General features: G+C 58.8%; 56 protein-coding genes and 1 pseudogene (1 of these 57 only partly in view). 28 read left to right on the forward strand and 29 right to left on the reverse strand.

The annotated features are described in order from the left end of the window. The 6 genes in view from WG29040_RS18530 to WG29040_RS18555 are tightly spaced (at most 10 nt apart) and all read left to right on the forward strand, a layout consistent with a single transcriptional unit that may run on beyond the window. On the forward strand, window positions 1–122 hold the 3' portion of the coding sequence (locus WG29040_RS18530; RefSeq protein WP_003437717.1) for a cytochrome c oxidase subunit 3. Its footprint begins 766 nt before the window's first position; 122 of the gene's 888 nt are visible here — the last part of the coding sequence; the start codon falls outside the window, past its left edge; its stop codon occupies window positions 120–122. Between the two features lie 10 nt (window positions 123–132). Then, window positions 133–870 (forward strand): SURF1 family protein, encoded by a 738-nt coding sequence (locus WG29040_RS18535; RefSeq protein ID WP_010656764.1) that lies wholly within the window; start codon window positions 133–135, stop codon window positions 868–870. Further along, entirely contained in the window at window positions 845–1,438 is a 594-nt protein-coding gene (locus WG29040_RS18540; protein WP_003437715.1) for a hypothetical protein, read from the forward strand. The genes WG29040_RS18535 and WG29040_RS18540 overlap by 26 nt, the downstream gene beginning before the upstream one ends. 10 nt (window positions 1,439–1,448) lie before the next feature. Further along, complete coding sequence (locus WG29040_RS18545; protein WP_003437713.1) at window positions 1,449–2,528, forward strand: heme A synthase; 1,080 nt, start codon at window positions 1,449–1,451, stop codon at window positions 2,526–2,528. Then, window positions 2,516–3,415 (forward strand): heme o synthase, encoded by a 900-nt coding sequence (gene cyoE / locus WG29040_RS18550; protein WP_003437711.1) that lies wholly within the window; start codon window positions 2,516–2,518, stop codon window positions 3,413–3,415. Before WG29040_RS18545 ends, cyoE begins: the two co-directional genes overlap by 13 nt. Next, on the forward strand, window positions 3,412–4,047 hold the full coding sequence (locus WG29040_RS18555) for an SCO family protein (protein ID WP_127196655.1): 636 nt from the start codon (window positions 3,412–3,414) through the stop codon (window positions 4,045–4,047). Before cyoE ends, WG29040_RS18555 begins: the two co-directional genes overlap by 4 nt. A 56-nt stretch (window positions 4,048–4,103) precedes the next feature. Here the strand turns inward: WG29040_RS18555 and WG29040_RS18560 are convergent, their stop codons facing one another. From WG29040_RS18560 to WG29040_RS18570, 3 genes are all read right to left on the reverse strand, one after another. Then, complete coding sequence (locus WG29040_RS18560; protein WP_010656765.1) at window positions 4,104–4,874, reverse strand: MetQ/NlpA family ABC transporter substrate-binding protein; 771 nt, start codon at window positions 4,872–4,874, stop codon at window positions 4,104–4,106. An 82-nt stretch (window positions 4,875–4,956) separates the two neighbouring features. Next, window positions 4,957–5,631 carry a methionine ABC transporter permease gene (locus tag WG29040_RS18565; protein ID WP_003437705.1) on the reverse strand — a complete coding sequence of 225 codons (675 nt, stop codon included), beginning with the start codon at window positions 5,629–5,631 and terminating at the stop codon, window positions 4,957–4,959. Then, window positions 5,631–6,638: a methionine ABC transporter ATP-binding protein gene (locus tag WG29040_RS18570; RefSeq protein ID WP_003437703.1), complete on the reverse strand. Its 1,008-nt coding sequence runs from the start codon at window positions 6,636–6,638 to the stop codon at window positions 5,631–5,633. The genes WG29040_RS18565 and WG29040_RS18570 overlap by 1 nt, the downstream gene beginning before the upstream one ends. Window positions 6,639–6,828: 190 nt before the next feature. On the opposite strand from WG29040_RS18570, the gene katE reads away from it, so the two are divergent. After that, complete coding sequence (gene katE / locus WG29040_RS18575; protein ID WP_256681561.1) at window positions 6,829–9,021, forward strand: catalase HPII; 2,193 nt, start codon at window positions 6,829–6,831, stop codon at window positions 9,019–9,021. Between the two features lie 90 nt (window positions 9,022–9,111). Here katE and WG29040_RS18580 read toward each other — a convergent pair whose 3' ends face one another. From WG29040_RS18580 to WG29040_RS18595, 4 genes are read right to left on the reverse strand one after another with little or no spacing between them, the layout of a single operon-like run. Further along, on the reverse strand, window positions 9,112–9,828 hold the full coding sequence (locus tag WG29040_RS18580; RefSeq protein WP_003437696.1) for a PA5502 family lipoprotein: 717 nt from the start codon (window positions 9,826–9,828) through the stop codon (window positions 9,112–9,114). Window positions 9,829–9,865: 37 nt separating this feature from the next. Further along, entirely contained in the window at window positions 9,866–10,654 is a 789-nt protein-coding gene (znuB, locus tag WG29040_RS18585; protein ID WP_127196657.1) for a zinc ABC transporter permease subunit ZnuB, read from the reverse strand. Further along, complete coding sequence (gene znuC, locus WG29040_RS18590; protein ID WP_003437692.1) at window positions 10,647–11,435, reverse strand: zinc ABC transporter ATP-binding protein ZnuC; 789 nt, start codon at window positions 11,433–11,435, stop codon at window positions 10,647–10,649. The genes znuB and znuC overlap by 8 nt, the downstream gene beginning before the upstream one ends. After that, window positions 11,435–11,917 (reverse strand): Fur family transcriptional regulator, encoded by a 483-nt coding sequence (locus WG29040_RS18595; RefSeq protein WP_029612723.1) that lies wholly within the window; start codon window positions 11,915–11,917, stop codon window positions 11,435–11,437. The genes znuC and WG29040_RS18595 overlap by 1 nt, the downstream gene beginning before the upstream one ends. A gap of 66 nt (window positions 11,918–11,983) precedes the next feature. Here WG29040_RS18595 and WG29040_RS18600 point away from each other — a divergent pair, with 66 nt between their 5' ends. Then, complete coding sequence (locus WG29040_RS18600; protein ID WP_127196658.1) at window positions 11,984–12,904, forward strand: zinc ABC transporter substrate-binding protein; 921 nt, start codon at window positions 11,984–11,986, stop codon at window positions 12,902–12,904. Window positions 12,905–12,988: 84 nt separating this feature from the next. On the opposite strand, the gene WG29040_RS18605 is transcribed toward WG29040_RS18600, so the two are convergent. Next, the gene (locus tag WG29040_RS18605; protein WP_003437685.1) at window positions 12,989–13,939 is read right to left on the reverse strand and encodes a homoserine kinase; all 951 of its coding nucleotides are present in this window, start codon (window positions 13,937–13,939) and stop codon (window positions 12,989–12,991) included. A gap of 58 nt (window positions 13,940–13,997) precedes the next feature. After that, on the reverse strand, window positions 13,998–14,288 hold the full coding sequence (locus tag WG29040_RS18610) for a DUF2782 domain-containing protein (RefSeq protein ID WP_003437683.1): 291 nt from the start codon (window positions 14,286–14,288) through the stop codon (window positions 13,998–14,000). A 74-nt stretch (window positions 14,289–14,362) separates the two neighbouring features. Between WG29040_RS18610 and polA the strand changes: the two genes are divergently transcribed. Continuing rightward, window positions 14,363–17,128 (forward strand): DNA polymerase I, encoded by a 2,766-nt coding sequence (gene polA / locus WG29040_RS18615; RefSeq protein ID WP_127196659.1) that lies wholly within the window; start codon window positions 14,363–14,365, stop codon window positions 17,126–17,128. A gap of 251 nt (window positions 17,129–17,379) precedes the next feature. Here the strand turns inward: polA and yihA are convergent, their stop codons facing one another. Continuing rightward, window positions 17,380–18,030, reverse strand: coding sequence for a ribosome biogenesis GTP-binding protein YihA/YsxC (gene yihA, locus WG29040_RS18620; RefSeq protein WP_003437678.1), 651 nt, complete (start codon window positions 18,028–18,030; stop codon window positions 17,380–17,382). A gap of 190 nt (window positions 18,031–18,220) precedes the next feature. On the opposite strand from yihA, the pseudogene WG29040_RS18625 reads away from it, so the two are divergent. From WG29040_RS18625 to WG29040_RS18650, 6 genes and pseudogenes are all read left to right on the forward strand, one after another. After that, window positions 18,221–18,509 (forward strand): annotated as a pseudogene (locus WG29040_RS18625) (cytochrome c5 family protein). A gap of 46 nt (window positions 18,510–18,555) precedes the next feature. Beyond that, complete coding sequence (locus WG29040_RS18630; protein ID WP_003437669.1) at window positions 18,556–19,176, forward strand: cytochrome c; 621 nt, start codon at window positions 18,556–18,558, stop codon at window positions 19,174–19,176. Window positions 19,177–19,367: 191 nt separating this feature from the next. Continuing rightward, window positions 19,368–20,021, forward strand: coding sequence for a thiol:disulfide interchange protein DsbA/DsbL (locus WG29040_RS18635; protein WP_003437668.1), 654 nt, complete (start codon window positions 19,368–19,370; stop codon window positions 20,019–20,021). 14 nt (window positions 20,022–20,035) lie between these two features. Then, complete coding sequence (locus WG29040_RS18640) at window positions 20,036–20,902, forward strand: endonuclease/exonuclease/phosphatase family protein (protein ID WP_127196660.1); 867 nt, start codon at window positions 20,036–20,038, stop codon at window positions 20,900–20,902. Continuing rightward, entirely contained in the window at window positions 20,899–22,935 is a 2,037-nt protein-coding gene (locus WG29040_RS18645; protein ID WP_127196661.1) for a GGDEF domain-containing protein, read from the forward strand. Before WG29040_RS18640 ends, WG29040_RS18645 begins: the two co-directional genes overlap by 4 nt. 83 nt (window positions 22,936–23,018) lie before the next feature. Next, window positions 23,019–23,801: an N-acetylmuramoyl-L-alanine amidase gene (locus tag WG29040_RS18650; protein ID WP_003437665.1), complete on the forward strand. Its 783-nt coding sequence runs from the start codon at window positions 23,019–23,021 to the stop codon at window positions 23,799–23,801. 11 nt (window positions 23,802–23,812) lie between these two features. Here the strand turns inward: WG29040_RS18650 and WG29040_RS18655 are convergent, their stop codons facing one another. Both WG29040_RS18655 and algB read right to left on the reverse strand, forming a co-directional pair. Beyond that, a complete protein-coding gene (locus tag WG29040_RS18655) occupies window positions 23,813–25,603 on the reverse strand; it encodes an ATP-binding protein (RefSeq protein WP_010656773.1) in 1,791 nt (596 codons plus the stop codon). A gap of 10 nt (window positions 25,604–25,613) precedes the next feature. After that, window positions 25,614–26,960: a sigma-54-dependent response regulator transcription factor AlgB gene (algB, locus tag WG29040_RS18660; protein WP_003437663.1), complete on the reverse strand. Its 1,347-nt coding sequence runs from the start codon at window positions 26,958–26,960 to the stop codon at window positions 25,614–25,616. A 427-nt stretch (window positions 26,961–27,387) separates the two neighbouring features. Between algB and WG29040_RS18665 the strand changes: the two genes are divergently transcribed. The 5 genes from WG29040_RS18665 (at window position 27,388) to WG29040_RS18685 (ending at window position 31,633) form a co-directional block, all read left to right on the forward strand. Beyond that, window positions 27,388–27,690 (forward strand): hypothetical protein, encoded by a 303-nt coding sequence (locus WG29040_RS18665; RefSeq protein WP_127196662.1) that lies wholly within the window; start codon window positions 27,388–27,390, stop codon window positions 27,688–27,690. Window positions 27,691–27,773: 83 nt separating this feature from the next. Next, the gene (locus tag WG29040_RS18670) at window positions 27,774–27,938 is read left to right on the forward strand and encodes a DUF1328 domain-containing protein (RefSeq protein WP_003437658.1); all 165 of its coding nucleotides are present in this window, start codon (window positions 27,774–27,776) and stop codon (window positions 27,936–27,938) included. A 2-nt stretch (window positions 27,939–27,940) separates the two neighbouring features. After that, window positions 27,941–28,405, forward strand: coding sequence for an inhibitor of vertebrate lysozyme family protein (locus WG29040_RS18675; RefSeq protein ID WP_010656775.1), 465 nt, complete (start codon window positions 27,941–27,943; stop codon window positions 28,403–28,405). A 573-nt stretch (window positions 28,406–28,978) separates the two neighbouring features. Continuing rightward, entirely contained in the window at window positions 28,979–30,298 is a 1,320-nt protein-coding gene (gene gltP, locus WG29040_RS18680; RefSeq protein WP_003437653.1) for a glutamate/aspartate:proton symporter GltP, read from the forward strand. 105 nt (window positions 30,299–30,403) lie between these two features. Further along, window positions 30,404–31,633: a nucleoside recognition domain-containing protein gene (locus tag WG29040_RS18685; protein WP_003437651.1), complete on the forward strand. Its 1,230-nt coding sequence runs from the start codon at window positions 30,404–30,406 to the stop codon at window positions 31,631–31,633. A gap of 70 nt (window positions 31,634–31,703) precedes the next feature. On the opposite strand, the gene WG29040_RS18690 is transcribed toward WG29040_RS18685, so the two are convergent. The 7 genes from WG29040_RS18690 to WG29040_RS18720 form a co-directional block, all read right to left on the reverse strand. Further along, a complete protein-coding gene (locus tag WG29040_RS18690; protein WP_003437648.1) occupies window positions 31,704–32,330 on the reverse strand; it encodes an ABC-type transport auxiliary lipoprotein family protein in 627 nt (208 codons plus the stop codon). After that, a complete protein-coding gene (locus tag WG29040_RS18695; RefSeq protein WP_003437645.1) occupies window positions 32,327–33,265 on the reverse strand; it encodes an MlaD family protein in 939 nt (312 codons plus the stop codon). The genes WG29040_RS18690 and WG29040_RS18695 overlap by 4 nt, the downstream gene beginning before the upstream one ends. 1 nt (window position 33,266) lies before the next feature. Beyond that, window positions 33,267–34,058, reverse strand: coding sequence for an ABC transporter ATP-binding protein (locus WG29040_RS18700; RefSeq protein WP_003437642.1), 792 nt, complete (start codon window positions 34,056–34,058; stop codon window positions 33,267–33,269). 8 nt (window positions 34,059–34,066) lie between these two features. Next, complete coding sequence (locus tag WG29040_RS18705) at window positions 34,067–35,197, reverse strand: ABC transporter permease (RefSeq protein ID WP_003437638.1); 1,131 nt, start codon at window positions 35,195–35,197, stop codon at window positions 34,067–34,069. A gap of 79 nt (window positions 35,198–35,276) precedes the next feature. After that, window positions 35,277–36,317, reverse strand: a complete 1,041-nt coding sequence (locus WG29040_RS18710) for a DUF5924 family protein (protein ID WP_127196663.1) — start codon at window positions 36,315–36,317, stop codon at window positions 35,277–35,279. A gap of 130 nt (window positions 36,318–36,447) precedes the next feature. After that, window positions 36,448–37,113, reverse strand: coding sequence for a fumarylacetoacetate hydrolase family protein (locus tag WG29040_RS18715; RefSeq protein ID WP_010656776.1), 666 nt, complete (start codon window positions 37,111–37,113; stop codon window positions 36,448–36,450). 84 nt (window positions 37,114–37,197) lie between these two features. Next, on the reverse strand, window positions 37,198–38,592 hold the full coding sequence (locus tag WG29040_RS18720; protein ID WP_003437628.1) for an FAD-binding oxidoreductase: 1,395 nt from the start codon (window positions 38,590–38,592) through the stop codon (window positions 37,198–37,200). A gap of 206 nt (window positions 38,593–38,798) precedes the next feature. On the opposite strand from WG29040_RS18720, the gene serA reads away from it, so the two are divergent. After that, a complete protein-coding gene (gene serA / locus WG29040_RS18725; RefSeq protein WP_003437626.1) occupies window positions 38,799–40,028 on the forward strand; it encodes a phosphoglycerate dehydrogenase in 1,230 nt (409 codons plus the stop codon). 58 nt (window positions 40,029–40,086) lie between these two features. On the opposite strand, the gene WG29040_RS18730 is transcribed toward serA, so the two are convergent. After that, on the reverse strand, window positions 40,087–40,524 hold the full coding sequence (locus WG29040_RS18730) for a DUF4399 domain-containing protein (protein ID WP_003437624.1): 438 nt from the start codon (window positions 40,522–40,524) through the stop codon (window positions 40,087–40,089). Between the two features lie 138 nt (window positions 40,525–40,662). Here WG29040_RS18730 and WG29040_RS18735 point away from each other — a divergent pair, with 138 nt between their 5' ends. Then, complete coding sequence (locus WG29040_RS18735; RefSeq protein WP_003437621.1) at window positions 40,663–41,427, forward strand: transporter substrate-binding domain-containing protein; 765 nt, start codon at window positions 40,663–40,665, stop codon at window positions 41,425–41,427. A 91-nt stretch (window positions 41,428–41,518) separates the two neighbouring features. On the opposite strand, the gene WG29040_RS18740 is transcribed toward WG29040_RS18735, so the two are convergent. From WG29040_RS18740 to WG29040_RS18750, 3 genes are read right to left on the reverse strand one after another with little or no spacing between them, the layout of a single operon-like run. Then, window positions 41,519–42,772 carry a cytochrome c gene (locus tag WG29040_RS18740; protein WP_003437619.1) on the reverse strand — a complete coding sequence of 418 codons (1,254 nt, stop codon included), beginning with the start codon at window positions 42,770–42,772 and terminating at the stop codon, window positions 41,519–41,521. A gap of 12 nt (window positions 42,773–42,784) precedes the next feature. Beyond that, the gene (locus WG29040_RS18745) at window positions 42,785–44,569 is read right to left on the reverse strand and encodes a GMC family oxidoreductase (RefSeq protein ID WP_003437617.1); all 1,785 of its coding nucleotides are present in this window, start codon (window positions 44,567–44,569) and stop codon (window positions 42,785–42,787) included. Window positions 44,570–44,571: 2 nt separating this feature from the next. Continuing rightward, a complete protein-coding gene (locus WG29040_RS18750; RefSeq protein ID WP_127196664.1) occupies window positions 44,572–45,309 on the reverse strand; it encodes a gluconate 2-dehydrogenase subunit 3 family protein in 738 nt (245 codons plus the stop codon). 298 nt (window positions 45,310–45,607) lie between these two features. Here WG29040_RS18750 and WG29040_RS18755 point away from each other — a divergent pair, with 298 nt between their 5' ends. Further along, complete coding sequence (locus WG29040_RS18755) at window positions 45,608–46,243, forward strand: dual specificity protein phosphatase family protein (protein ID WP_127196665.1); 636 nt, start codon at window positions 45,608–45,610, stop codon at window positions 46,241–46,243. Here WG29040_RS18755 and WG29040_RS18760 read toward each other — a convergent pair. Continuing rightward, the gene (locus tag WG29040_RS18760; protein ID WP_127196666.1) at window positions 46,240–47,289 is read right to left on the reverse strand and encodes an aminopeptidase; all 1,050 of its coding nucleotides are present in this window, start codon (window positions 47,287–47,289) and stop codon (window positions 46,240–46,242) included. The genes WG29040_RS18755 and WG29040_RS18760 overlap by 4 nt on opposite strands. A gap of 159 nt (window positions 47,290–47,448) precedes the next feature. Here WG29040_RS18760 and WG29040_RS18765 point away from each other — a divergent pair, with 159 nt between their 5' ends. Next, window positions 47,449–47,865 (forward strand): hypothetical protein, encoded by a 417-nt coding sequence (locus WG29040_RS18765; RefSeq protein ID WP_003437607.1) that lies wholly within the window; start codon window positions 47,449–47,451, stop codon window positions 47,863–47,865. 2 nt (window positions 47,866–47,867) lie between these two features. Here WG29040_RS18765 and WG29040_RS18770 read toward each other — a convergent pair whose 3' ends face one another. Together WG29040_RS18770 and WG29040_RS18775 are read right to left on the reverse strand one after the other, a co-directional pair. Next, window positions 47,868–48,101 carry a DUF1161 domain-containing protein gene (locus WG29040_RS18770; protein ID WP_003437596.1) on the reverse strand — a complete coding sequence of 78 codons (234 nt, stop codon included), beginning with the start codon at window positions 48,099–48,101 and terminating at the stop codon, window positions 47,868–47,870. A gap of 173 nt (window positions 48,102–48,274) precedes the next feature. After that, on the reverse strand, window positions 48,275–48,706 hold the full coding sequence (locus WG29040_RS18775; protein WP_003437594.1) for an OsmC family protein: 432 nt from the start codon (window positions 48,704–48,706) through the stop codon (window positions 48,275–48,277). A 216-nt stretch (window positions 48,707–48,922) separates the two neighbouring features. Here WG29040_RS18775 and WG29040_RS18780 point away from each other — a divergent pair, with 216 nt between their 5' ends. Beyond that, window positions 48,923–49,927: an LLM class flavin-dependent oxidoreductase gene (locus WG29040_RS18780; protein ID WP_003437593.1), complete on the forward strand. Its 1,005-nt coding sequence runs from the start codon at window positions 48,923–48,925 to the stop codon at window positions 49,925–49,927. 67 nt (window positions 49,928–49,994) lie between these two features. On the opposite strand, the gene WG29040_RS18785 is transcribed toward WG29040_RS18780, so the two are convergent. Continuing rightward, window positions 49,995–50,219, reverse strand: coding sequence for a DUF1161 domain-containing protein (locus WG29040_RS18785; protein WP_003437590.1), 225 nt, complete (start codon window positions 50,217–50,219; stop codon window positions 49,995–49,997). Between the two features lie 118 nt (window positions 50,220–50,337). After that, window positions 50,338–50,553 (reverse strand): dodecin, encoded by a 216-nt coding sequence (locus WG29040_RS18790; RefSeq protein WP_003437588.1) that lies wholly within the window; start codon window positions 50,551–50,553, stop codon window positions 50,338–50,340. Between the two features lie 154 nt (window positions 50,554–50,707). Between WG29040_RS18790 and WG29040_RS18795 the strand changes: the two genes are divergently transcribed. Next, the gene (locus tag WG29040_RS18795) at window positions 50,708–51,034 is read left to right on the forward strand and encodes a YqjD family protein (RefSeq protein ID WP_003437585.1); all 327 of its coding nucleotides are present in this window, start codon (window positions 50,708–50,710) and stop codon (window positions 51,032–51,034) included. On the opposite strand, the gene WG29040_RS18800 is transcribed toward WG29040_RS18795, so the two are convergent. Further along, a complete protein-coding gene (locus WG29040_RS18800) occupies window positions 51,031–51,930 on the reverse strand; it encodes a LysR family transcriptional regulator (protein ID WP_010656782.1) in 900 nt (299 codons plus the stop codon). The two genes, WG29040_RS18795 and WG29040_RS18800, sit on opposite strands and share 4 nt — an antisense overlap. Before the next feature lie 113 nt (window positions 51,931–52,043). On the opposite strand from WG29040_RS18800, the gene trpB reads away from it, so the two are divergent. Together trpB and trpA are read left to right on the forward strand one after the other, a co-directional pair. After that, window positions 52,044–53,264: a tryptophan synthase subunit beta gene (gene trpB / locus WG29040_RS18805; protein WP_003437581.1), complete on the forward strand. Its 1,221-nt coding sequence runs from the start codon at window positions 52,044–52,046 to the stop codon at window positions 53,262–53,264. Further along, entirely contained in the window at window positions 53,264–54,073 is an 810-nt protein-coding gene (trpA, locus tag WG29040_RS18810) for a tryptophan synthase subunit alpha (protein ID WP_003437578.1), read from the forward strand. Before trpB ends, trpA begins: the two co-directional genes overlap by 1 nt. Window positions 54,074–54,457: the final 384 nt, after the last annotated feature.

Consider the following 54,457-nt stretch of genomic DNA (forward strand, 5'->3'; position numbering starts at 1 on the left):
TCCGGGTGATACGCGGGCATTTCAATACCGAGCACCAGTTTGGTTTCCAGGCTGCGACCTGGTACTGGCACTTTGTGGATGTGGTGTGGCTCGGGTTGTTCCTGTTCGTATACGTGTTGTGAGTCAGCGCCCATGACGCGCTTTCGCCCCGGCATCGCGCCGACACTGGTGGTGCTGGCGTTACTGCCGCTGCTGGTGTTCCTGGGTTTTTGGCAACTGAGCCGCGGGGAGCAGAAACGCGCGCTGCTCGATAGCTACGCAGAACGTCAGGCCGCCGCGCCGCTGACCGCAGGCCAGCTGCTGAATGTGGAGCAACCGGCCTTTCGCCGTGTGCAATTGCGGGGGCATTTAGACGGGCAACACAGCCTGCTGCTGGACAACCGTATGCGGGATGGCCAGGTCGGTGTCGAGCTGCTGCAACCCTTTCAGGATCAAGCCAGCGGCCAGTGGCTGCTGCTCAATCGTGGCTGGCTGCCGTGGCCGAGCCGTCACACACCGCCGGTATTCAGCACTGCGCAACAGACCCTGGATGTGCAGGCCTGGGTTTATGAGTCGCCAGGCGCCCCCTTTCAATTACACGCCGACCCGCTTGACGCGCCCTGGCCGCGGCTGGTGACAACGGTGGAGCCAGCCAAACTTTGGGCCGAGCTGGGCCGCGAAGGTTTTGCCGATGAAATCCGTATCGCCCCCGGCCCGGCCGCGTATCAGGCTGACTGGCCACTTATTTCCACGGGCATGGGCCCGGAAAAACACACCGCCTATGCCGTGCAGTGGTTCGCCATGGCGCTGGCCCTGCTCGGTCTTTATCTGTACCTCGGTTGGCACAACGCTCGGGAGAAACGTCATGGCAACGGCCATCAATCCGCCTGATACAGCTCGCGCCCCATCCCCTGCCACCCGGCGCCGCGGGCGATTGCAGCTGATCCTTATTCTGCTGCTGACCATCGGCCCCATGGTGCTGGCCACGGGCATGTACAAGCTCAAGTTCTGGGTGCCTGAAAGCCGCAGCTACCACGGAGAACTGCTGGGGAACGGGCAGAATCGCGCGGCCCTTGGCGTCGTGACCGATGAGCAGCGCTGGCAACTGCTGGTAACGGCCCCCCAAGGCTGTGCTGCCGATTGCCAGCAGTTGGTGTATCTGGCACGCCAGCTTCAGGTCGGACTGGGCCGCGATGCGTCGCGGGCGAGCCACGGCTTGGCGGTGGCGCAGCCGGTGGACGCGCAATACGCCGCCAAATTGCAACGCGAGTATCCGCAATTACAGCGCTACACACTGGACCTGCCGACTTATACACAGGGCGCTGAAGGCAATGGCGCGGCGCAACTGTGGATAATCGACCCCCACGGCAATCTGGTGCTGCGCTACGACCCGCAGGTCAACGGCAAGGACGTGCTCAACGACCTCCGCCATCTGCTGAAGCTGTCCAACATCGGATAGGGGCCAGGTCATGGCTAAAGCTGGATTTCGTCTCGCATTGTTGGCCACCTTGCTGGCGCTGGTGGTGGTATTGCTCGGCGCCTACACCCGCCTCACCCATGCAGGCCTAGGCTGCCCGGACTGGCCCGGTTGCTACGGTTTTATCAGCGTGCCGCAAAGTGAGGCGCAACTGGCCCACGCCGAGCTGCACTTTCCCGATGCCCCGGTGCAGGCCGACAAAGGCTGGAGCGAGATGGTGCACCGCTATTTTGCCGGCACCCTCGGGCTGTTGATTCTGCTGCTGGCGGCACGGGCCTGGAGCCAGCGTCGGTTGCAGGATCAGCCGTTAAAACTGCCGTTGTTTATTTTGTTGGTGGTGATCGCACAAGCGGCCTTTGGCATGTGGACGGTAACGCTCAAGTTGTGGCCCCAGGTGGTGACGGGGCATTTGCTCGGCGGGTTTGCGACCCTGAGTTTGTTGTTTTTACTGACCTTGCGTCTGTCCGGGGTGCTGCCCGCCCTGGCTATACCCCGCCGCCTGCAGCGCTGGGCAACGGCCGGGCTGGTGCTGGCGATCATGCAAATCGCGCTGGGGGGCTGGGTCAGTTCCAACTACGCCGCCGTGGCCTGCGTCGATCTGCCGACCTGTCATGGTGAATGGTGGCCCCAGGCCGACTTCGCCAATGGCTTTCATCTGACCCAGCATATCGGCCCCAACTATTTGGGCGGGCAACTGGACAGCGAGGCGCGCACTGCCATTCACCTTACCCACAGGCTCGGCGCTGTGCTGCTGACCCTGGTGTTATTGGGCCTGGCCTGGCAACTGCGCAAAGTCGGCATGACCCGGTTGGCGGGCTTGCTGCTGCTGGCGCTGGGAGTGCAGATCAGCCTGGGAATGAGCAATGTGCTGTTTGGTCTGCCACTGGTGGTCGCGGTGGCTCACAACGCGGGGGGCGCGGCGTTGTTGCTGACGCTGGTGCTGGTCAATTACCACGCCCGCACGGCATTGGTCAGGGTCAAGGCCCCGCGCTTCTCCCGCTGGATTTTCAGCCCCCGGCGCCATACGCCTGGTCTCGTCACCCTCAAAGGAGAATTGCCATGGCGACCGTGACTGGCGAACATCAGCGCCAGGGGCTCTGGCGTGACTATCTGGAGCTGACCAAGCCGAGGGTGGTCCTGATGATGCTGGTTACTTCGCTGGTGGGCATGTTTCTGGCTACCCGCGCGGGCGTGCCGTGGACGGTACTGGTGTTCGGAAACCTGGGGATTGGCCTGTGCGCCGGTGGCGCGGCGGCGGTCAATCATGTGGTGGATCGGCGTATTGATGCCATGATGGCCCGCACCCATAAGCGACCGCTGGCCGAAGGGCGGGTTTCACCGCTGGCGGGATTGTCGTTCGCGCTATTGCTGTCGCTGTCGGGGCTGGTGCTGCTATTGGTGTACACCAATGCCCTGGCGGCCTGGCTAACGCTGGCTTCTCTATTGGGCTACGCGCTTATTTACACAGGCTTTCTGAAGCGGGCCACGCCGCAAAATATCGTGATCGGCGGGCTGGCCGGTGCGGCGCCGCCGCTGCTGGGCTGGGTGGCAGTCACGGGGCATGTCACCGCCGAGCCGTTGCTGCTGGTGTTGATCATCTTTGCCTGGACCCCACCGCACTTTTGGGCGCTGGCGATCCACCGCAAGGCGGAGTACGCCAAAGCGGATATCCCCATGTTGCCCGTGACCCACGGCGAGCACTACACCAAGGTACATATTCTGCTGTACACCCTCGTGCTGCTGGCGGTCAGCTTGCTGCCGTTTGTGATTCACATGAGCGGCCTGCTCTATCTGGTATGTGCACTAGTGTTGGGCGCACGCTTTCTGCATTGGGCTTGGGTGCTGTACCGTGGCACTGCGCCGCACGCTGCGATCAACACCTTCAAGTACTCTATTTACTACTTGCTGCTGCTATTCATCGCGCTGCTTGTCGATCATTACTTAGTGTTGAACCTATGACTAGAACTCAAAAAACCGTTTATATCCTCGTCGCGCTGGTGGCATTGGTCATGGGCCTGACGTTTAACAAAATGATGTCGAGCAAAAGCCAGGGCGACAACACGTCCCTGATCGATGCCGGGATCATTCTGCTGCCGCAGAGCCGTCATTTGCCGGATGTGAAGATGACCGACCAGAACGGTCAGCCGGTGCTCATGAATGAACTGAAAGACAAGTGGAGCATGCTGTTTTTCGGCTACACCTTCTGCCCTGACATCTGCCCGACCACCCTCGCCCAGCTGCGTCAGATCAAAAGTGAACTGCCCAAGGACGTACAGGACAAACTGCAGATCGTGCTGGTCAGTGTCGACCCGAACCGCGATACGCCGCAGCAGCTCAAGCAATACCTGGGTTACTTCGACCCGCAGTTCGTGGGGCTGACCCCTGCTTCCATAAAAGATCTGCAAACACTGGCGAATGCCGTGAGCATCCCGTTCATCCCGGCGGATACCAGCAAGCCCAACTACACCGTCGACCACAGTGGCAACCTGGCGCTGATCGGGCCGGACGGCACCCAGCGGGGTTTCATTCGCGCACCGTTCAACACCGCCAAAATGGTTGCCCAATTGCCGGGGTTGGTAGAGCGCAAATAAAGGACGCGAGGGGCAATCTGTAGGAGCGAGCTCGCTCCTACAGAAAGATCAGAGGATCAGAACGCCGGGATGATGGCGCCTTTGTACTTCTCGTTGATGAACGCTTTCACTTCAGGGCTGTGCAAGGCAGCAACCAACTTCTGCATATCAGCCGAGTCTTTGTCGTCCGGGCGAGCGACCAGAATGTTCACGTAAGGCGAATCGCTGCCTTCAATGACCAGGGCGTCTTTTTCCGGGTTCAGCTTGGCTTCCAGCGCGTAGTTGGTGTTGATCAACGCCAGATCGACTTGAGTCAGAACACGGGGGATGGTCGCTGCTTCCAGCTCGCGGAATTTCAGGTTCTTGGCGTTCTGTTCGATGTCTTTTGGCGTCGACAGGATGTTGCTCGAGTCCTTGAGCTTGATCAGGCCCGCCTTGTCCAGCAACAACAGGGCACGGCCGCCGTTGGTGGCGTCGTTCGGAATGACCACGGTGGCCCCATTCGGCAGATCATCCAGCTTCTTGTACTTGCTGGAGTAAGCACCCAGTGGCTCCAGGTGTACGGCTGCAACGCTGACCAGGTTTGTCCCCTTGGCCTTGTTGAACTCGTCCAGGTACGGCTGGTGCTGGAAGAAGTTGGCATCCAGACGTTTTTCGGCCACCTGCACGTTTGGCTGGATGTAGTCGGTGAAAACCTTGACCTTGAGGTTCACGCCCTCTTTGGCCAGTGCCGGTTTCACGAACTCCAGAATCTCGGCGTGGGGTACCGGTGTGGCTGCGACCGACAGATCGCCCGCATGGGCGGAAAATGCGGCTACAGCGGCCACGGCAGCAAATAACTTCTTCATTCAGCAACTCCTTGTGAACACCCGACTTCAGGTGCCTGCCAGCCCTGGGCTGGCGGTTACGTTTATTAACGAGAGGTCGCGCTTACTTGCGCGAAAAGTGCACCACTAGCCGATCACCAACGGTTTGCAGAATTTGCACCAGAATCAGCAACAGCACCACCGTGACAATCATCACGTCGGTCTGGAAGCGCTGATAGCCGAAACGGATCGCCAAATCACCCAGGCCGCCGGCGCCGACCACACCTGCCATGGCGGTGTAGGACACCAGCGTAATGGCGGTCACGGTAATCGCTGCAAAGATGCCGGGGCGCGCTTCAGGCAACAAGGCGCTGGTAATGATCTGACGTGTGCTGGCGCCCATGGCCTGAGTAGCTTCGATGATGCCGCGATCCACTTCACGCAGCGCGGTCTCGACCAGACGGGCGAAGAACGGCGTAGCGCCGACCACCAGAGGCGGGATCGCGCCCGCTACGCCCAGGGAGGTTCCGGTAATCAGAACGGTGAGCGGGATCATCACAATCAACAAAATGATGAATGGCAGCGAACGCAGAATGTTCACCGCCAGTGACAATATGGCGTATACCGCCTTTTGCTCGAACAGTTGGCGCGGGCTGCACAAAAACAGCAGTACGCCCAGCGGCAGGCCAAGCAGGATGGTGAACAGCAGCGAGCCGCCGAGCATCATCATGGTGTCGCCGGTTGCCAGCCAGATTTCGAACCAGTCAATGTTGGAAAAGAAACTCAACAGGGATTCCATCAGCGCAGCACCTCCATATGAACGTCAGCCGCAGTGAAGCGGGCGAAAGCCGCTTCCATGTCGCCACCGGTAATGGCGAGGGTCAGTTGCCCGTAGGGGGTGTCTTTGATGCGATCGATACGACCGGCCAGGATGCTGTAATCCACCCCCGTTTCACGGGCGACAGTGCCCAGCAAAGGTGCGTAGGTGGATTCGCCCTGGAAGGTCAGGCGCACGATACGGCCAGGAACATGGGCGAAGTCGTCGCGCTGCTCGCTTTCGTCGATCTGCTCGTCTTCCTGGACAAAACGCTTGGTGGTCGGGTGCTTGGGGTGCAGGAACACTTGGGCGACCGGGCCTTGCTCGACGATTACGCCTGCATCCATCACCGCTACGTGGTCGCACACGCGACGGATCACATCCATCTCGTGGGTGATCAGGACGATGGTCAGCTTCAGTTCGCGGTTGATCTCAGCCAGCAACTGCAAGACCGAGGCCGTGGTTTGCGGGTCCAGGGCACTGGTGGCTTCGTCACACAGCAGCACTTTGGGTTTGGTGGCCAGTGCACGGGCAATGCCTACGCGTTGTTTTTGGCCGCCTGACAGTTGCGCCGGATATTTCTTGGCGTGGTCGGACAGACCTACCCGCGCGAGCAACTCGGCGACCCGCAGATCGATGTCCTTGCGGGACAATTCACCGGCCAGCGTCAGGGGCATGGCCACGTTATCGGCCACAGTCTTGGAGGCCAGCAGGTTGAAGTGCTGGAAGATCATGCCGACTTGCTGGCGAAACCGTCGCAGGCCGTTGGCATCCATCGCCGTCACGTCTTCGTTGTCGACGATGATCTGCCCGCCACTCGGGGTTTCGAGGCGGTTGATCAGGCGCAGCAGGGTACTTTTGCCCGCGCCGGAGTGGCCAATCAGGCCGAAAACCTGGCCGCTCTCGACACGCAGACTGGTGGAGTGCAACGCGGGAATGTCCTTACCGGAAACCCGGTAGGTTTTATGAACGTTATGGAACTCAATCACGTAGCGAACCTTGTGGGGCGCGAAAATAGAAGATCAGCGGTTAGCCGGGCGCGCATTTTAGCCTGTCCGTATAGAGGTTCTTAGCATTTATTTGCGCTGGGACCTTTGATTTGGCAATAAGACGACTGATGGTCTGAATTAAGGAACGACGGTAAACGCTAAAAGTCAGTACTAGGACCCGCCTCGGGAGATTAGTCCAGGAAGCCCGGCCAACAGGGCTTTCGCCAACAAGGAGTTTAGTCTGATGAGTAGCAAAAAACCGTCTTCCAACAAGAGCCAGATGGCCGGCACCGACACCTTGGATCGTGGCAACACCAACGTCAAACTCGATAGCCTCGAAACTTTTCGTGATGACGCAACCGATCAGGCTCTGCGGACCAATCAGGGGGTGAAGGTTGCAGACAATCAAAACACCCTGAAAGCCGGCGCCAGAGGCCCCTCGCTGCTCGAAGACTTCATTATGCGCGAGAAGATCACCCATTTTGACCATGAGCGAATTCCAGAGCGCATTGTTCATGCTCGAGGTACCGGCGCCCACGGCTACTTCCAGACTTATAAATCCCACAGCGCACTGACCAAGGCGGGTTTCCTGCAGGACCCGGGTAAGAAAACTCCGGTTTTTGTGCGTTTCTCCACCGTCCAGGGCCCGCGCGGCTCCGGGGATACCGTGCGTGATGTGCGCGGTTTTGCCGTGAAATTTTTCACCGATGAAGGCAACTTCGATCTGGTCGGCAACAATATGCCGGTGTTTTTTATTCAGGACGCGATCAAGTTTCCGGATTTCGTACACGCGGTAAAACCTGAGCCCCATAACGAAATGCCTACGGGCGGCTCAGCTCATGACACGTTCTGGGACTTCGTCTCACTGGTGCCGGAATCTGCGCACATGGTTATTTGGGCGATGTCTGACCGTGCCATTCCTAAAAGCCTGCGCAGCATGCAGGGGTTCGGCGTGCATACGTTCCGTCTGATCAACGCTGAAGGCAAATCCAGCTTCGTCAAATTCCACTGGCGTCCGAGTGTGGGTACTTGCTCGCTGGTGTGGGACGAAGCGCAAAAACTGGCAGGTAAAGACACCGATTACCACCGCCGTGATCTGTGGGAGTCGATTGAAACCGGCGATTACCCTGAGTGGGAATTCGGCGTGCAGATCATTTCGGAGGAAGACGAGCATAAATTCGACTTCGATATTCTTGATCCGACCAAGCTGATCCCCGAAGAACTGGTGCCGATTACGCCTTTGGGCAAGATGGTACTCAACCGTAACCCCGACAACTTTTTTGCGGAAACCGAGCAAGTGGCTTTTTGCCCGGGTCATATCGTGCCGGGTATCGACTTTTCCAATGACCCGTTGCTGCAGGGCCGGCTGTTTTCCTACACCGATACGCAAATCAGCCGTCTGGGCGGGCCGAACTTTCACGAGATTCCGATCAATCGCCCCGTCGCGCCGTTTCACAATAATCAGCGTGACGCGCAGCACCGTAGCACCATCAACAAAGGCCGGGCGTCCTATGAGCCGAACTCCATCGACGCTGGCTGGCCGAAAGAAACCCCGCCTGCAGCCCATGACGGGGGGTTTGAGTCTTATCCCGAGCGCATCGACGCCAACAAGATTCGTCAGCGCAGCGAGTCGTTCAGCGATCACTTCTCCCAGGCCCGGCTGTTTTTCCGCAGCATGAGCAAGCATGAGCAAGAACACATTATTGCGGCCTACAGTTTTGAATTGGGCAAGGTCGAGCGTGTGCCCATCCGGGAGCGCCAGGTGAATGAAATCCTGGCCAATATCGACCTTGAGCTGGCCAGGCGGGTGGCTGAGAACCTGGGCTTGCCTGCACCGAAGGCGGGTACGCAAGCGGAGCGCAAAACCAGCGTCAGCCGCTCCCCGGCCTTAAGTCAGGCCAATCTGCTACCGGGCAATATCAAAACCCGTAAAGTGGCAATTCTTGCCGCCAACGGGGTTGATGGCGCAGCGATTGATGCTCTGAAAAAGGCGCTGGCGAGTGAAGGCGCCCATGCCAAATTGTTGGGTCCTACGTCTGCGCCGGTGAAAACCGCAGACGGCAAATTGCTGCCGGTTGATGCATCCATGGAAGGCATGCCGTCGGTTGCCTTTGATGCGGTGTACGTGCCGGGTGGCGCGGCTTCGATCAAAACCTTGAGCACCGATGGCGTGGCGTTGCACTACCTGCTCGAAGCCTATAAGCACCTGAAGGCGATTGCCTTGCATGGCGAAGCCAGACAGCTGCTGGACGTTCTGCATTTGCAGGCCGATGAGGGGTTGCTGGCAATCAAGGATGGCAAGGATCTGAAGGCGTTCTTTGCCGCGATCGGGCAGCACCGTGTGTGGGCCCGGGAGCCGAAGGCCAAAGCCGTTCCGGCGTAAACGAAGGGCTCTGCAGCAGCTGGCTGGTTCGCGATGGGGTCAGAGATGACCCTGTTGCGAACCAGCTGCTTGCTGCAGGTTTGCCTGGACCTAGGGTTTACTTGGGATCAGCACTATTTGCGCAGGCACATGGCGAATGATCTGACGTTCAACTTTCAGATCGAACGCCGGATCGAGTTTTTTCACCCGCTTGCTGATCAGCGTGGACAGCCATGGGAAGTCCGCTGTGCGCGGAACCTGCAGGCTGACAGCACACTGGTAATTGACGATATCTTGCGCGATCAGATTCAGTTGATGGCGAAGTTTCGCAATATCCTCGATGTTAAGCGTAACTGTGGTGCTCTCTGCGGCAGGGTCGATAACCCTGGCCGGTGGTCTGGCCTCGGCAGCCTTGAGTGCGGCTTCGGCTTTATCCAGTTCGGCCTTGCGCGCATGGGCAATGGCACTGTTGACACCGCCGGTCAGCGCTGGAGCCGTGGGCATCAAGGCGCGGGCGCGGCTCAGTGCCGTGGCAGCAGCGTTGACATCACCTTTTTGCAGCACGATCTGACTGCGTTGCAAGTAGGCTTCTGCCAGTTGACGCTGGTATTGCACCAATTGTGGATCATCCGGCGTTTGCTTCTGCAAGGTAGCCAGTTGATCTTCAGCGGTCGCGAGTTCGCTGCTGGCCAGGTTTTGCTCCAGCTGTGCGATGGCCGTAGCGCGCGCATCCGGGACAGGTGTGTCGCCGGAGGGTGTGCTTTGGCAGGCGCCCAGCAGCAAGGAAAATGCGGCCAGGAGCAAGTAACGGGAGTTGAACAGCTTCATTCCTGCGGCTCTCTAAGTGCGCAAAAAACGAGCAAGTCTACACCCCTCGACGGGGCAGAACAAAACTCAGCAGAAACAGTGCCGCGGCACACACCACAATTGATGGTCCCGCCGGCGTGTCTTTGAACCATGAAAGTGCCAGGCCACCACACACCGCCAGCATTCCCAGCAAACTGGCACCCAGGGCCATCTGCTCCGGAGAGCGGGCGTGGCGCTGGGCAGCTGCTGCCGGGATGATCAGCAAGGACGTGATCAATAACACGCCGACAATCTTCATTGCTACGGCAATAACAATTGCGATCAACAGCATCAGCATCATGCGCAACGCCGCTACCGGCAAGCCTTCAACAGTGGCCAGCTCTTCATGCACGGTGATCGCCAGCAGCGGCCGCCACAGCGCCACCAGCAATGCCAGAACCACAGCGCTACCGCCCATGATCCACATCAAATCGTTGGGGCTGATGGCCAGCAGATCACCAAACAGATAAGCCATCAGGTCGATTCGTACTTCATGCATGAAGCTTAGTACGACCAGCCCGAGGGACAAGGTGCTGGGTGCAAGTATTCCGAGCAATGTGTCAGATGCCAACGGCTGGCGCTGTTGCAAGGTGACCAACAGGACTGCCAGCAGCAGACAGCCGACAGTCACGGCAATGGTAGGGCTGACATCCAGCAGGAACCCCATCGCCACCCCCAGCAAAGCCGCATGGGATAGCGTGTCGCCGAAATAGGCCATTCGTCGCCACACCACAAATGAGCCCAGGGGGCCGGCGACGATCGCCAGGGCCAGACCTGCCAGCAGGGCGTAAAACAGAAAATCAGCCATGCTTGCAGCCTTCTCCATGAACGTGGGCGGGTGCCGTTGTGGCGTCTTCGCTGACCACCGAACCATGCAAGTCATGGGCGTGGTCATGATGGTGATGATAAATCGCCAGGCTCTGTGCGTTTTTGCCGAACAGTTCGACGAAAGCCGGGTCATTGCTGACTTGTTCCGGGTGGCCCGAACAGCAGACATGGCGATTGAGGCAGACCACCTGGTCGGTGGTGCTCATGACCAGATGCAAATCGTGGGACACCATCAGCACGCCACAGCCATGGCGGTCGCGCAGGCGGGTAATCAGGCTGTACAGCTCGGCCTGGCCAGCGACATCGACGCCCTGTACCGGCTCGTCAAGCACCAGCAACTCCGGTTTGCGCAGCAGGGCGCGGGCCAGCAGTACGCGCTGCATTTCGCCACCGGACACACTTTGCACGGGGCTGTCGATGACCTTTTCGGCGCCGACTTCTTTCAGCGCGGCAAGGGCTTGCGCCCTGTCCACGCCCGGCACCAGACGCAAAAAGCGTAAAACCGAGAGCGGCAATGTCGGATCGACGTGCAGTTTTTGCGGCATGTAGCCGACCCGCAACCTGGGTTTGCGCCAGACGCTGCCACTGGTGGGCTTGAGCAGGCCGAGCACGGCTTTGACCAGTGTGGTTTTGCCGGCGCCGTTGGGGCCGATGAGGGTGACGATCTGGCCCGGCTCGACACTCAGCTCGATATTGTCGAGCACGTCTTGCCCGGCGAAGGTCACGGTGACCCGGTCCAAACGTATCAGTGCAGCGCTCATCAGGCCTCCCGGCAACCCGAACACAAACCGACCACTTCGACGGTCTGGCCTTCGACAGTAAAGCCGACATCCAGCGCACTGTTGATGATTGCGTCGCTGATGGTTTTTTGCTCGAGTTCGATGGCGGCATGGCAGTTGCGGCAGATCAAAAACTGACCCTGATGCGCGTGCTCGGGGTGGCTGCAACCAATAAAGGCGTTCAGTGAGGCGATGCGATGCACCAGGCCGTTCTCCAGCAGAAAATCCAGCGCCCGATAGACGGTCGGTGGCGCTGCCCGGCGGCCGTCCTGCTCGCTGAGTACTGCCAGAATGTCGTAGGCGCCCAGCGGCTTGTGACTTTGCCACACCAGTTCCAGCACCCGGCGGCGCAGTGCAGTCAGGCGCAAACCCTTTTGCGCGCACAGCACATCCGCTTCGCTAAGGGCGCTGTGGACACAATGGGAGTGGTCATGGGGACGACTGGCAAGCGGTGTAATAGGCATGGGCGGCGACGATTTTTGAGAGAGACGTTATTATGTTACCTGTTTCAACCACCATGAGTGCTCATCGTGCCCCGTCTTTTTTCTATTTTTCTTGCTCTAACCGCCAGTTTGGCCCTAATTGGCCCGGCCCGGGCCGAGGTCAGCGTGTTGACCAGCATCAAACCCTTGCAGCTGATTGCGGCTGCTGTGCAGGACGGCGTGGGCCATCCCGAGGTGCTTTTGCCGCCCAATGCTTCGCCGCATAACTATGCCCTGCGTCCTTCCGACGTACGGCGCGTGCAGTCGGCTGATCTTTTGTACTGGATTGGCCCGGACATGGAAGGTTTCATGCCGCGGGTGATCAAAACCCGCACTTTGCCATCGGTGGCGGTCTACACGCTGCCTGAGCTTAAGCTTCGTCATTTCTCCGAAGATAGCCACTCCCATGCCGAAGATGCGGCCGAACACGACCACGATCACCGTCCTGGAACGCTGGATGCGCACCTGTGGCTGGCCCCGGCCAACGCCCGTGTGATCGCGGCCAAAATGGCGGCTGACCTGAGTCAGAAAGACCCGGCCAACGCTGCCCGGTATCAAGCGAATCTGGCGGCTTTCAATCAGCGTCTGGACGCCCTGGATGCGCGCCTGAAAACACGTCTGGCGGGGATTTCCGACAAGCCGTTCTTTGTATTCCATGAGGGCTACGACTATTTCGAAAGCGCTTACGGCCTAAAGCATGCGGGTGTTTTCAGCGTGGCTGCAGAAGTACAGCCAGGGGCCCAGCACGTCGCCGCCATGCGTAAGCGTCTGCAGGAAGCGGGCAAGACCTGCGTATTCAGTGACCCGCCTTTGCGTCCGCGTCTGGCAGACACCCTGACCGCCGGCTTGCCGGTCAAGTTGGCTGAGCTGGATGCCCTGGGCGGCTATACCCCGGCGACGGCGCAGGGCTATGAGCAACTGCTGGAGAAGCTGGGCAATGACCTGGCGGGCTGCCTGGAAAGCTTGTAACCCCGCACCAATAGAGCCTGCAGGAGCGAGCCTGCTGGCGAGCATTTCAATTACACACAGCTCGCCAGCAGGCTCGCTCCGGCCTTACAGGGCAAAAGGCAGATGAACTGTCACTGTCTGGTGCACGGCCAGACGGCGTTCGAATTCGCCCGGATCGTGAATCAGCACGTCTTGCCCGGCAAAGGTATGGGCCGCGATCAGGCGCGACAGCCAAAAGCGCACGCATGCGACCCGCAGCATCGTCGGCCACAATTGGGCTTCGCTTGCAGTAAACGGGCGCAGTGCGGCATAGGCACCGAGTAACGCGCGGGCGCGCGGGGCGTCAATCTTGCCGTCTTCGTCAGCGCACCAGTCATTCAGGGCGATCGCAACGTCATACAGCATCGGGCCTGAGCACGCGTTGTAAAAGTCGATCAGGCCAGTCAGATGCGTGCCTTCAAACATGGCGTTATCGCGGAACAGGTCGCCATGCAGGTTGGCCCGGGGCAACGCGAGGATCTGCTCTTTATGCGCGCTGATTTCAATCAACGCGTTTTGCAGCAATTGCGCCGCCTCAGGTGACAGATCGGCCATTAGTGCAGGCCCTTCTGCCAGCATCCAGTCCAGCCCGCGGTCAGTCTTGCGCTCCAGCACCTTGTCGCGGGTGGCCACATGCAAGTGACCAAGCAGCTCGCCGACCTGCGCGCAATGCTGGGCATTGGCTTCACGAATATGTTTGCCTGCCAGGCGCGGTTGCAGCAGCGCCGGTTTGCCCTTGAGTTCACGCAGGGCCTGGCCGTCGACGGTACGCAGGGCGAAAGGCACCGGCAGTTCTGCGCTGTGCAGCACATCGAGCAGTTCGATGAAGAACGGCATCTCTTTGATCGGGCCACGCTCAACCAGGGTCAGGACATATTCGCCCTGCTCCAGACTGATGAAGTAATTGGTGTTTTCGCTGCCAGCGGCAATCCCCTGGAAATCGAGCAGGCGGCCAAGCCCGTAAGGCGCAAGAAAAGTTTCCAACTCGGTGCGAGTCAGGGGCGTGAATACAGACATGGTTTAAAACTGCCAGTACGGGCGCCGCGTTGAGTCGGCGCCGATTAAAGTTAAGACGCTATTTCCATTCGAAGATTTTCCACGATGGAATCAGCATATCCGGCTGGTCGGAACGGATGAAATTGGCATCAGTACCATCAGCGCGCACTAAAAAGTACGGCGGTGCTCCTTTTGGGGTGACCTTGATGGCATAGAGAAAACCGTTTTGACGGTATTCCTGGATCGTTTTATCGCCTTCCGTGCGAATGGTTACGTCTGGGTCAGCTGTGACTGCTTCATCGGCTGCGAAGGTTAGCAGCGGAGTGAATGCAAACAAGCCGGTCAGCAACAGGCGATTTAGTGTGCGCATGATAACCTTGTCCCTTTGTCGTCATTGGTCCGGACATTCTAGCGCCGGACTCGCCGAAAAGGTTGATCCTGCTCATGAGCCAAGCTCCCCTCGTCCTGGTGGACGGTTCTTCATATCTGTACCGCGCCTTCCATGCGCTGCCGCCGCTGACTACGTCCAAGGGGCTGCCGACAGGTGCCGTGAAGGGCGTGCTGAACATGCTTAAAAGCCTGCGCAAACAGTACCCGGACAGTCCGTTTGCGGTGGTTTTCGATGCCAAGGGCGGAACATTTCGCGATGAAATGTTCGCCGAATACAAGGCTAATCGCCCAAGCATGCCCGATGACATGCGGGTCCAGATCGAGCCCCTGCACGCCAGCGTTATCGCGCTGGGTTTCCCTTTGCTGTGCGTCGAAGGTGTCGAGGCCGACGATGTCATCGGCACGCTGGCCCGCAGCAGCGCGGCGGCAGACCGCCCGGTAGTGATCTCGACGGGCGACAAGGACATGGCGCAACTGGTCGATGGCCACATCACCCTGGTCAATACCATGACCGGCAGCGTGATGGACATCGAGGGTGTGAAAGAGAAGTTTGGCGTTTCGCCCGAGCAGATCATCGATTACCTGGCCCTGATGGGCGACTCGTCCGATAACATTCCCGGGGTTCCGGGCATTGGTCCGAAGACCGCATCCGGCTTGCTGGTGGGTGTGGGCGGCGGTCTGGTCGACCTCTACGAGAAGCTCGATATCGTGCCGACCTTGCCGATCCGGGGCGCCAAAAACCTCCCGGCCAAGCTCGAAGAACACCGGGAAATGGCGTTTTTGTCGTACCGGCTCGCCACGATCAAAATTGATGTGCCATTGGATATCGGTCTTGAAGACCTGCACCTCAAGCAGCCAGATTGCGAAAAGCTGATCGAGTTGTACACCGAGCTGGAATTCAAAAGCTGGATTGCCGAGGTGGAGCGCGATGCCAAGCGCGCCGGCCAGGTCATTGTTCATGAAGAGCCTGCGCCGCCTGCCGAAGAGCAGCAGTACGAAACTATCCTGGATCAGGCGCGCTTTGACGTATGGCTGAAAAAGCTTAACGACGCCAAGTTGATTGCTTTCGATACTGAAACCACCGGCCTGGATGCGCAGCAGGCGCAGTTGGTGGGGCTGTCGTTTGCAGTCAAGCCGGGCGAAGCGGCCTACATTCCGCTGACCCACTCCTATATGGGCGTGCCGGAGCAACTGGATCGCGATTCGGTATTACGAGCCCTCAAACCGCTGCTCGAAGACCCGGCCAAAGCCAAAGTGGGCCAGCACGCTAAGTTCGACATGAACATCCTGGCCAACTGCGCCATCGGTGGTGATCAGGCCTGCGGGATCATGGTGCAGGGCGTCGCTTTTGACACCATGCTCGAATCCTATGTGCTCGACTCCACTGCCACGCGTCACGATATGGACAGCCTGGCGCTGAAATACCTGGGCCATAGCACCACCAGCTTCCAGGACATTGCCGGCAAGGGCGTGAAGCAACTGACCTTTGACCAGATCTCGCTGGAGCAGGCCGGACCTTACGCCGCTGAAGATGCCGACGTGACCCTGCGTTTGCATCAGGCACTGCACGAAAAACTGCTGGCGATCCCGAGCCTGAACAAGGTGCTGACAGACATTGAGATGCCGCTGGTGCCTGTACTGGCGCGCATTGAGCGCCAGGGCGCGCTGGTGGACGCCAACCTGCTGGGTATTCAGAGCGTTGAGCTGGGTGACAAGCTGGTCGCGCTGGAACGTGAGGCGTTCGCCATCGCCGGCGAAGAATTCAACCTCAGCTCCCCCAAGCAATTAGGCGTGATTCTGTACGAAAAGCTCGGTTTGCCGATTATCAGCAAAACCGCCAAGGGCCAGCCTTCGACCGCTGAAGCGGTGCTGGCTGAATTGGCCGAGCAGGACTTCCCGTTGCCCAAGGTGCTGATGCAGTACCGCTCTATGAGCAAACTGAAAAGCACCTATACCGATCGCCTGCCTGAGCAGATCAATCCTCGTACAGGCCGGATTCATACGTCTTACCACCAGGCTGTTACCGCGACCGGACGTTTGTCCTCCAGCGATCCAAACTTGCAGAACATTCCTATCCGTACTGCCGAAGGCCGTCGGATTCGTCAGGCGTTTGTGGCGCCTAAAGGCTACAAACTGCTGGCAGCGGACTACTCGCAAATCGAGCTGCGGATCATGGCCCACCTGGCCAAGGATGAAGGCTTGTTGCACGCCTTCCGCAATAACCTGGACGTGCACAGCGCCACTGCCGCCGAAGTATTCGGCGTCGAGCTGGGTGATGTCACTGTCGATCAGCGCCGTAGCGCCAAGGCAATCAACTTCGGCCTGATCTATGGCATGAGCGCGTTCGGCCTGGCCAAGCAGATCGGTGTCGACCGCAAACAGTCCCAGGCCTACATCGACCGCTATTTCGCCCGCTACCCGGGTGTTCTGGATTACATGGAGCGCACCCGCACCCAGGCGGCCGAGCAAGGCTATGTAGAGACCATCTTTGGTCGTCGCCTGTACTTGCCGGACATCAATGCAAAAAACCCGGCGCTGCGCAAAGGCGCAGAGCGGACTGCAATTAACGCCCCGATGCAGGGCACTGCTGCGGACATCATCAAGAAAGCCATGGTGGCTGTGGATAACTGGCTGACGGCTTCAGGCCTGGATGCCCGGGTCATTCTGCAAGTACACGATGAATTGGTGCTTGAAGTGCGTGAAGACCTGGTGGATCAGGTGCGCGATGAAGTGCGTATCCACATGAGCGAAGCCGCGAAGCTCGATGTGCCGCTGCTGGTTGAAGTGGGTGTGGGCAACAATTGGGATGAGGCGCACTAAGGGGCTGCAGGTGAAATTGCGGGCCTGTCAGTCAGGGAAAACCCGGGTTTATTGCAAATGGTTATTAGCCCTCTGGAACTAACCAGCCCTTCGCCACTCAGATTTACTGAATGGGTGGTGAAGCCCTTCAAAGCTCCTGATGTTGTGTTAAGTGTTGGCAGATATCTGGAGCGCGCCCTAGCGTTCCAGTACTTGAACCCCGAACTTCTTCCCCCAATACGAAGTCCGGGGTTTTTTTTGCCTGGAATTTCTTACTCGCTGGCCTCGACCACTTCTTCGCCTTTGTTCGGCAGTTCCATCCAGCGTGCCAGCACGGTGTACGCCTCTTCCAGGCCCATGCGTTTCGGGGTGGAGAACAACTGGATGGTCACTGCATCGCCCCACTGCTTGCGAATATCAGCCTGGATTTTGAGCAGGGTATTTTTTGCTGCGCCGTACGTCAGTTTGTCGGCTTTGGTCAGCAAAATGTGCATCGGCATGCCGCTCGAAACGGTCCAGTCGAGCATCAACAGGTCGAAATCGGTCATTGGATGACGGATATCCATCATCAAAATCACGCCTTTGAGGCTTTCACGGCTGCCGAAATAGGCTTCCAGGTGACGCTGCCAATGCAGCTTCAGCGGGATTGGCACCTTGGCATAACCATAACCCGGCAGGTCGACCAGGCGACGTTCTTCGTCCAGCTGGAAGAAGTTCAGCAGCTGTGTGCGCCCCGGAGTTTTCGAGGTGCGCGCCAGGCTGGCATGGGTCAAAGTGTTGAGTGCGCTGGACTTGCCGGCGTTGGAGCGCCCGGCAAACGCGACTTCAAAGCCTTCGTCGTCGGGGCATTGATCAACTTTGGCGGCGCTGAGCATGAAGGTAGCCTGTTGGCACAGACCGAGAATGGGGTTCTTGAGTTGCATGGGATTTCCGATGTGAGCGGCGTCAGGAATGGACGCGGCGAGCGTGTCGTTTCCGTTTCAGTGGCGCCAGTATATAATGCCGCAGATTTTGTGTGCGCTTTGTCCCAGCGTAGGATGAAGAACACGGGAGCGATAAACCTAGGTTGCGCATTAGAACGCAGCAAGCTCCCAACCCTGAAAAGGTCGTTTTATGACGAAATGGCTGCTAGCTGCCGGTATCTTGATGCCACTTTAACAGCACTCAGGCTACACAGGATCCGGAAGCCGTGTACAACCGCGTTTGTATTGTCTGCCAGCTGGTCAACTGCCCGTAGCACCGAAATCCGGTGATCGGGAAGCCTCAAGGCCAAGGACAGGATGATATGGAAGCGCTGGTGCAACACGTGACCCAGGGTTTCAAGGCGATGCCGCCGCGTGGTTTGTGCATGGACTGCAGTGTCGAGGATTACCGGTCAACCATCCTTTGGGTGAACGAGTAAGCCCGGCCCATAACTCTTTAACCCTTAGCCGTAGTTGGATTAGCTGATGAACAAATTACTCGTGAGTCTGCTGTTGACCTTGGGCGTCGCCGGTATTGCCCAGGCTGCAGCCACCGCCGTTGTCGGCGATGCTGCTGCAGGTCAGGCAAAAACCGCTGTATGTGGCGCGTGTCACGGTCCGGACGGCAATAGCATGGCGCCAAACTTCCCCAAGCTGGCCGGGCAAGGTGACCGTTACCTGCTCAAGCAGCTGCACGAAATCAAGGACGGCAAGCGCCAGGTTCTGGAAATGACCGGTTTGCTGACCAACCTGAACGATCAGGATCTCGCGGATATCGCGGCCTATTACTCCAGTCAGAAAAACTCGGTGGGTGCTGCTGACCCGGCGCTGGTTGCCCGTGGCGAAGCCCTGTTCCGTGGTGGCGACCTGCAAAAAGGCATGCCTGCGTGCACCGGTTGCCACTCCCCGGACGGCCAGGGCAATGCTGCCGCCGGCTTCCCGCACCTGGGTGGCCAGCACGCCAGCTACATCGAGAAACAACTTACCGACTTCCGCGAAGGCGAGCGCACCAACGACGGTGACTCGATGATCATGCGCGGTATTGCTGCGAAGTTGAGCAACAAGGACATCAAGGCACTGGCCAGCTACATACAGGGTCTGCACTAAGGGTCGATCAGGCCGGGATGCAAGCCTTCGGCCGTGTTAACGATCGTTTAATCCTTGACTGTGAACCTGAAAGGGCAGCTTCGGCTGCCCTTTTTCGTAGCATCTGCCGCTACACTACCGAACTCAAGCCAGAACGGACCTGTCTGAAGACAGGTCACGTTGAAGCGACCTTATTTGCCCAGGAGTAAAGCATGCGTAATCTGATTCTCAGCGCCGCTCTCGTCAGTGCCAGTCTGTTTGGCATGACCGCTCAAGCTGCCGATGTACCGCTTGAAGCCGGTAAGACCTACGTCGAATTGTCCAACGCTGTTCCGGTTGCAGTGCCCGGCAAGATCGAAGTGGTTGAGTTGTTCTGGTACGGCTGCCCGCATTGCTTCGCGTTCGAACCGACCATCAATCCATGGGTTGAGAAGCTGCCGGCAGACGTTAACTTTGTCCGCATCCCGGCCATGTTTGGCGGCATCTGGGACGTTCACGGTCAACTGTTCCTCACCCTCGAAGCCATGGGGGTAGAAGACAAGGTTCATAAAGCGGTCTTTGAAACCATCCACAAGGCTTCCCTGAACGACAAGTCCGGGAACCTGCTGAAAACTCCGGAAGAAATGGCTGAATTCCTGGCGGCTCAAGGCGTGGATAAAGACAAGTTCCTGAGCACCTACAACTCCTTCGCCGTTGCCGGTGCGGTCCAGAAGGCCAAAGATAAAGCCAAGGCCTATCAAATCTCCGGCGTTCCGACCATGGTCGTGGATGGCAAGTACCGATTCGATCTGGGTACTGCCGGTGGCCCGGAACAGGCACTCAACGTGGCCGATCAACTGATCGCCAAAGAGCGGGCCGCCAAGTAACAGGGGGCCTTGCCGTGCGCGGCTGGAAAAGCAAACGCATCGTTGGCCTGCATGAACCGCAGGTCAACGAGGATCATCTGGCTACCTGCGGGCTGCCGGATGATCGGCGTTTGCGGCTGCTAAGTTTCAATATCCAGGTCGGCAACAGCACTCAAAGTTATCGTCATTACCTGACCCGCAGTTGGCAGCATGTACTGCCACACAAAGGGCGGGCCGGTAACCTGGACAAGATTGGCGACTTGTTGAGCGACTTTGATCTGGTCGCGTTGCAGGAAGCTGATGGTGGTAGCCACCGATCCGGCTACATCAATCAGGTCAAGTACCTGGCCCAACAGGGCGAATTCCCTTACTGGTATCAACAGCTCAATCGCAATCTGGGGCGACTGGCGCAGCATAGCAATGGCGTGCTCAGCCGCTTGCGTCCTACGGCGATTGAAGATCATCCCTTGCCCGGCCCTTCGGGTCGTGGCGCGATTTTAGTGCGCTTTGGTACCGGCCCTGATGCGCTGGCCGTCGTGGTCATGCACCTGGCGCTGGGGACTAAAGTACGAAACCTGCAACTGGCCTACATTCGCGAGCTGGTTAGCGGTTATCAGCACCAGGTGCTGATGGGCGACATGAACACCAATGCCACCGATCTGCTCCAGACCTCGCCCCTGCGTGACCTCGGTTTGCTGGCGCCACAAATGCAAGCCACTTTCCCCAGTTGGCGCCCGCAGCGCTGTCTTGATCATATTTTGCTCAGCCCCAGCCTGACCCTTGAGCGTGTGCAGGTGCTGGACCAGCCTATCTCTGACCATTTGCCGGTGGCAGTTGAAATCCGTTTGCCGGGAATGGTGGGCAGCGATTCACTGCCGATGTTGAGCGGCTCGCCTTCATGAGCTCCGACGACGCCAATCGCTGGAAAGAGAAGTATCTTTTAAGCATCGAGCGCCAAGACAAACTTGAGCGGCGCTGGAATGCGCGGCTCGACCTGCTGCGCAGGGGCCTGGTGCGCAGTACCCTGGCGGCGGAAGGGACAGACCGCACCGTTGATCAATGCATGAAGGAAATGCGCGAAGCGGTACGTACTGACGAGATGGACGCGGCATTGGCGACCTTGCTGCCCCGTCTCGAAAAAGCCGTACTCGACTCCGAACAACGCCGCGAAACCCGGGTTGCGCAAATCAGTACTGCGCTTAATACCCTGGTCACTCAACTGCAGGCGTTGCCGTTGCCCCGTGAAGTCAGCAAGCCGCTCAAGGCATTTGCCAGGCAGCTCGACAGCCGGGCTGGCCAGGCCCGTGAGATACCGCTGTTGCTGGACGAGTTGAGTAACTTGCAGGGGCTTGCCCTGGCGCCGCAACGCCAGGCACCGGAATCGTCCAAACCGGGCTTGTTACAGCGTCTGTTCGGCGCTCAAGACCCAGACAAAACCCAGCCCGAAGTCGTTGCGGTACCTGCAGCACAAGCCACGGCACCGCCAGTCATGCTGCAGCCGATGGTTGCCAAGTTGCCTGCAGCGCCGGTGTTGCCACAGGCTGAGAGCCAGCCGCCGGTGTCTGAGCAGCCGCAACCGGCGCCAATGGAGCACGCGCAGTCCTTGCCTGAGTACGCTCAAAAGGCGCCTGAACAGCCCCTTGCCGTACTCGAAGTGCCCGCAGCCGATGAGCCGGAAGAACAAGCTCTCTGCGGTGCCCTGGAGTCGGTGGTGGCTCTGGTCGATGCAGAGAACAGTCTGCCTGAGGCGCCGGTCGAGTCGCTCACCCTTGAACCTGACGACAGTGCTGAACTGCCTGAATCGGTAGACCCGATTCCGGCTGCGCCGCCGGAGCCTGATACCGTCTATGCACTGCCTGAAAGCCCGGAGCCCTCATACAGCTCGGTGGCGGCGCATATCGAGTCAACCCTGCTGGGTCTGCTAAGTGACCTGTCGTTGCCGGAGCATCACCGCCCGCAAGCCGAAGCCATGAAAGCTCGTCTTGAAAAAGGGCTCAACTGGTACGAGTTACTACCGATCCTCGACGATCTTGCAGTCTTGATGCTGGCCGTCACTGACAGTGACCAGCATGAGTTCGAGGCGTATCTAAAACAGCTCAACGAGCGGCTCGAGTCATTCCAGAACAGCCTTCAGGCGGCCAGTGAAGGGCACACTGAAGGTCGATCTGCCGCGGCTGACTTGAACAATCAATTGCGCGAACAGGTCGACGGGCTGCAAAACAGCGTTCAGGGCGCGGTTGACCTGAGCAGTCTCAAACACATTCTGGAAAATCGCCTGGAAGGCCTGCTGGGCACGCTGGATCAACACCAGCAGCAGCGTGATGCGCGCGAGCAAGACGTCGCAGCACACCTGCAAGCATTGGCCGAGCGGGTGGTGCAAATGGAGCAGCAGGCCCAGGACTTTCGCGAGCACCAGGAAGAGCAGCGGCAAAAAGCCCTGCTCGATCCCCTGACCGGTTTGCCCAATCGGGCGGCCTGGGGCGAGCGGCTGGCATTTGCAGTCGCACGCTGGCAAACACAGGGCAACTCGTTGTTGATCGCCATGCTCGATCTCGACCATTTCAAGCGGATCAATGATGGTTATGGGCATCTGGCAGGCGACAAAGTGCTCAAGATCATTGCCAATCAACTCCGCAGGCAACTGCGCCCGGGTGATTTTATCGCCCGGTTCGGCGGTGAAGAGTTTGTCCTGTTGATCCCTGACGCTACGCCGGCCATGGGCCTGGCGCTGCTCGAAAAACTGCGACTGGCCATTGCCGACTGTCCGTTCCACTTCAGGGGCGAGCCGGTAACCATCACCGCCTCCATCGGGGTCTCGGCGTTCAAGGCGGGTGACCGCAGCGAGTCTGTACTCAAGCGTGCAGACGAAGCCCTGTATCGGGCCAAGCATAACGGGCGAAATCGCATTGAGTCCGACCTTCAGGAGCTGCTCTGAAGGTCTGAGGGCTCAGGTTCAGATGCATCCGCAGCCAGTAAGGTATGCTGGTGTATTAACATTTTACTGTGTTGTGTCTGCCCATGAAATTTTCCGCGCTTCTAGTCTTTATTGCCCTGCTGGCGGGTTGTGCCAGCGGTCCCCGCATGGATACCAGCCATCCTTCGGCCAACCACGACAGCCGCGTGCAGTTTGTGGTCCTTCACTACACCTCGACCTCCCTTGAGCGTTCACTGCAATTGCTGACCAGCGGGCCGGTGAGCAGCCACTATCTGATTGGTGATACCCCGCCAACCATTTACAAGCTGGTGGACGAAAACCAGCGGGCCTGGCACGCCGGTGAAAGTCAGTGGAACGGCCGCACCTGGCTCAACTCCAGTTCCATCGGCATTGAAATCGTCAACAAGGGTTTCCGCGATACGCCCAACGGGCGGGTCTGGTATCCCTACACTGAAGGTCAGATCCAGTCGGTGATCGCCCTGCTTAAAGACATCACGACACGCTACAAAATCGATCCGCACAACATCATTGGTCACAGTGACATAGCGCCGTTGCGCAAGCTTGATCCGGGGCCGCTGTTTCCCTGGAAGCGCCTGGCCGAAGCCGGCTTTGGAGTCTGGCCGCAGGCCCAGGCCGTAGCCCGGGAGCAGGCCCTGTTTGCCAACGCACTGCCAAGTATTGGCTGGTTTCAGCAGCAGTTGGCCCTGTTGGGCTACGAGACCCCGCAGACCGGTGAGCTGGACGTTGCCACTCGCCACGTACTGGCGGCCTTCCAGATGCATTTCCGGCCAGCGCTGTTTGATGGCACGCCCGATGCCGAAAGCGCGGCCATTTTGAAAGTGCTGAACACCCAGGCAAAGCGATGACCGCGCGAGCGCTATAACAGCGGCAGGGCCATGTAGAACTGGGTGCCCTGGCCAGGGCGTGAGTAGACGCCGATCCGCCCGCCGTGGAGCTGGACGATTTCCTTGCACAGCGCCAGCCCCAGGCCGGCGCCGCCTTTTTTGCGACCTACCTGCACGAAGGGCTCGAAAATCCGCCCTTGTTGGCCATAGGCAATGCCTTCGCCATTGTCTTCAATACTGATGATCACCCGCTCGCCATGCCGCCGCGCCTGCAGGCGAATCTGCCCGCCGCTGGCCGTGTGGCGCAAGGCATTGTCCAGCAGGTTATCAATGACCCGTTCGAGCTGTGGCTGGTCGGCATTCAACACCGGTAGCGGTGGCTGCAGGTCGACCTGCAACTCGATCCCCTTGGCTGCCGCGCGGGCCGCGAAGCGGGTCCGGGCGTCTTCGAGCATGTCCGGGAGGTCGCAGGGGGCCAGCGTCAGCTTTTGCATGCCATTTTGATAGCGGGAAAAATTCAGCAGGTCATTGATCAACTGCATCAGCCGCTGCATTTCTTCATTGACGGTGTTGAGCAGGTCGGTTTCACGGGACTGCGGATCAAAACGCGCCCGCTCCATAAACAAGCCAAAGGCCATATGCATACCGGTGACCGGGGTGCGCAATTCGTGTGAGGCACGCAGTACGAACTCGCTGCGTACCCGTTCAAAGGCCCGCTGCTCGGTGACATCATGCAACACCATCACAGCACCAAGAATCGGTCCTTTGGGCTGGCTGACCGGGGTCAGGCTGTAGGTCAACAGGCGTTTTTCACCCTCTATATCGACGCTCAAGTCTTCCGGGGCTCGTTCCAGGTTGCCGCCACGCAAGACCGTGAGCAATTGCTGATCGAGCTCCGGGCGCATCAACGCCTCGCCCAGCGGCTGACTGAGGCGGCTCTGATCCCAGCCCAACTGGCGTTGCGCGACCGGATTCAGATGCTCGAGGCGGCCTTGCTGATCAATCATCAGCAACCCGTCGTCAATACTGTCGAGCACCGCCTGAAGCCGTTGCTGGCCCGCCAGCAGTTCGTCGACATTGGTTGCCTGATGTTGGCGCAGTGCTTCGGCCATGATCCCGAAACGCCGGGTCAGCAGGTTCATCTCGGTGGCCGAGGAGAGTGGCAGCACCACCTCGAAGTTGCCTTTGCCTATATTGTCGGCGGCTTTGGCCAATGCTTCGATCGGCGCGCCAAAACGTCGGGCAATGCCGTGGGCGGTAATAAAACCTATGGTCAGTACCGCAAGCCCTACCAGGCCCAGAAGCAAGGCAATGATCAGGGCCCGGTCCCGGGCGGAGGCCTGGGCGCTATAGATGTTTTCGAGGGCCTTGCGGTGCTCGGTAATCAGGCCGTTGCGCAACAGGTTGAAGCGGTTCCTCAGCTCGTTGTCAGTACTCAGGTCAGGGGTGTTGGGTTGAGCCGGGTTGAGGGCTTTGAGGAAGCTTTCGTAGTCCGTGCGGGCCTGGGTAAAGCCGCTGTGCAGATTGTTTTTGCGCTCATGCTCGATGCCCTCGTCGAGCAGTTTCAGGTATTCCCGGGTTGATGCTTGCAGCGCCTTGGGGTCTTGCTGATCACGCAGCAGCAGAATCAGCTGGTCACCCAGGCTTTGACGCAGCTTCAGGCCCAGATCGAGGGTGATGAAGTTATTGCGGATCAGCGCCTCCTGGGTCTTGGCCATTTGCATCACACTGACGACGCCAAGCAGGAGCCCGAGCAGCGCCACCGTAATCAGTGCAGAAATGCTTAGAAACAGCCGGGTTCGCAGCTTGATCGCAAGTTTCATCGTATGCGGCTCACAAGTTGTACTGCTTGCGCTTGCGATAGAGTGTCGAAGCGTCGATGCCCAGGGTTTTTGCTGCCTGGTCCAGGGTTTCACTCGTGGCCAGTACCGCACCGATGTGGGCTTTTTCCAGCTGGTCGAGACTCAGTGCCGCACCAATGCGCGGAGTGTTCGGCGTGGTTTGCTCGGCCATGCCCAGATGGCTGACTTCAACCACTTCCTGCGGGCAAATGATGCTCGCACGTTCAACCACGTTGCGCAGCTCGCGAATGTTGCCGGGCCAGCGGTAATTGGCCAGCGCCAGTCGGGCTTCTTCGCTGAAGCCCCGGGCAGGGCGAGCGTACTCTTTAACGAAGCGGGCCAGAAAGCGATCGGCCAGGGTCAGAATGTCTTCACTGCGCTCGCGTAGCGGCGGCAGGTGCAGGGTGATGACGTTCAGGCGGTAGAGCAGGTCTTCACGAAAGCGCCCGTCGCGAACCATGTCTTCAAGATTGAGGTTGGTGGCCGCCAGGATGCGCACATCAGCGCGCCGGGTCACGGGGTCGCCTACCCGCTCGTAGGCCTTGTCCTGAATGAAGCGCAGCAGTTTTGGCTGCAATGTCAGGGGGAAGTCGCCGATCTCATCGAGAAACAATGTACCGCCATCTGCCTGGTTGACCCGGCCCAGTGTGCTTTCACTGGCGCCGGTGAAGGCGCCGCGGGTGTGGCCGAACAGTTCGCTCTCCATCAACTCGGCTGTCAGCGACGGGCAGTTGATGGTTACACAGGATTTCTTGGCCCGTTTGCTCCAGCCATGGATGGCTTGGGCCAGTTCGCCTTTACCGGTGCCGGATTCACCGAGAATCAAGATGTTGGCATCGGTGCCTGCTACCTGGCGCGCGGTTTCCAGCACCGCCATCATGGCCGGGCTGTGAGAGTCGAGCCCGTCTTTAGGCTTGCGAATTTCACCTTCCAGGGCTTCGAGGCGGGCGGAAAGCTGGCGTACTTCCAATTGTTTGGCGGTGGCCAGACGCAACTGATCAGGGCTGCAGGGTTTCACCAGATAATCGGCGGCGCCTGCCTGAATGGCATCCACGGCGGTGTCCACAGCCGAGTGGGCAGTCACTATCACGACCCGCATCCATGGCGCCTGAATGCGCATATGGGCCAGGACATCCAGGCCATTGTCTTCACCCAGACGCAAATCCAGAAAACACAGGTCGAATACTTGCCGCTGCAGCAGCGCATCGGCTTGTGCCGCACTGTTGGCGGTGGCAACGGTGTAACCCTCGTCTTCGAGGCAATAGCGAAATGTACGCAGGATGGCGGACTCGTCGTCCACCAGCAGAATGCGGCCCTGGTGCTCTTTGGCTGTATCCATTTCCTGCCTTCCTCTATGAGTGTTCATGGTTAGTGTCGGAATAATCGGGCAAGTTGCATGATTTTTTCACGATTTTTTAAGAGGCTAGCAGGGAAGGCCTTTGGCTGCATTGCCTAACTAGATGATTTAGAAGCTTTTAAACCTGAATGGACGCAGCAGGTGAGTGCTCATTGGTGCCTCTGTGCCTCACACAAGCCTTCAGGGCTCTACACAGATCGTGCAGAACGCACGACAGTCTCGGCAGCATCGTGCAGGATGCGCGCACAACTGTCTTTTTAAAGCGTTTAACTCGTTGATTTATAAGGATTTATTTATTTTATAAAAGCTGGCATGCAGCCTGCAATAACTCAGGTATAGACGCCGTACAGATCAGTCATGACTGGCGGACCATTCCCTGAATTGACCACCGAGTGGCAGGAGTTTGAGCATGCATCGCCAAGGTTTCGCCAGCTTTCATATTTCGCCACTGCACCTGCAGCAGGGTCTGTTCGCCAGCCTTGCTTTGGTGGTGACCCTTATCGGTGGTCAGCAACTGGTTCGCTGGGAGCAAGCGTCGCAGCCTGTGGCCGCGCCCTTGCCTGTTGTGGCCTATCAGCAACACCACTTCAGTACGATCAAGTCGAGTGCACTGGATGCGCGAGTCACTGCCGCGGACAGTTATGCACTGACCGCCGCCGAAGAGACGCAAACAGCTAATTCGCAACCTGCACCGGAACGTTGGGTGTTTTAAGTGTTCACAGTTTTGAGGCCCTTGCTGGCATCGGAATGCACCATTGGTATTAGGCTATTCCCACAGTAATAAGGAGAAACACCATGTTGAGTTGGGCAGTTACCTTCCTGATCATCGCCATCATCGCTGCTGTACTGGGCTTTGGTGGTATAGCGGGCACCGCGACCGGCATTGCCAAGATTCTCTTTGTCGTATTCCTGGTGATGTTTGTGGTGTCCTTCATCTTTGGCCGTCGTGGTAAAGGTTGATCATGCTTAGCCGATCCCTGAAGGCATTGGCCGCTGCCCTGTTGGTGGGCAGCAGTGCCATGGCCCTGGCCGCAAACGATGGCCAGTCGCACGCTAACCAGTTACTCAGCGATCCTGACTACCGTGAGGCCTGGCAACAGGTGGTGAAGAAGGAGGAGCGTTTGCCCGAGTGGGTGATGAACCTCTCCGGTGCGGCCGAGCAAATGAATGCCGTGACTGAAAATGGCGACAAGTATCTGGTCGGTCCTTTATGTGAAACCGCCGATACCTGCACGACCGGGCGCCTGATTGTCGCCGTCAGTTTTGACAAGAAACACGCTTATGCAATGTTGGTTGAGGTGCCGGCCGGTCTGCCTGCAGACAAATCCCCGACACGTCACGCCGACTACCGCTTTTTGGGTCAGCCGGACGAAGGTGTACAGGCCATGCTTAAAGAGCAGTTAAAGAAAGACCCGAATTGGTACTGAGGGGCACGGCTCTTTGATTTTTCGGGAGCAGGTTCGCTTTTTCAGACACGACAGCCCAGGTTTTCTCTGGGCTTTTTTGTGTCTGCAGGGTCGCTGCAGACATAGCTAATGCATTGTCTGTTCTCATTATTTTGCAAAGTATCGACGGGGCAGGAACAACCTCTGAACCCCGACCGTATATCGACCGGATACAAAATCTTTTCTTCAGAATTCCCGATTAATGCAATGGGATATTTCTTAATTGTTTGACGATTTTTCGTCGCTATTTACGGCCACAAAAGACCTTGAAACAGCCGGTGTGCGGCACTTATGTCGTCTATTCTTAGCTTTCCTCAGCCCATGTTCATGAAGTCTTGTCGGACAAAACCCATGCCGATTCGGCATGGGGTAGGCGTTTACGGCATTAGACGGTTTACTCCGGCATGGGAATAGTTGCGCCTTTTTTCGCCTGCCAAAGAGCCTGTCCGGTTCGATTTGGGCGACCTTCTACGGGGGTGCAGGCTTTCGATTTTTGCGCTTTGAGCGCTCTGGTCAAAGCCTTCACCCGAGTCCACTTGAAGTAAGGGTAATGACATGAAGAAGGCAAAACTTAGCCTCGCCTGGCAGATCCTAATCGGTCTGGTCCTCGGGATTGCAATCGGCGCGCTGCTCAACCACTTCAGTGCCGAAAAAGCCTGGTGGATCAGCAACGTTCTGCAACCTGCCGGCGATATCTTTATCCGTCTGATCAAGATGATCGTGATCCCAATCGTGATTTCCTCACTGGTTGTCGGGATTGCAGGCGTGGGTGATGCGAAGAAGCTGGGTCGCATCGGTCTTAAAACCATTCTTTACTTCGAGGTGGTGACCACCATCGCGATTCTGGTCGGTCTGGTGCTGGCCAACGTGTTCCACCCGGGCGCCGGGATCGACATGAGCACGCTGGGCACGGTCGATATTTCCAAGTATCAGGCCACTGCTGCTGAAGTGACCCACGAGCATGCGTTCATTGAAACCATCCTCAACCTGATTCCGTCGAACATCTTCGCAGCCATGGCTCGCGGTGAGATGCTGCCGATCATCTTCTTCTCGGTACTCTTCGGCCTCGGCTTGTCGAGCCTGAATGCCGAACTGCGCGACCCGCTGGTGAAAACCTTCCAGGGCGTGTCCGAGTCGATGTTCAAAGTGACTCACATGATCATGAACTACGCGCCAATCGGTGTGTTTGCGCTGATCGCCGTGACCGTTGCCAACTTCGGTTTTGCCTCTCTGGTGCCGCTGGCCAAACTGGTATTGCTGGTTTACGCCGCCATTCTGTTCTTCGCCTTTGCCGTGCTGGGCCTCATCGCCAAGCTGTTTGGCTTCTCGGTAATCAGGTTGATGCGCATCTTCAAGGATGAGCTGGTCCTGGCTTACTCCACCGCCAGCTCCGAAACCGTGCTGCCGCGCGTGATCGAGAAGATGGAAGCCTACGGCGCGCCGAAAGCCATTTGCAGCTTCGTGGTACCGACCGGCTACTCCTTCAACCTGGACGGCTCGACGCTGTATCAAAGTATCGCGGCGATATTTATCGCGCAGCTGTACGGCATCGACCTGTCGATCAGCCAACAACTGCTGCTGGTACTGACCCTGATGGTTACCTCCAAAGGCATCGCCGGTGTACCGGGCGTGTCCTTCGTAGTGCTGCTGGCCACTCTGGGCAGCGTGGGCATCCCGCTTGAAGGCCTGGCCTTTATCGCCGGTGTCGACCGTGTGATGGACATGGCCCGTACCGCCCTGAACGTGATTGGTAACGCCCTGGCGGTACTGGTTATTTCGCGCTGGGAAGGTATGTACGACGACGCCAAGGGCGAGCGCTACTGGAACTCGCTGCCGCACTGGCGCAGCAAGGAAGCCCTGCCAAAAGGCGAATAATCGTCCCTCGGCAGCTGCACCCGCACAAACCCCGGACTTGTCCGGGGTTTGTTGTTTCTGCGGTCTGGCCGCTATCATTCGGCGTATCTTCCAGGAGTTCACTCGATGCTCAACGGCCTATGGCTCAGCTTTTTCGTGGTCGCTACGGTATCGGCGCTTGTTCAGTGGCTGGTGGGCGGCAATGCCGGGATCTTTGCGGCCATGGTGGAAAGTATCTTTGCCATGGCCAAGCTGTCGGTCGAGGTGATGATTCTGTTGTTCGGCACCTTGACCCTGTGGCTGGGATTCCTGCGCATCGCTGAAAAAGCCGGCATCGTCGACTGGCTGGGCAGGGCGCTGGGGCCGCTGTTCAAGCGCCTGATGCCCGAAGTGCCGCCCGGGCATCCGGCACTGGGGTTTATCACCTTGAACTTCGCGGCCAACGGCCTGGGCCTGGACAATGCCGCCACGCCCATTGGCCTCAAGGCCATGCGGGCACTGCAAGAACTCAATCCAAGCCCGACCAGCGCGAGCAATGCGCAAATTCTGTTTTTGGTGCTCAACGCCTCGTCCCTGACCCTGTTGCCGGTGACGATCTTCATGTATCGCGCTCAGCAGGGCGCAGCCGACCCTACCCTGGTGTTCCTGCCGATCCTGCTGGCGACCAGCGCCTCGACGCTGGTAGGCCTACTCTCGGTGGCCTTCATGCAGCGCTTGCGACTGTGGGACCCGGTGGTACTGGCCTATCTGGTACCCGGGGCGTTGATTCTGGGCGCGTTCATGGCGTTGCTGGCGAGCCTGTCGGCTGCAGCGCTGGCGAGTTTGTCCTCGATCCTCGGCAATCTGACGCTGTTCGGGCTGATCATGCTGTTTCTGGTGATTGGCGCGCTGCGCAAGGTCAAGGTATACGAGGCGTTCGTCGAAGGGGCCAAAGAGGGCTTCGATGTTGCCAAGAACCTGCTGCCCTATCTGGTGGCCATGCTGTGTGCGGTGGGCGTGTTGCGGGCTTCTGGTGCGCTGGATTTCGGCCTAGACGGAATTCGCCATGTGGTCGAGTGGCTGGGCATGGATACGCGCTTTGTCGATGCGTTGCCGACGGCAATGGTCAAGCCGTTCTCGGGCAGTGCGGCGCGGGCCCTGTTGATCGAAACCATGCAGACCCAAGGGGTGGACAGCTTTCCGGCGCTGGTCGCCGCGACGGTGCAGGGCAGTACTGAAACCACCTTTTATGTGCTGGCCGTTTACTTCGGCGCCGTGGGCATCCAGCGTGCCCGCCATGCGGTGGGTTGTGCCTTGCTCGCCGAGTTTTCGGGCGTAGTGGCAGCGATCGCGGTGTGCTACTGGTTCTTCGGTTAATCCTCAAACTATCGCTGGCAAGCCGGCTTCCACAGGTGTTGTGGGGGCCGGCTTGCCAGCGATAAAGGGCTCAGCGTTGCGCCTGCCCTTGCTGCATCACCCACTGCACCACTTGCGGCATCAGCGTGTCAGCGGCCTGGCCAAAACCTGCAACAACCCCCGGCACCATCGGATTGCTCAGTGGCTGGCGTGCTTCAAAGCGCCTGGACGCCAGCACCCGCTGATCGCTGCTGCGCACCAGCCGGGCGTTGTACTGAATCAGCACCTCGGGGCTTTTACCGTTATAGCGGGTCTGGAACGCCAGTAACTCTCCGCCTAACTCGTAATCGGCCTGCAGGTTGCTGTCGTCGGTGCTCAGCCCCTGAATCCGGCCATCCTGCAAGAACGCATCGAGCAAGCGATTGCGCAGCAGTACAGGCGCCGGATCGCTCCAGCGTGCGCCTTTGTAATTGCTGATCAGATTGCCCTCGGGCACCACCGCAATGTTCTGGCTGTTCAGCGCGTTGCTGGCCATCGGTTTTTCGAGTCGCAGCGACCAGTTAACCGGCGCGCCACGGCTGGCGGCGAGCGGCGCCTGGGCATAGGGCAGCCAATACACGTCAACCTGCTCGGGCTTGGGCAATATCGAACAGGCGCTAAGCAGGCTCAGACTGGCAGCCAGGACGATTGAACCTGCCAGGCGATAAGTACGGGTCATGGCGTGAATTCCTTGTTCTGTTCGCGGCCCAGCAGGTAACCGCTTGGATTGGCTTCCAGGCGCCGCGAAATCGAGCGTAATGTGCCGAGGGTTTCGCGCAGTTCATTGACGGCCGGGCCCAGCTGATTTAGGCCCTGCAGGCCACTGTTGAGCGACTGTTCATTGTTGTTGATCAACAGATTGATGGTTGCAGTGCTCTGTTGCAGCGACTTCATGGCCTGTTCGGCACTGCTGAACATCTGCTGGCCCTGGTTGCTCAACATGCCATTGGCGTTGCGCATCAGTGCGGTGGTTTGCTCCAGGGTGCCGCTGGCCTGTTTGCTGACCTGGGCCAGCTGTTTCATCATCTGGCTGATATCGTCACGCTGGCTGGCAATGGCAGAGGTGGTCTGCTCCAGGTTTTCCAGAGTCTTGCCCACACGGTTGACGTTGTCGTGGGAGAACAGGCGGTTGGCGTTATGCAGCAGGATGTTGATATTGGCCAGCATGTCATTGCCATCGGTGAGCAACCGGGCAATCGGGGAGGGGGTGGCCACGATGGTGGGCAGTTTGCCGTTTACACCTTTGAGGTCCGGGCTGTTCGGGTCGCCACCGCTGAGCTGGATGATCGAGGTGCCCGTCACGCCCGTCAGCGCCAGCTTGGCCTTGGTGTCGACCTTGACCGGGGTGCCGGCGGCCAGACGAATCCGGGCCAGTACGCGGCGCGGGTCCTTGTCATCCAGACGCAGTTCTATGACATCGCCGACCTTGATCCCGTTGTATTGCACCGAGCTGCCTTTGGACAAGCCACTGACAGCCTCGTTGAATACCACTTCGTAATCCTTGAAGGTGCTGTCCATGCTGGCCTTGGCCAGCCACAGGCCAAACAGCATGGCCCCGACTATGACCAGAACGCTGAACAGGCCGATCAATACATGATGGGCACGGGTTTCCATGTTATTGCTCCTTGATCTTGGTTGCCGCTTCGTATGCAGCGCGGCCGCGGGGGCCATGGAAATATTCATGAATCCACGGGTCGTCGTAGTCTTCGACCTGCTTGATAGGGGCGGCCACCAACACCCGTTTTTGCGAGAGCACCGCTACCCGGTCGGTGATGGTGTACAGCGTGTCCAGGTCGTGGGTCACGAGAAATACGCTCAGACCCATCGCGTCACGCAAGGTCAGGATCAACTGGTCAAACGCCGCTGCGCCAATGGGATCCAGCCCTGCGGTGGGTTCATCCAGAAACAGAATGTCCGGATCCAGTGCCAGTGCCCGGGCCAGTGCCGCGCGCTTGATCATCCCGCCTGACAGCATGGACGGGTATTTGTCAGCGGCGGACAGGGGCAGCCCGGCCAGCGCCAGCTTTACGCACGCCAGATGCTCTGCATCGGGGCGGCTCAGCCCCGCGTGTTCGATCAGGGGCAGGGCGATGTTTTCCGTCACGGTCAGCGAAGAAAACAGCGCGCCGCTCTGGAACAACACACCAAAACGCCGCTCAATCTTCGAACGCGCCTCTTCCGGCAGGCTTAACAGGTCCTGGCCGAACACCCGGACCTGGCCTTCAGTCGGTCGCCTTAGCCCGACAATACTGCGCAACAGTACCGACTTGCCGGTGCCGGAGCCGCCGACCACGCCGAGGATCTCGCCCTTGTACACATCCAGGTCGAGGTTCTCGTGCACAGCCTGGCTGCCAAACCGGTTACACAGACCCCGTACTTCGATTATCGCCTCGCGGGGCGCTTGCATTGGCCCACTCACCAGCCCATCTCCATAAAGAACAACGCGGCCACGGCGTCGAGGACGATCACGATAAAGATCGATTGCACCACGCTGGACGTGGTGTGCTCGCCGACAGATTCGGCGCTGCCGCTGACTTTAAAGCCCTCAAGGCAGCCCACTGCAGCGATCAGAAAGGCAAAGAACGGTGCTTTGACCATGCCCACCAAAAAGTGCTGAACGCCGATATCGGAGTGCAACAGCGATATGAACATGTCGGGGGAAATGCCCAGCGAGACCACGCACACCACCGCGCCACCGAGGATGCCGGCCATCATGGCCAGAAAGGTCAGCAGCGGCAGCGCGATAAGCAGTGCCAAAACCCTTGGCAGCACCAGCAAATCCATGGGGTCGAGGCCCAGAGTGCGAATAGCGTCGATCTCTTCGTTGGCTTTCATCGAGCCGATTTGTGCCGTAAAGGCGCTGGCCGTCCGGCCTGCCAGCAGGATGGCGGTGAGCAACACGCCAAACTCGCGCAGGAAGGAGAAGGCAACCAGATCTACGGTAAAGATCCCCGCACCAAAGTTGGCCAGCACCGTGGCACCAAGAAAGGCCACCACCGCGCCCACCATGAAGGTCAACAACACCACAATCGGCGCGGCGTTGAGGCCGATCTGCTCGATATGCGCCACCATGGGGGTAATGCGCCACTGTTTTGGCCGGAACAGGTTGCGCGCCAGGGTTTGCAGAATCAGCCCGATGAAGCCCAGCAACTGCAGCGAGTCTTGCCACAGCTTGTAGACCGCGCCGCCGATACGGCTCAACAACAGGATGCAGATGTTCTGCTGGGGGACTTTGACCGGCACACAGAAGTCGCGCAGTGAGGCGTAGACCGTTTGCAGCAGGGCACGGTCAGCGGCGGGAAGTTTGTGTGCGGTGTCGGTCAGCTGGCTGACGCGTTCGGCGCCCAACAGGTCCACCAGCAACGACGCCCCTGCAGTATCGATGCTGGACACTTCATCCAGATCAATTGCGGTTTGAGCGTCGTACTGACCGGCCAGTTGCTCGGTCTGCTGTTTGAGCCGGGTGTAATGGGCCAACGTCCAGTCGCCGCTGATACGCAGCCGCGCCGGATTGCTTGAAGTGTCTAGTTGGGCATTGCCCGCCATGGCCGTAATAATCGTAAGCTCCCAGCTAAATACGCTTGAACGTAGACCTTATGTAATAGCACAGTCCTGTAAAACTGCGTCAGTTTGCCTGAACATCGGTCCCCGGGGGTTGATCTGGGTTAACCCGAAAGCGCAACACGCCAATCAGTTGCCCGTCTTCGGTGATCACCCGTACTTGCCAGCGTCCCTCGGGATTCGGCGGGAAGTTCTGTTTGTGGGTCCAGGCGCGATAGCCTTCTTTGCGTCCCCCGTGAATATCCAGCGCGATACGGTCGACTTCCTGGCCGTTGAGCTGCCACACATGGTAGATCCGTTCATTCAGGCCACGGGGTGCGTTGATCGAGGTGTAGGCATACAGACCCCTGCTGCGCAGTTCGCTAACGCTGATCTGCTCAACGCTTTCGCCCGGCGTGCGGTCCTGCAGTTGGGTGGTCACCGCGACCTCGGTCATCCATAGCGTTGCAGGCGGTACCCACGAGCGCAGCAGCCAGCCGGTGCCCCCCAGTGTCAGTACGATCAAGGGCAGCACCAGCCAGCCGCGCCAGGTCTTCAGCGGCAGGCTCACGGCCAGGCTGGGGATTGAAAGCAGTACCGCGGTGCCCAGCGCCAGCTTGTAGCTCTGGGAGGTGGTCAGGTTGAGGATGATCGGCAGTGCCGTCAGCAGGGCCGCGAACAAGGCCAGGGTGTGCATTGCCAGATACAGCCAGCGCCTGGGTGCCAGCCAGCGGTAGTACAGCGGGTCGGTGATGGTCACCAGCGCCGCGGCACCCAGCAGACCGGTAAACACCAGCTGTCCGCTGTTCCAGGTGGTGGTAATGAAGAAGAAGGGCAGGACAAAAAACAGGCTTTCCTGGTGGATCATCTGCGTTGCATAACGCAGCAACGGCGGGGGGATTTCGCGTTTGAACACGCGGCTGAACAACTGGGTGAAACTGTTTTCCAGCATCAGCCAGACCCAGCTCACCAGCAGGATCACGGCGATCCAGCGGGCCATGCCTTGCTGGCGGTCCACCAGAATGAAACTGCCCACGCCCGAGCAAAAGCCAAATGCCGCGATCAGCCCCGGATAGCGCTTCATTAATTCAAGGATGCGCTGTACGTAGTGGTTCCAGTTCGGCATTCGGCGGTTCACATTCTGTATAGGAAATATCCTCGACAGAATAGCGTTTTAGAGGACGCAGCGTCCGGGATGTTTACGCCCCCGCAGCCCGAAACAGGTGGGAGCTGGCAAGCCAGGCTCCCACTGCGGTTCAGCGCACGCTGCTGTCGAAGCGGCTCACGTCAGTCAGTTCCAGTACCAGTTCATCGCCGACATTCAGCGGGCCAACGCCTGCCGGGGTGCCGGTCATGATCACGTCGCCGGCTTGCAGCGAGAAACAGGCTGCCATGTGCTGGATCATCGGCACGATCGGATTGAGCATCAGCGCGCTGTTGCCGTCCTGGCGCACTTCACCATTGATGCTCAGGCGGATGCCGATGTCGGCCAGATCAGCGAAGGTGCAGCTCGGTACGAACGGGGCCAGCACGCAGGCGCCATCGAACGATTTGGCGATTTCCCATGGCAGGCCCTTGCCTTTGAGTTCGGCCTGCTTGTCGCGCAGGGTCAGGTCCAGTCCGGGCGCGAAGCCGGAGATAGCATCCAGCACTTCCTCGCGGCTTGGTTTGTTGGACAGGGCCTTGCCGATCAGCACCGAGATTTCTGCTTCGTAATGCACCGAGCCGCGCTCGGTGGGGATCGCAAAACCACCGTCCAGAGCCACGACACAACTGCCCGGCTTGATAAACAGCAGGGGCTCGGTGGGGATCGGGTTATCCAGCTCTTTGGCGTGCTCGGCATAGTTGCGTCCGATGCACACCACCTTGCCGATTGGAAAGTGAATCCGGGTACCGTCGACATACTGGTGCTGATAGCTCATGGACCGCTCCGCTGGGGATTCAAGGGTGAAACCAACCCTGCAGGAGCCAGCGCTAAAGCTCGCTCCTGCAGGGGGCATTGTTAGTTAAATCGCAAAAATCTTGCCCGGGTTCATGATGCCGTTCGGGTCGAACACGGCCTTGAGCGCTTTCATGTACTCGATTTCGACCGGCGAGCGGCTGTAGGTCAGGTAGTCACGTTTGGTCATGCCCACGCCGTGTTCGGCAGAGATGGAACCGTTGTACTTCTCGACGGTTTCAAATACCCACTTGTTCACCGTCGCACACTTGGCGAAGAACTCGTCCTTGCTCAGGTTTTCCGGCTTGAGGATGTTCAGGTGCAGGTTGCCGTCGCCAATGTGGCCGAACCAGACGATTTCGAAGTCCGGGTAGTGTTCGCCGACGATGGCGTCAATTTCCTTTAGAAATGCCGGGACTTTCGATACGGTGACCGAAATGTCGTTTTTGTATGGCGTCCAGTGGGAAATGGTTTCGGAGATGTATTCGCGAAGTTTCCACAGATTTTGCAGCTGGGTCTCGCTCTGGCTCATCACGCCATCCAGCACCCAGCCCTGCTCCATGCAGTGCTCGAAGGTTTCCAGCGCGGCATTGGCCACTTCTTCAGTGGTGGCTTCAAATTCCAGCAGGGCATAGAACGGGCAATCGGTCTCGAACGGCGAGGGTACATCGCCGCGGCCCATCACTTTGGCCAGAGCCTTGTCGGAGAAGAACTCAAAGGCTGTCAGATCCAGCTTGCTCTGGAAGGCGTGCAGCACGGGCATGATCGAATCGAAATCGGCCGTACCCAACACCATCGCCGTCAGGTTTTTCGGCGCACGGTCCAGGCGCATGGTGGCTTCGACCACAAAACCCAGGGTGCCCTCGGCGCCGATAAACAGCTGGCGCATGTCGTAGCCGGTGGCGTTCTTGATCAGGTCCTTGTTGAGCTCGAGCACATCGCCCTTGCCGGTCACGACTTTCATCCCCGCCACCCAGTTGCGGGTCATGCCGTAGCGGATAACCTTGATCCCGCCGGCATTGGTGCCGATATTGCCGCCAATCTGGCTGGAGCCGGCCGAGGCAAAATCCACCGGGTAGTACAGGCCGTTTTCTTCGGCCAGGTTCTGCAGATGCGCGGTGACCACACCGGGCTGACAGACCACGGTGCGGTCCGTCAGGTTGATGTCCAGCACCTGGTTCATGTAGTCAAACGACACCACCACTTCGCCATTGGCCGCCACGGCTGCCGCCGACAAACCCGTACGGCCGCCCGACGGTACCAGGGCGATCTTGCGCTCATTGGCCCAGCGCACAATGGCCTGTACTTGCTCAGTGGTTTTGGGGAACACGATGGCCAGCGGGGCCGGGGCGAAATGCTTGGTCCAGTCCTTGCCAAAAGCGTTGAGGGAGTCAGCGTCGGTCAAGACCTTGCCAGGCTCTACCAGGGACTTTAGCTCTTCAATCAAGACTGGATGGGTCATCAACAGAACTCTCGAACAATTCATGGTCATCCTGAGAACGCTTCACGTCGCAGGTATGGGTGTTTAGCGGGGCGCTTATGCTAGCATACGACCCCCCCGTAGAATCGAGCCGTAGGACGATTCTCGGTGCCGGTCTTCACGCCGGACAGGTCAGCTCTCGCTGTCCATTCCCTGCCATTTTTTCTCTGGGACACAGGTTTACGCAGATGAGCAAGACTTCTCTCGATAAGAGCAAGATCAAGTTCCTTCTTTTGGAAGGCGTCCACCAATCCGCTGTTGAAGTACTCAAGTCTGCCGGTTACACCAGCATCGAGTACATCACCAGTTCCTTGCCTGAAGCCCAGCTGAAGGAAAAGATCGCTGATGCCCACTTTATCGGCATCCGTTCTCGTACCCAGCTGACCGAAGAAGTGTTCGATTGCGCCAAGAAACTGGTCGCTGTTGGTTGTTTCTGCATCGGCACCAACCAGGTCGACCTCAACGCTGCTCGCGAACGCGGTATCGCTGTTTTCAACGCGCCTTACTCCAACACCCGTTCGGTGGCCGAGTTGGTGCTGGCTGAAGCGATCCTGTTGTTGCGTGGCATCCCTGAGAAAAACGCTTCCTGCCACCGCGGTGGCTGGATCAAAAGTGCAGCCAACTCCTTCGAAATCCGGGGCAAGAAACTGGGTATCGTCGGTTATGGCTCGATCGGTACGCAATTGTCGGTACTGGCCGAAGGCCTGGGCATGCAGGTGTTCTTCTATGACACCGTGACCAAGCTGCCGTTGGGTAACGCGACCCAGGTTGGCAATCTGCACGAACTGTTGGGCATGTCCGACATCGTGACTCTGCACGTACCTGAAACCGCAGCCACCCAGTGGATGATCGGCGAGAAAGAAATTCGCGCCATCAAGAAGGGCGGGATTCTGATCAACGCCGCACGTGGCACCGTGGTTGAGCTGGACGCCCTGGCTGACGCGATCAAGGACAAGCACCTGATCGGCGCCGCTATCGACGTGTTCCCGGTTGAGCCGCGCTCCAACGACGACGTGTTCGAAAGCCCGCTGCGTGGCCTGGACAACGTGATCCTGACCCCGCACATCGGCGGTTCCACCGCTGAAGCGCAAGCGAACATCGGTCTGGAAGTGGCAGAGAAGCTGGTCAAGTACAGCGACAACGGTACTTCGGTATCGTCCGTGAACTTCCCGGAAGTTGCCCTGCCGGCTCACCCTGGCAAGCACCGTTTGCTGCACATCCACCAGAACATCCCGGGTGTGATGAGCGAGATCAACAAGGTCTTCGCCGAAAACGGTATCAACATCTCCGGCCAGTTCCTGCAAACCAACGAGAAAGTTGGCTATGTAGTGATCGACGTCGACGCCGAGTCTTCGGACCTGGCGCAAGAGAAGCTGCAAACCATCAACGGCACCATCCGTTGCCGCGTTCTGTTCTAAGACGCGGGTCAATAAAAAGGGAGACCCTTGGGTCTCCCTTTTTTATGCGTGGTAAAAACTACTTCACATTGACGGTGATTTTTTTCGAAACCACGGCAGGCTCAAACGGTACGTGGTTTTTGTCGCCCAGTTCCAGTTGCAGGGTGTGCTTGCCCGGGGTCAGCGTTACTTCGGTTTCGACCTGGCCTTTGCCGAAATGCACGTGGTTGGCGTCTGCCGGGATTGGCATGGCGGCGGCAGGCAGCTTGTCGACATCGATCAGCAGATGGTGGTGGCCAGTATTTGCGGTCTGGTCGCCAGCCGGTGCAATGGCGACGTTTTTGGCGCCGAACTTGACGGTGAAGGTTTTATCCACAGTGGCGCCGTCAGCGGGGGAGACGATGAATACTTCGGCGTCTTTAGGTGCCGGGGTAGTCGGCATGCCGGCAGCCGTGGCCATGACCGAGGCGCCCATCAATACAGAAGCCAACGCAACACGAGACAATAGAGCTTTCATTTTTTTCTCCGTTTTTTACAAAATGCTCAGGCTTAGGACAACTTTGAGCGGATCTGTTGTCCAACGCCGCAATTGACCAACATAAAGCAAAGCGGACGCCAGTTGCGAATCGCTTGCATCAAATTCAAAGGAGTGACCATGCGTTTTCTGCCGGGCCTGATGCTTTTACTGCCATTGGCGAGTCCTTTTGTCCAAGCCGAATTGATCGACGATGTGAATGACCGGGGCGAACTGCGTATCGCCCTCGAGGCTGACCTGCCTCCCTTCAGCTTCAAGCAGGACGGTCGTTTGACCGGTTTCGACGTCGAATTGGGCGAGTTACTGGCCAAGGAGCTGGAAGTGACTCCCTCGATTCTCATCACCGACAGCAATGACCTGCTGCCGGGCGTTGAAAGCGGTAAATACGATGTAGCAATCAATCACATTGCTTTGACCCCGGAACTGCAGGATCGGTTCGATTTCAGCGAGCCTTACAGCTATACCGCTGCGCAGTTGATCGTGCGGCAGGAAGAACAGCGTTCGCTCAACACCCCGGGCACCCTCAAGGGCCAGCTCTTAGGCGTAGCCCAGGGCAGCCAGTTTGTCGAGCAGGTGCGTACCGGTCAGGCAGGGGAAGTGCACAGCTACCCGGATGCCCATCAGTCATTGGTGGCGTTGGTGAACAAACAACTGGATGCAGCGGTCAGTGACCGTTTGCTGACCCCGTATGCGATTCGCGATAGCCGGTTGCCGGTGAAGGAAGGTGCAACCATGGGGCCTGTAGTAGCGCTGGCGATTCCCTTCCAGAAGGGCAATCCGGCGTTCCAGACCAGCCTGGACAATGCCTTGCAGCGGATCAAGGCCGATGGTCGCCTCAAAGCTCTGTCGCAAAAATGGTTCGGTCTGGATGCCACCAAGCCCTGAGGCAGCCCCGGGCCCTGCAGGCGCTGGCTTGCCAGCGATGCAGGCGACCGGTGTTGATCCTGTCGCCCGCAAGCCGGCAGGGTCGTGGGCCCTATTCGCGCAACCCCTTCACATCTGCTGCCTTCACATCCCCACCTTTATTGCCCCAGCTGGTGCGGATGAAATTGACCACGTCAGCGACTTCCTGATCCGACAACCGCCAGTCAAAAGCCGGCATGGTGAAGGTCGACGGCGCCGTATGGGTTGCCGGCAGCGTCCCGCCTTTGAGCACGATATGAATCAGCGACGTCGGGTCGTCTGACAGCAGCACCGGGTTCCCCGCCAACGCCGGGAAGACCCGGGTATAACCGTGCCCGTCAGTGCGATGGCAGGCAGCGCAGTTGTCGATATACACCGCCGCACCGCGCTTGCTGTCATCGCCGTTCCACAAGGCATCGGCGACTGCCGGATCGTATTGATGCGGCATGTCCGCCGCGTCCACTGCCGGCAGCGATTTCAGGTAGCGGGCAATGGCTGTCAGGTCGGCTTCGGACATGTACTGCATGCTATGCACAATCACATCGCTCATGCCGCCAAACACCGCACTGCGGTCACTGCGACCGGTCTTCAGAAACTGCACCAGTTGTTCTTCGTTCCAGCTGCCCAGGCCATCTTTGTGGTCACCGCGCAGGTTCTTCGCAATCCAGCCTTCCAGCGGTGCGCTGCCTGACAAAAACGCGCTGCTGTCGCCCGCACTCAAGGCTTTTTCCTGCATGGTCAGTGCCCGTGGTGTATGGCATGCACCGCAATGCCCAAGGCCTTCCACCAGATAAGCACCGCGGCTCACTACAGGGTCTTGCCCGGTAACCGGGGTGAAGTCGGCAACGGCCGGTGCGAACGTCCAGCGCCACATCGCCAGCGGCCAGCGCATGCTCAGCGGCCAGGGAATATCGACCGCCTTGTTTTCTTGCGCGACAGGTTTTACCCCGTTCATGAAGTAGGCATACAACGCCTGCATGTCGGTTTCAGTGACCCGGGCGTAGGACGGATAAGGCATGGCCGGGTACAGGGTGTCGCCATTTTTGGCGATGCCATGGCGTACGGCCTTGTCGAAATCGTCAAAGCTGTAGGCGCCGATGCCGCTTTTGTCCGGGGTGATGTTGGTTGAATAAATCATGCCAATCGGGGTTTCCATTGGCAGCCCGCCGGCGAACGGCTTGCCATCCTTGGCCGTGTGGCATGCCACGCAGTCACCGGCACGGGCCAGATATTCACCTTGCTTGATCAACGTCTGCTGATCTTCCTGCGCGGCCACTGCCGAGAAACTGCCCAGCAGGGCCAGGGTCGCGATAACAATTGCTTTCATGCTCATCGCTCCTTATGCCTGAACCAGCGGGCCGGGGTTTTTCAGGTACTGCTCGCGGATCGCCCGGGCCGACCAGTAGGTCAACGCGGCAACCAGACCTGTCGGGTTGTAGCCCAGGCCCTGGGGGAACGCCGATGCGCCGGGGACAAATACGTTATGCACGTCCCAGCTCTGCAAGTAGCGGTTCAGGGCACTGGTTTTCGGATCGGTACCCATGATTGCGCCACCGTTCAGGTGAGTGGTCTGGTAGGACGCGGTGTTGAAGTGATCCCCGACTTTTTTGCCGATGGCGGCGATGGCTTTGGGGTTCATCGCTTCGGCGATCTTGCCCATTTTTTCCATCATGAAACGGTTCATCTTGATGTCGTTTTCCTGCCAGTCGAACGTCATCCGCAGCAATGGCTGACCGTAGGAGTCGCGATATACGGGGTCGAGATCGAGGTAGTTGCAGCGGTAAGACTGATGGGCACCATGTGAGTCCATCGACACCTGATGGGTGTAGTAATCCGCTGTGGCGCGCTTCCAGGCGCTGCCCCATGCCGGCGTGCCGGGCGGGTTCGAGGTGCCGGCAATCGGCCGGCTGCCCGCCTGATTGACCCACATCGGCGAGCCACCGACGAAGCCGTGGGGCCCGTGGTCGAAGTTGTCCGCGTTGAAGTCGTCCACCGCCACGCCGTTGCCGCCAGCGCCGATGAAATTGTTGGTGTGCACGTCTTTGTCGAAGTAGGCCTTGATGGTGCCCATGTTCTGGTAGGCGAAGTTACGCCCCACCACGCCTTCATTGGTGATCGGGTCGTAAGGCTTGCCAATCCCCGAGAGCAGCATCAAGCGCACGTTGTGGAACTGGAACGCCCCGAGAATCACCAGATCCGCCGGTTGCTCGATTTCCCGGCCCAGTGCATCGATGTACGTCACGCCAGTGGCTTTGCTTTTGCTGCTGTCCAGATTGACCCGTATTACATGGGCGTTGGGGCGCAGTTCAAAGTTCGGCAGCGGTTTGAGCGCCGGCAGAATGTTCACGTTGGGCGAGGCTTTGGAGTACATGTAGCACACGTAACCGCTGCAAAAACCGCAGAAGTTGCACGGCCCCATCTGTGCGCCATAGGGGTTGGTGTAAGGCCCCGAGGTGTTGGCCGACGGCAGGTTGTAGGGTTTGTACCCCACCTCATTGGCCGCTTTCTGAAACAGCTGTGCGGATACGGTGTTTTTTTGCGAGACCAGCGGAAAATGGTCTGAGCGATCCGGCGCGTAAGGGTTGCCGCCATTGTCTTTGCCGACCAGCTGACCTTTGACGGTCCAGGCCTGGCCCGAGGTGCCGAAGACTTTTTCTGCGTAGTCGAAAAACGGCTCCAGCTCTTCGTAGCTGACACCGAAGTCCTGGATGGTCATGTCTTTGGGGATAAAGTTTTTGCCGTAGCGTTCTTCGTAATGACTGCGCATCCGCAGTTCAATAGGGTCCACCCGGAAATGCACGCCCGACCAGTGCAAACCTGCACCGCCCACGCCGTTACCGGGCAGAAACGCGCCCAACTGGCGATTGGGCAAGGCCACGTCATTCACGCTGTGGCGGATGGTGACGGTTTCTTTCGATACATCCTGAAAGAGCTTCTTGCGCACGCTGTAGGTGAGTTCGTCTATCACCTGCGGATAGTTGCCGTCCGGGTAGGTGTCCTGCATCGGGCCTCGTTCCAGGGCCACAACATTCAGGCCGGCTTCTGTCAGCTCTTTGGCCATGATCGAGCCGGTCCAGCCGAAACCGACGATAACTGCATCAACTTTTTTCATAACGGTCGACATGCTCAAGCCCTCTCGCCGCGGATGGATACTGCCGGGAAGGGGTACGGCTCGTTGCGTTCAACCCAGTCCATGAAATCAGCGCGGGCGCCGGGAAAGCCGATCATGGTCCAGCCGACCATGCCTTTGTTGCCACCGTGGATCGGGTCGCAGAAGAAGCCTTCCTTGGTGTTTTGTAGCAAAAAGCTGAAAAACATCTTGGCCGGAACGCTCTCGAATTCAGGGGTACCAGCTTCCAGCTGTTTCAGCACTTTGTCTAGGGTAGCGCTGTCTAGCCCAGCAAATGTTGAGTTATAGGTCTTTTTGCAAAGCTCCTCCGTTGCAGCAATACCCAGGCGATAAATCTGTTTGGGCACCAGCTTGCTCTGCCAGCCCATTTCCGGGGCAGCGTCTGCATTGAACGGACCTTGCATGAACCACAGCGCACCGCTGGCATAGGGGGTGTTCATCTGCCGATCGATATATTCCGGTACGCCAGCTTCCAGGGCGCCAGGGCCTTGTTCGTCAGCCGGGATCAAGCGCGCCACGGCGGCGTTCACAAACGCCCACTCTTCAGCACTGAAGTAAGTCGGCTCATAGGCGCTGGCCGGAGTCGCAGGGCGCTTCGCCGGCTCAGGTGCGGCAGCGGCAGGCGTAGCCATCAGCACTGAACCGCCAAGGCCGGTACTGGCGACGGTGACCACCGGGATCAGGGTCAGGGTTTTGCGTAAAAACTCACGCCGCGGGTTGTCTTGGTCAGACATGGGGGAGCACCTCATCGGGCAATCACGGGTTTCAGCTGCTCGGTGGCAGCTTGTCGTTTTGGCGGCGGTTTGGAGCGGAGTCGATCCGTTTACAGAACACGCAGGCAACTATTAGTTACAAATTCTAACAGGCTGGGACAGCTGATGAATCGTTTCATGCGTAATTTTGCCGCACCGGTAGTGGCACGGTGCTTTGCCGTCTTCACGAAATTTTGACAAACGGCTCACAGAGTTTTGATCGGGCTTAACTCAATCTGACCCCATACCCCCTTAATTACTGTGATGTGGTCTGACTGACATGCCCAAAGCCCGGTTTCTCCCTGCCCTGTGCCTGACATTACTGGCTGCGTTCGCGTTGCCCCAGGCCCAGGCCGATGAAGCGACCCCGGCCCGTCCGGCTCAGTGGGCACAACCCGTTGCTGTGCAGTACAACCTGTATCAAATGTCCTCGACGCTGTATCGCAGTGCATTGCCCGATGGCGAAGCCCAGGCTTTGCTGGAAAATTTGAAGATCGGCACCGTGATCAATTTTTTGAAGGAGCCGGATGAAACCTGGCTCAAGACCCCTGGCGTCTTACAAGTTCAGTTGCCTTATCGCACTAACCATGTGGATGACGCCGATGTACTGGCCGCCCTGCGCGCCATTCAGACCGCACAAGCACGGGGCCCTGTGTTGATGCACTGCAAGCACGGGGTGGACCGCACTGGACTGATGGCGGCGATGTACCGGGTGGTCGTGCAGGACTGGAGCAAAGAAGACGCCCTGAAAGAAATGACCCAGGGTGGCTTTGGCCAGAACTCACACTTCGAGGATGGTGCGAAGTACATGATGCAGGCCGATATCCCGCAGCTGCGCACAGCCTTGAGCAAAGGTGCCTGCAGTACCAGACCGTTTGCTGCATGCGTGGTGAAGGGCTGGTTGAAATCCGCCTAAGCCCGGGTTGTCCACTGCTGCAAGGCCGCCCGGCGCTGCAGCAGCGGCAATTTACCGAGCTTTTCTACCTCGGCATAAAACACCTGCCAGTCACCTCCCGAGTGTTTGAACAGGGCGGCAAAGGCGGGCACCCACTGGTCGTACAGGCCGAATGGCAAAAGCTTGGCATTATTCATCGGCGAATTTATCCACAGGTCATACCGGTTATTACCGGCCCATTGGTGGTCGCGTAACTGACGGTATTCCCTGCGCAGTCGTTCAAATTCCGCTGCTTTTCGCTGGCGCATTTCAGCTGCCGGCAAGGGCTGGGCGTACAGCTGTTGCAGGCGTTTGCGGGTGTCCAGCACCAGCCCCATGAATTGGTCGCGTTGCTCCAGCCCCGCGCTGCCGGAGGGTGGCAAGCCCTGATAGGTGCGCCATTGGCGAGTGCCTTGCTGTTCCACGAAGCTGGCGAAAGACTCATTGAACTCGGTGTCGTCCTTCAGATAAAAACGCTGATGGGCCAGTTCATGAAAAATCAGGGTGGCCAGTCGCTCATCGCCCCAGTTGAGCATGCTGTTGAGAATTGGATCATCAAACCAGCCCAGGGTTGAATAGGCTTCGACGCCACTGACAAGCACGTCCATGCCTTGCTGACGCTGCAGGGCCGCCGCGCCGCGTGCGGCCCCTTGGGCGTAGTAGCCGCGGTAAGCCACGCACCCGGCAATCGGGAAGCAATGGGTGACGGGGTTCAGGGAAAATTCCGCGGTGGCAAACACGTTCCACACCACGTAAGGCCTTTTCAGGTCGACATACAGGCGATAGCTCTGGTTGTCCGGCAGGTGCAAATGCTGGCTGGCGAAGGTTCTCGCGGCCTGGGCTTTTGCCAGGTGCTCACGTAATGCAGGCGGTTGTTGCGGGTCGGCAATGACCGTAGCTACCGGTTTGCGGGCTTTTAATATCTGCCATTGGCCGTCGGCCAGTTGCGAGTAATACGCTGCACTGGAACAGCCATTGAGCAGGGGCAGCAACACAAGGGCGAAGAGGCAGCGAGTGAGCGGCGTCATGGGACGGTCCAGTGGGATAATGGGCCAAGACTAATCGCAATCCCCTGTAGGTGCAGCCGGTCGACGCCCGATTGCCAGGGTTTTGAATAAGCTGGCGCCTGCAGCGGGGTAGCCTGGCATCAGGCTATGCTCATACTTTGATCCCACCTGGAATTCGCCATGCGCACCTTTCTGCTACTGCCGATGGCCTGCCTGCTGAGTGCCTGTGCCAGCACGCCATTGCCTGCCGTCGACCCCGCCAAGGCGTGGATCGACCTGGAAACACAAACCGGAAAACTGGTAATGGCCGAGCGCCTGGATAATCAGCGCCTGAACGACGGACGTTACTTTCAAGTAACGCCAGGCAGTCACGAACTGATGGTGCGATTCGATTTTGAAGTCTTTGTTGGCGGCATGGGTATGTTCAGCGATCCACAGGAGCGCTTGTGCTACATCACGCTCAATTACGACAATTTCCAGCCCGGCCAGCGTTACCGGTTGCAGGCGCGCTCTTTGGGGTTCAACGCTTACGCCCGGCTATACAACGCCGAGGGCAAGGTGCTGAGCGAAGAGAGGCTGGTTAACTGTTTGCCTTGAGGTCAGGCGTCGTTCTTTTGATAGATGATCTTTTTGCTGCCGTTTTCGCACGTACCCACCACCATGTTCTGGTCGTGAACTTCATCGTTGGTCACGATTTCAAGGGTGTAGGACGACACGTTGTTGGCCTGGATCTTGGCTTCGATCTCGGCTTTAAGTTCTTCACACGGCTTTGGCGCGGCCAGTGCCGAAGTGGCCATGGCGCAGCAGATAACAGCTAGAGCAAAACGTTTCATGATGAGACTCCCTTGGGACAGAACGCAAAGTCATGATCTGACGCGACGAACGATCATACGATCACATCTCACCGCGTGCATGACTGATCTGTGGCAGCCATTTGCTTGCTGTCCTGGCCTGCGCGGCTCCGGTCATGGCGACCGGAGCGCACGTGTGTCATCAACCCGTCGGATTAACCCACCAAGGTGGCATCGAGGGTGATTTTGGCATTCAGCACTTTGGACACCGGGCAACCTTCTTTGGCCTTTTTGGTCGCTTCCTCGAATTGTGCCTGGGTCGCCCCCGGCACCTTGGCTTTAAGCGTCAGATGCACGGCAGTGATCCCGTAGCCGCCTTCGACCTTGTCGAGGGAAACTTCAGCCTGGGTGTCGATACTGTCCGGCTTGAGCCCGGCCTCACCGAGAATCATCGACAGGGCCATGGAGAAGCAACCGGCATGGGCCGCGCCAATCAGTTCTTCAGGGTTGGTGCCCTTGCCGCCTTCGAAACGGGCCTTGAAGCCATACGGCGCCTTGTTCAGAACCCCGGTTTCAGTGGAGATGGAGCCGATGCCGGTTTTGACATCGCCTTCCCAATGCGCCGATGCCGTTTTTTTAATAGTCATGCGTGCCTCCTGAAGAACGGCATGAAAGATTTCACACCTTGACTGGATGTGTGAGGGGAGCCGGGCTCACAAAGTTCATCTTCTCTGACCAATCGTCTTTTTTAGTCGCTCAATTGATGGCTTGCCATTGAAACTCGGGTATATGCCCATATTGCTAAAGCACTGGCAGGTTTTGGCGAGCGTCACGGCCTGCGTCCAATTAGGAGAAGCCGGCTCATGACACGATTGTCCGATGTTAAATTCTCGACCCTCGACCTGGTGCCTGTGCGTGAAAATGGCAGCGCCGCCCAGTCGTTGCACAATTCGCTGGACCTGGCGCAGCACGTAGAAAAGTTTGGCTATAACCGTTTCTGGGTGGCCGAACACCACAACATGGACGGCATCGCCAGCTCGGCGACCTCGGTGCTGATTGGCTACCTGGCCGGCGGCACCTCGACCATTCGCGTCGGTTCAGGCGGGGTGATGTTGCCCAACCATGCGCCCCTGGTGATCGCTGAACAGTTCGGCACCCTTGAAAGCCTGTATCCGGGCCGGATTGATCTGGGCCTTGGGCGTGCGCCGGGCTCCGACCAGATGACCGCCCGGGCTTTGCGCCGCGAGCGCTCCGGCAGTTCGGATGACTTTCCTGAAGATGTGGCCGAGCTGATGCGCTATCTGGGCCCGCGAACCCCGGATCAGCGGGTCATCGCAATGCCGGGCACCGGGACTAATGTGCCGGTATGGTTGCTCGGTTCCAGCCTGTTCAGTGCGCAATTGGCCGGTGAACGCGGTCTGCCCTACGCCTTCGCATCACATTTCGCCCCGCGGATGATGCACGAAGCGATTCGCGTTTATCGCAATCACTTCAAGCCGTCAGCGACCCTCGACAAACCCTATGTGATGCTGGGTGTGCCACTGGTGGCGGCCGATACCGACGAGCAGGCCGAGTACCTGTCCACCTCGGTGCTGCAGCGGATTCTGGCGTTGATGCGCGGGCAAAGTCTGGTGCAGCGTGCGCCGGTGGACTCGATGGATGGCTTGTGGCTGCCCCATGAGAAAGAAGCGGTGATGAGCTTTCTGGGCCTGGCGATGGTTGGCAGTCCAGAGAAAATCCGCGCCAGACTCGAAGTGCTGATTGAGCAAACCGGGGCGGACGAGCTGATCTTCACCTGTGATCTGTATGAGCACGCGGATCGCATTCGCTCATATGAACTGCTGGCCCAGGTGATGAAACAGGACTGACCTGCAGAAGCGAGCTGACGGCCACAAAAAAGCCGACCCCGGGGTCGGCTTTTTTGCCTGCGCAGGTTTAACCGCGCTTGTAGACGATGTCCTTGGTGCCCGCTTCGCAGGAACCTACTACTTTTCCGTCCGTCGCCGTGCCTTTGTCCACTACCGTCAGCGAATAATGACGAGCGCCATTGGCCTCAATCTTCGCTGCGATTTCGCTTTTCACTGTTTCGCAAGGTTTGCCAGCTGCGAACGCTGTTCCAGCAAGACTCAGCAAACCTATAGCCAATAAAAACTTTTTCATCGGTCACATTCCCCGGTCGAAACTAAAAGGGTGCAACGCATGTACTGCGTTGCACCCAGACGGTGTAGCGGAGTTTATGGCAAACGGCCAGTCGATCAGCCCTAAAGGATGATGCGGCTCAACTGCTGGCAATCCGGAAGCCGACCTTGAGGGTGACCTGATAGTGGCCCACCTTGCCGTCCTTGACGTGGCCCCGGGTATCGATCACCTCGAACCATTCTATGTGTTTGATGCTTTTGTTGGCCTCTGCCAGTGCATTACCGATGGCGTCTTCTATGCTGCTCGGGGACGAGCCTACCAGTTCGATTTTCTTGTAGGTGTGATGGTCAGACATAACGTTCTCCTTTGTCGTAGATCAAAGCCTAGCAGCGATTGTGCTCAATACTTTGTAGGCGACAGGAAACGAAAAGTTCAGACCGACTGCACTTTTGTGGCACCCCGGAGTCGGAGTTAACACGTACCTCACTCATCAATGCAGGAGAGCCCTAATGGCTAGCAATTCCTTACGTAAAGCCTCATTGCAAAGCATGGAAGCTGAGATCGAGAGCCTGCTCAAGTCTCTGGAAAGCCTGAAGCACGACGCTTCTGACGAGTCCAAAAAAACCTTGAGTGCCCTCAAAGGCAACGCAGAGAATGCGCTGAAACATTCACGTCACCTGATCAGCGATGCTTACGAAGAGGTCAAGGACAAAACGCGGGAAACCGCTGTCGCCACCCGCGAGTATGCCCAAGAGCATCCGTATGCCACCGCTGGCGTTGCCATCGGCGCCCTGGGCCTGTTGGCCGCCTTCCTGATGTGCAAGCGCGGTAACTAATTATCCGCGCTGCGCCCAAGCTCAGTCTTGAGCCATTGCGCCAGTTGCCGGGCGCGTCCGTCTGCGGCGCGCTTGGGCAGCCATAACGCCAGCTGCGCCGGGGTTTGCTTGAAGCCCCAAGGTGCAGCCAGGCGTCCGGCCCGCAAGTCTTCAGCCACCAACGGCTCGGGGGCAATTGCCACACCCAGGCCTGCTACGGCGGCTTCGAGCAAGTAGTACAAGTGCTCAAACCCTTGTCCATATTTCAAATCTTTTGCCTGGATCGCGTTTTGCTGCGCCCAGCTTGGCCATGCCTGGGGCCTCGAAGTGGTGTGCAACAACGCTTCGTCCAGCAGGGCGCTCACGGGTGCCTGGCGCAGTTGCTCATAGCGGGCGTAACGCGGGCTGATCACTGGCCCGATCCGCTCGCTGGCCAGTTCATAGACCTGCATGTCGGCGGGCCAGGGTGGCTCGGCAAACAGCAGCAGGGCATCGAGCCCCGGGCGGCGCGGATCAAGGTCGCCTTCGCCGGCCGACAAGTGCAGGCGCAAGTCCGGCAGGTCGGCATTGAGCCGGCCCAGTCGAGGGATGAACCAGCGGGCCAGCAAACTGCCCGAGCAGCCAAGTACAAAGGGCGCATCGACATGGCTTTGCGTGAGTTCAGTGCACACATTACGCAGGCGGTCGAAGGCTTCGCTGCTGGCCTCACGCAGGCGCAACCCGGCATCCGTGAGCTTAAGACCGCGTCCTTCCTTGACGAACAGGCTGACGCCCAGGTGCTCTTCGAGCACTTTCAGTTGCCGACTGACGGCACCGTGGGTGACGTTCAGCTGTTCTGCCGCAAGGCTCACGCTGCTCAGCCTGGCAGTGGCTTCGAACGCGCGCAGGGCGTTCAGCGGGGGAAGGTCGCGGCTCATGGTATCTGTGAGTTTTCCTGACAGGTTGCAGCGATCTTATCGGTTTTCATCCTCGGCTGTCGCGGTTAAAGTCAGGTCCATCGACCTTCGTACCTTTTTATCTGGAGCGTCCCATGACCCAATCCACTTTGCGTACCGGCCCTGATGCCAATGGCCTGTTTGGCTCATTCGGCGGCCGCTACGTGGCCGAAACCCTGATGCCGCTGATCCTTGATCTGGATCGCGAGTATGAGCTGGCCAAGACCGACCCCGAGTTCATTAAAGAGCTGGCCTATTTCCAGCGCGACTATGTCGGGCGCCCAAGCCCGCTGTATTACGCCGAGCGTCTGACCGAGTTCTGTGGCGGCGCCAAAATTTACCTCAAGCGCGAAGAGCTGAACCATACCGGCGCGCACAAGATCAACAACTGCATCGGTCAGATCCTGCTGGCGCGGCGCATGGGCAAAAAACGCATCATCGCCGAGACCGGCGCCGGCATGCACGGCGTGGCTACTGCCACCGTGGCCGCGCGCTTTGGTCTGCAGTGCGTGATCTACATGGGCACCACTGACATCGAACGCCAGCAGGCCAACGTGTTCCGCATGAAGCTGCTGGGCGCTGAAGTGATCCCGGTCGTGGCGGGCACCGGCACCCTCAAGGATGCGATGAACGAAGCGTTGCGCGACTGGGTGACCAACGTCGATGACACCTTCTATCTGATCGGTACAGTGGCGGGGCCGCACCCGTATCCGGCCATGGTCCGCGACTTCCAGGCCGTGATCGGCAAGGAAACCCGCGACCAGATGCAGGCTCAGGAAGGCCGTCTGCCCGACAGCCTGGTGGCCTGCATTGGCGGTGGGTCCAACGCGATGGGCCTGTTCCACCCGTTCCTGGATGACACCAGCGTCGAGATCATCGGCGTTGAAGCGGCGGGCTACGGTATCGAAACCGGCAAGCACGCAGCCAGCCTCAACGGCGGCGAACCGGGCGTGCTGCACGGCAACCGTACCTTCCTGTTGCAGGACGACGATGGCCAGATCATCGACGCACATTCGATTTCCGCCGGCCTGGACTACCCGGGTATCGGTCCCGAGCACGCCTGGTTGCATGATATCGGTCGCGTTGAGTACACCTCGGTGACTGACGAAGAAGCCCTCGATGCGTTCCATAAATGCTGCCGTCTTGAAGGCATCATCCCGGCGCTGGAAAGTGCCCATGCCCTGGCTGAAGTGTTCAAGCGTGCGCCGACCCTGCCAGCCGAGCACCTGATGGTGGTCAACCTGTCCGGCCGAGGCGACAAAGACATGCAAACCGTGATGCACCACATGGAACAGTCCCAGCAGGAGAAACACTGATGAGCCGCCTGCAAACGCGTTTTGCCGAACTCAAGGAACAAAACCGCGCTGCGCTGGTGACCTTCGTCACTGCCGGCGATCCGGATTACGACACCTCGCTGGCGATCCTCAAAGGCCTGCCTGCTGCTGGCGCCGATGTGATCGAGCTGGGCATGCCGTTCACCGACCCCATGGCGGATGGCCCGGCGATTCAGCTGGCCAATATCCGTGCCCTGGGAGCCAGGCAGAACCTGGCGAAAACCCTGCAAATGGTTCGCGAATTCCGTGAAGGCAACCACGACACACCGCTGGTGCTGATGGGTTACTTCAACCCGATTCACCACTATGGCGTGCCGCGGTTTATTGCTGAAGCCAAGGCAGCGGGCGTCGACGGCCTGATCGTGGTCGACATGCCGCCCGAGCACAACGCCGAGCTGTGCGACCCGGCGCAGGCTGCAGGTCTGGACTTTATCCGCCTGACCACCCCGACCACCGACGACGTGCGTCTGCCCAAAGTCCTGACCGGCAGCTCGGGCTTTGTGTACTACGTGTCCGTGGCGGGTGTGACCGGTGCCGGTTCGGCGACGACCGATCAGGTGCGTGAGGCGATTGAGCGTCTGCGCCGGCATACCGATTTGCCGATCAGTGTGGGCTTCGGCATCCGCACCCCGGAGCAAGCGGCAGCGATTGCCCGCCTGGCCGATGGCGTGGTGGTGGGCTCGGCCCTGATCGACAAAATCGAGAATGCAGCGACCCCGCAACAGGCGGTCGATGGCGTATTGAGCCTGTGCGCGGCACTGGCTGAAGGTGTGCGCAAGGCACGTCAGTAACCCCTGTGGGAGCTGGCTTGCCAGCGATGCGCCCCGGCGGTTGCCATCGCGAGGCAAGCTCGCTCCTACAGAATGCGGGGTGTTGCTAGCAGACCCCTGTGGGAGCTGGCTTGCCAGCGATTCGCCCCGGCGGTTGCCATCGCGAGGCAAGCTCGCTCCTACAGAATTCGGGGTGTTGCTAGCAGCCCCTGTGGGAGCTGGCTTGCCAGCGATGCGTCCAGCGGTTGCCATCGCGAGGCAAGCTCGCTCCTACAGAATGCGGGGTGTTGCTAGCAGGCCCCTGTGGGAGCTGGCTTGCCAGCGATGCGCCCCGGCGGTTGCCATCGCGAGGCAAGCTCGCTCCTACAGAATGCGGGGTGTTGCTAGCAGCCCCTGTGGGAGCTG

Origin of the sequence: Pseudomonas sp. PAMC 29040, from assembly GCF_003994535.1 — a bacterium.
Taxonomy (GTDB): domain Bacteria; phylum Pseudomonadota; class Gammaproteobacteria; order Pseudomonadales; family Pseudomonadaceae; genus Aquipseudomonas; species Aquipseudomonas paraversuta.

Excerpts from the sequence above, each read along its gene's own strand:
- WG29040_RS18745 (WP_003437617.1), bottom strand. The coding sequence starts at position 44,569 with ATGTCGACCGTTATGAAAAAAGTTGATGCAGTTATCGTCGGTTTCGGC.
- gltP (WP_003437653.1), top strand. The coding sequence starts at position 28,979 with ATGAAGAAGGCAAAACTTAGCCTCGCCTGGCAGATCCTAATCGGTCTG.
- polA (WP_127196659.1), top strand. The coding sequence starts at position 14,363 with ATGAGCCAAGCTCCCCTCGTCCTGGTGGACGGTTCTTCATATCTGTAC.
- WG29040_RS18560 (WP_010656765.1), bottom strand. The coding sequence starts at position 4,874 with ATGAAGAAGTTATTTGCTGCCGTGGCCGCTGTAGCCGCATTTTCCGCC.
- WG29040_RS18740 (WP_003437619.1), bottom strand. The coding sequence starts at position 42,772 with ATGAAAGCAATTGTTATCGCGACCCTGGCCCTGCTGGGCAGTTTCTCG.
- algB (WP_003437663.1), bottom strand. The coding sequence starts at position 26,960 with ATGGATACAGCCAAAGAGCACCAGGGCCGCATTCTGCTGGTGGACGAC.
- WG29040_RS18670 (WP_003437658.1), top strand. The coding sequence starts at position 27,774 with ATGTTGAGTTGGGCAGTTACCTTCCTGATCATCGCCATCATCGCTGCT.
- WG29040_RS18715 (WP_010656776.1), bottom strand. The coding sequence starts at position 37,113 with ATGAGCTATCAGCACCAGTATGTCGACGGTACCCGGATTCACTTTCCA.
- WG29040_RS18540 (WP_003437715.1), top strand. The coding sequence starts at position 845 with ATGGCAACGGCCATCAATCCGCCTGATACAGCTCGCGCCCCATCCCCT.
- WG29040_RS18685 (WP_003437651.1), top strand. The coding sequence starts at position 30,404 with ATGCTCAACGGCCTATGGCTCAGCTTTTTCGTGGTCGCTACGGTATCG.
- WG29040_RS18635 (WP_003437668.1), top strand. The coding sequence starts at position 19,368 with ATGCGTAATCTGATTCTCAGCGCCGCTCTCGTCAGTGCCAGTCTGTTT.
- WG29040_RS18790 (WP_003437588.1), bottom strand. The coding sequence starts at position 50,553 with ATGTCTGACCATCACACCTACAAGAAAATCGAACTGGTAGGCTCGTCC.
- WG29040_RS18735 (WP_003437621.1), top strand. The coding sequence starts at position 40,663 with ATGCGTTTTCTGCCGGGCCTGATGCTTTTACTGCCATTGGCGAGTCCT.
- WG29040_RS18705 (WP_003437638.1), bottom strand. The coding sequence starts at position 35,197 with ATGGCGGGCAATGCCCAACTAGACACTTCAAGCAATCCGGCGCGGCTG.
- WG29040_RS18700 (WP_003437642.1), bottom strand. The coding sequence starts at position 34,058 with ATGCAAGCGCCCCGCGAGGCGATAATCGAAGTACGGGGTCTGTGTAAC.
- yihA (WP_003437678.1), bottom strand. The coding sequence starts at position 18,030 with ATGCAACTCAAGAACCCCATTCTCGGTCTGTGCCAACAGGCTACCTTC.
- WG29040_RS18595 (WP_029612723.1), bottom strand. The coding sequence starts at position 11,917 with ATGCCTATTACACCGCTTGCCAGTCGTCCCCATGACCACTCCCATTGT.
- WG29040_RS18645 (WP_127196661.1), top strand. The coding sequence starts at position 20,899 with ATGAGCTCCGACGACGCCAATCGCTGGAAAGAGAAGTATCTTTTAAGC.
- WG29040_RS18690 (WP_003437648.1), bottom strand. The coding sequence starts at position 32,330 with ATGACCCGTACTTATCGCCTGGCAGGTTCAATCGTCCTGGCTGCCAGT.
- WG29040_RS18765 (WP_003437607.1), top strand. The coding sequence starts at position 47,449 with ATGCGCACCTTTCTGCTACTGCCGATGGCCTGCCTGCTGAGTGCCTGT.
- znuB (WP_127196657.1), bottom strand. The coding sequence starts at position 10,654 with ATGGCTGATTTTCTGTTTTACGCCCTGCTGGCAGGTCTGGCCCTGGCG.
- WG29040_RS18795 (WP_003437585.1), top strand. The coding sequence starts at position 50,708 with ATGGCTAGCAATTCCTTACGTAAAGCCTCATTGCAAAGCATGGAAGCT.
- WG29040_RS18760 (WP_127196666.1), bottom strand. The coding sequence starts at position 47,289 with ATGACGCCGCTCACTCGCTGCCTCTTCGCCCTTGTGTTGCTGCCCCTG.
- WG29040_RS18580 (WP_003437696.1), bottom strand. The coding sequence starts at position 9,828 with ATGAAGCTGTTCAACTCCCGTTACTTGCTCCTGGCCGCATTTTCCTTG.
- WG29040_RS18605 (WP_003437685.1), bottom strand. The coding sequence starts at position 13,939 with ATGTCTGTATTCACGCCCCTGACTCGCACCGAGTTGGAAACTTTTCTT.
- WG29040_RS18755 (WP_127196665.1), top strand. The coding sequence starts at position 45,608 with ATGCCCAAAGCCCGGTTTCTCCCTGCCCTGTGCCTGACATTACTGGCT.
- WG29040_RS18555 (WP_127196655.1), top strand. The coding sequence starts at position 3,412 with ATGACTAGAACTCAAAAAACCGTTTATATCCTCGTCGCGCTGGTGGCA.
- WG29040_RS18650 (WP_003437665.1), top strand. The coding sequence starts at position 23,019 with ATGAAATTTTCCGCGCTTCTAGTCTTTATTGCCCTGCTGGCGGGTTGT.
- WG29040_RS18695 (WP_003437645.1), bottom strand. The coding sequence starts at position 33,265 with ATGGAAACCCGTGCCCATCATGTATTGATCGGCCTGTTCAGCGTTCTG.
- WG29040_RS18770 (WP_003437596.1), bottom strand. The coding sequence starts at position 48,101 with ATGAAACGTTTTGCTCTAGCTGTTATCTGCTGCGCCATGGCCACTTCG.
- WG29040_RS18565 (WP_003437705.1), bottom strand. The coding sequence starts at position 5,631 with ATGGAATCCCTGTTGAGTTTCTTTTCCAACATTGACTGGTTCGAAATC.
- trpA (WP_003437578.1), top strand. The coding sequence starts at position 53,264 with ATGAGCCGCCTGCAAACGCGTTTTGCCGAACTCAAGGAACAAAACCGC.
- WG29040_RS18545 (WP_003437713.1), top strand. The coding sequence starts at position 1,449 with ATGGCTAAAGCTGGATTTCGTCTCGCATTGTTGGCCACCTTGCTGGCG.
- WG29040_RS18775 (WP_003437594.1), bottom strand. The coding sequence starts at position 48,706 with ATGACTATTAAAAAAACGGCATCGGCGCATTGGGAAGGCGATGTCAAA.
- znuC (WP_003437692.1), bottom strand. The coding sequence starts at position 11,435 with ATGAGCGCTGCACTGATACGTTTGGACCGGGTCACCGTGACCTTCGCC.
- WG29040_RS18750 (WP_127196664.1), bottom strand. The coding sequence starts at position 45,309 with ATGTCTGACCAAGACAACCCGCGGCGTGAGTTTTTACGCAAAACCCTG.
- WG29040_RS18630 (WP_003437669.1), top strand. The coding sequence starts at position 18,556 with ATGAACAAATTACTCGTGAGTCTGCTGTTGACCTTGGGCGTCGCCGGT.
- WG29040_RS18665 (WP_127196662.1), top strand. The coding sequence starts at position 27,388 with ATGCATCGCCAAGGTTTCGCCAGCTTTCATATTTCGCCACTGCACCTG.
- WG29040_RS18535 (WP_010656764.1), top strand. The coding sequence starts at position 133 with ATGACGCGCTTTCGCCCCGGCATCGCGCCGACACTGGTGGTGCTGGCG.
- WG29040_RS18610 (WP_003437683.1), bottom strand. The coding sequence starts at position 14,288 with ATGCGCACACTAAATCGCCTGTTGCTGACCGGCTTGTTTGCATTCACT.
- WG29040_RS18655 (WP_010656773.1), bottom strand. The coding sequence starts at position 25,603 with ATGAAACTTGCGATCAAGCTGCGAACCCGGCTGTTTCTAAGCATTTCT.
- serA (WP_003437626.1), top strand. The coding sequence starts at position 38,799 with ATGAGCAAGACTTCTCTCGATAAGAGCAAGATCAAGTTCCTTCTTTTG.
- WG29040_RS18730 (WP_003437624.1), bottom strand. The coding sequence starts at position 40,524 with ATGAAAGCTCTATTGTCTCGTGTTGCGTTGGCTTCTGTATTGATGGGC.
- WG29040_RS18675 (WP_010656775.1), top strand. The coding sequence starts at position 27,941 with ATGCTTAGCCGATCCCTGAAGGCATTGGCCGCTGCCCTGTTGGTGGGC.
- trpB (WP_003437581.1), top strand. The coding sequence starts at position 52,044 with ATGACCCAATCCACTTTGCGTACCGGCCCTGATGCCAATGGCCTGTTT.
- WG29040_RS18800 (WP_010656782.1), bottom strand. The coding sequence starts at position 51,930 with ATGAGCCGCGACCTTCCCCCGCTGAACGCCCTGCGCGCGTTCGAAGCC.
- WG29040_RS18710 (WP_127196663.1), bottom strand. The coding sequence starts at position 36,317 with ATGCCGAACTGGAACCACTACGTACAGCGCATCCTTGAATTAATGAAG.
- WG29040_RS18785 (WP_003437590.1), bottom strand. The coding sequence starts at position 50,219 with ATGAAAAAGTTTTTATTGGCTATAGGTTTGCTGAGTCTTGCTGGAACA.
- WG29040_RS18720 (WP_003437628.1), bottom strand. The coding sequence starts at position 38,592 with ATGACCCATCCAGTCTTGATTGAAGAGCTAAAGTCCCTGGTAGAGCCT.
- cyoE (WP_003437711.1), top strand. The coding sequence starts at position 2,516 with ATGGCGACCGTGACTGGCGAACATCAGCGCCAGGGGCTCTGGCGTGAC.
- WG29040_RS18780 (WP_003437593.1), top strand. The coding sequence starts at position 48,923 with ATGACACGATTGTCCGATGTTAAATTCTCGACCCTCGACCTGGTGCCT.